The organism is Microbacterium sp. NPDC055683 (genome assembly GCF_053617895.1).
Window position 1 is genome coordinate 1 of record NZ_JBSHGQ010000020.1, and the last position, 56,580, is coordinate 56,580.

The following is a 56,580-nucleotide window of genomic DNA, read 5'->3' on the forward strand; positions in this document are numbered from 1 at the left end:
CTCGGGAGGAGCGGGTCAGCTCCGGCGCCGCCTCGCGACGACGAGCAGGGTGCCGGCGGCGATGAGCGCCGCCGCGCCGAACGCGACGGCGATCGTCACGTCGACGCCCGTCGGAGCGAGCGCGCCGGGCTCAGCGGGTTCGTCGGTCTCCGAGGGCGCGGGTGTCTCCGAGGGCGCGGGCGTCTCGGAGGGCGCGGGCGTCTCGGAGGGCGCGGGCGTCTCGGTCGGCTCGGGGGTCGGCTCCGTCGCGACGTGCTCCGCCGCGCGGCCGAGCTCGGCCGGGTCGACGACGTCGTGCGCGGCGAAGTAGTCCACGGTCGAGGAGAGGTCGATGAGACCCGTGTCGGCGGTGCCGACGCCCTCGGCGAAGGTCGTGAAGCCGTCGCCGCCCGCGGCGATGAACGAGTTCGTCGTGACGAGGAACTCGTCCTCCGGCGCGATCGGCGCGCCGTCGAGGGTCATCGAGACGACGTGCTCGCCGGCAGCGGCGTCCTCGACGTACTCGTACGCGAAGCCCTCCGAGACCCCGAGGTGGAGCTTCTCGCGCTCGTTGCCCGGCTGCCACTGCTCTTCGAGGATCTGTTCGAGCTGCGCGCCCGTGAGCGTCGTCGTGACGAGGGTGTTGCCGAACGGCTGCACGGCGGCGACCTCCTCGTAGGTGACCGCGCCGTCCTCGCCGTACAGCAGGTCGTCGCGCAGGCCGCCCGGGTTCATGAGCGCGAGGTCGGCGGGCTCCCCGCCGTAGTCGCCGTACTCCGCCGAGGTGGCCCAGAGATAGACGTCGGCGACGAGGTTGCCCATCGTCGACTCGACGCCGCGGTCGTCACCGGGAGGGGTGCCGCCGCGGAGGATGTCGGCGCTGATCTGGCCGACGACCTCCTGACCGAGCACGTCGGCCTCGGTCGACGCCGCGTCGACGATCTCCTGCACGGCCGCGTCGGCCGGGAACTGCGGCACGTCGTCGTCGCCCTCCTGTGCGACGAGGTCGACCGTCGAGCCCGCGATCGAGACGAGCTCGCCCGTCTCGTCGTCGACCTGGATGTCGAGCGCTCCGAGCGTCGTGCCGTACTGGTGCGCCTGGATGACCGGGCGCCCGTCGATCGCGCAGCTGTAGAGCTGGTGCGTGTGGCCGGAGATGATGGCGTCGATGTCGGCGGACGCGCCGCGGACGAGGTCGCCGTACTCGCTCTGCTCCTCCGCCAGCGCCGTGCAGTCCTCGCCCGACGAGCCGGAGTGGCTCAGCAGCACGACCACATCGGCGGCGTCATCCGCCGTGATCTCGGCGGCGACGCGGTTGGCCGCCTCGAGCTGGTCGCCGAACTCGATCTCGGAGATGCCGGCGGGGCTCACGAGGGTCGCGGTGTCGCTCGTGACGGTGCCGATGAAGGCCACCCGCACGCCGCCCACCTCGCGCACGGCGTACTCCTCGAGCGCCGGGGTGTCGGTGCCCTTCTCGTACACGTTGGCGCCGAGCGCGTAGTCGGCACTGCCGTAGCGGGGGATGACGCGGTCGGTCAGGTCGGCGAAGCCCTGGTCGAACTCGTGGTTGCCGACGACGCTGAGGTCGAGTCCTCCGGCGACGAGCGCGTCGATCGTGGGCTCGTCGTCGGCGATGAACGAGGTGAACGTGGAGGCGCCGATGTTGTCGCCCGCCGAGGCGAAGATCGTGTTCGGGTTCGCGTCGCGGTACTGCGCGACGGCGCCCGCGAGCACCGCGGCGCCCGCCTCGTCGCCGTTCGCCTCGATGCGCCCGTGGAAGTCGTTGATCGTCAGCACCTGCACCTCGGTGGTGCCGTCGTCGACGGTGTAGAGGGTCGTCGATCCCGACACCTCGTTCCCGACCGCGAGCATCGGCTTGCCGGTGGGCGACTCGTCGGCCGGGATGAAATCGATCCCCTCCGGCCCGAGGTCGCCCGCCTGCGAGAGGATCTCGGCCTGGCGGTCGGGCTCGGCCTCGATGTCGTCGGCGGCCGAGACGGAGAAGTCGCGGTTGTTGACGTACGTGACGTACTCGGGAGCCTCGGGGTCGGTGATGTCGTAGGCGATGACGCCGCCGAGCCGCTCGAAGCCGATGAAGGCGTAGGTGCGGCCGTCGACCTCGCCGATGGCGAGGTTCTCGGGCTCGACGCCCTTCGCGTCGCTGCGGCTCTCGAGCTCGTTGTCGTCGTGGCCGGCGTTGAAGTGCTCGGGGAGCAGCTCGGCGGTGATCTCCTCGAACTGCGAGCCGGAGTCGAAGACCTGCGTGCCGTCTGCCGTGTAGATCGAGAACGACCGCGCGCCGTAGGCGTAGAGCTCGGTGTAGCAGCCCGCCTCCTCGTCGAAGCCCATCTCGGTGGAGACCTCGAGGCGGCCGAGGGCGTCGTCCTCGAGCGTCGCGGCGTCGAACGCGGTGTCGCACACGGGACCGTACCCGGTCATCGCGCCGCTCTCGTCGTCGATCTCGCCGAGGTCCTTCACGCGCGCGGGCTCGACGTAGTCGCCCCATTCGCGCGCGTCGCCCTCGTTCGCCGTCACGAGGTACGTCTCGCCGCCGACCTGGTAGCTCTGGATGCCGTCGGGCATGTACATGCCCTTCAGGCCGGGGTACGTCTCCAGGGAGATCGTGGGAGCGTCCTCGGGGTCGCGGTCGGACGGGTCGAGGGCGACCTCGCCCCAGTCCTTGACGCCGAGCGACCAGATGTCCGTGACGGTCGCGGTGGGGAGGTCGACGACCGCGACGGCGTTCGCCTCCTGCAGCGCGGCGTACGCGGTCGTGCCCGAGACGGCGATGTACTCCGGCTCGAGGTTGCGCGAGACCGGCAGGTCGTCGCCGTGCGGCATGGGACCGAACACGCGGACGTCCTCGGGGAGGGCGCCGTCCTCGAAGGCGTGGAAGTCGGCGATCGCGACCGCGCCCTGCGCCGGTGCCTCGACCGTGCCGAGGGCCGGCAGCGTCACGACGCCGACCGATCCCTCCGGGTCGCTCGAGAAGTCGTCAGCGGGTTCGCCCTCGTTCGCGACGAGCGCGTAGGCGCCGTCGGGCGAGACGGTGACCATGTCGGGGAGCGCGCCGACCGTCACGGTTCCGAGCACGGTCGCCGCGTCGGCGTCCGCATCGAAGAACAGCAGCGCGCCATCCGCCGTCTTGTCGTCGGCGACTTCGAGCGCGACGACCCCGAGGCCGTCCTCCCGGATGGACACGGAGTTCGCGACGTACCCGTCGGAGCCGACCGTGTAGAGCAGGGAGGGGGCCGCCGGGTCGCTCACGTCGAGCACGCTCACCGAGCCCTCCGCCGCGTTGATCGAGTAGAGGCGGTCGCCGTGGGCCTGCACGATCTCCGACGCGCCCTCGTCGAACACACCGGTCTCGTAGGTCCCCGTGGGAACGAGGGAGAAGGGGGCGTCGGAGGCTGCGCCGACGATCGGGTCGGGAACCAGGGCGGCGCTCGCCGCGGTCGCCGGAGCGAGCGCGAGCGCGCAGACCGCGGCCGTGGCGGCGACGGCGCTCGCGGAGCGTCGGGAGAAGGGAGAAGGCATCGCTGTCCTCGGGTCGCAGGAAGGGTGCGGCGCCGGGCAGGCCGCCCGGGCACCGCCGTCCTGCCTACCGCCGCGAGATGACGTCGAGGTGAACGGACGGACGGTCCGCCGGGTCAGGGCGGATACGCTGGCGGGCGATGAAGACCCTCGTCCGGCTCGCCGCCGCGGCCGCCGCCGCGTGGGCGCTGCACGCCGCGCTGGGGGTCGCGTTCGCGCGCCGCGTCGTCGCCTGGCGCCCGCATGCCGACGAGCGCGTGCTCGCGGCCGACGCCGCCACCGCGACGTTCGCCGCGTCGGCCAAGACCCGACACCCCGGTGTGTTCGGCGTCCGCCAGGGCGACGGCTACGCGCTCGTGGGCGACGTGCTCTCCGACGACGGCCGGACGGTCGTGCGCGCGATCGCGGGAGGCGCGCCTCCGCATCGAGGCGGCGTCCGGTGGGAGGGGGACGTGCACGCCCTTCCGTCCGATGCCGGACCGCACCGCGACGTCGTCGTGGACGCGCCGTCGGGGCCGGCGCGTGCCTGGAGGTTCGGGCCGGACCGGCACGACACCTGGGTGCTCCATATCCACGGCATCCGGGCGACGCGCGACAACGCGCTGCGCTCCGTGCTCGCGGCCGAGGCGGAGGGGCTGCCGAGCCTCGTCGTCTCGTTCCGCGGAGACGGCACCGCCGGGCCGGCACCGGGTGGCGCGAGCAGGCTCGGTCTCGACGAGTCGGACGACGTCGACGCGGCGATCGCGTACGCCGTGCAGCACGGCGCCGGTCGCGTCGTGCTGTGCGGATGGTCGATGGGAGGGGGCATCGCGCTGCGGCTCACCGAGACGAGCGCGCATCGCGACCGCATCGCCGCGCTGGTGCTCGTGGGCCCGGCGACCGACTGGCGCGCCGCCATCCGGGCCGGGGCCGTGGTCGGACGCGTGCCGTTCCCGGCTGCGGCCGCCCGCCACGCCGTCCGCGCACTGGGGCATCCCGTGCTGTCGCGCCTCGCGGGGCTGCCGGCCCCCGTCGACGTCGACGTGCTGGACTGGACGCGCGCCGGGCGCCTGCGGGTGCCGGCGCTCGTCGTGCACTCGCGGGCCGACCGCACCGTGCCGTTCGCGTCGACGGAGGCGTTCGCACACGCGAACCCCGGACTCGTCGAGGTGCGGGAGGCGCCGGAGGCCGATCACTCGTGGGAGTACAACGTCGCTCCGGAATGGTTCACGGAGACGGTGCGCGAGCGGCTGCGTGCGGTTCAGGCGGAGCCGCTCCCGGCGGCGAACCCCTCCGCGTAGGCCTCGTCGGCGCCGAGCCGGAACATGTCGCGCTCGCCCGTGCGCACGATCGAGCGCGCACCGGGCAGATCGAGGTCGCCCACGAGGTCCGCCCGCCCCCGGACGACGGCCACGGGCATCCCCGTCGTCTTGCGCTTGACGAGGTCGGCCGCGGCGCACAGCTCGTCGGCGACGCAGGGGAGCGTCACGACGAGCGGGCGGCCCTGCGCGTCGACGCCGCCGCGCAGATCCTCGAACACGTGCACGCCGGCCGCGCCGATCGCATGGTCTGTCTGCCCGTCGCGCCACGCACGGCCGAGCGTGTCGGACACGAGCACGCCGAGGCGGACCCCGAACCGCTCGCGCAGGGCGGCGGCGAGCGCACGGGCCGACGCGTCGGGGTCGACGGGCAGGAGGAGGACCGTGCCCTCCGGCGTGTTGGAGGCGTCGACGCCGGCGGCGGCCGACACGATGCCGAGCCGGTTCTCGACGATGCGGGTCGTGTGCCCCGTCGGCGAGGTCCGCGTCGCCACGACGCGCACGGTCTCCCGCGTGATGGCGTCCTCGCGGTCGTCGGCGACGACGGAACGGCCCTCGGCCTTCGACACCACCTTGCTCGTCACGACGAGGATGTCGCCGTCGGACGGCTCCTCCCCGGACGCTGCGAGCGCGTCGCCCACGATCGCGGCGAGGTCGTCTCCTGCCGCGATCTCGCCGATGCCGGCGAGCGCCCAGACCTGCAGCACGCGGGTCAGCGCGAGTAGCGGACCTCGGTGAGCGTCTCACCGAGGAACGGCTCGTCGCGGCGTGCGCCGTCGAGGCGGAGGTCGCGCTTCTCATAGAAGTCGCGGGCGCCGGGGTATCGTTCGGCGAGCCACAGGTAGAGCGGCTCCCCGTCATCGACGACGGCGTCGAAGAGCGCGCGGCCGATGCCCTTGCGGTGCCACGAGTCGAGCAGGTAGACGAAGTAGAGCTCGCGGGCTGCCGGGGCGTCGGCGTCGCGCGCGGGGCCCGACCCGGCGAAGCCGATGATCTCCCCGTCGACGAGGGCGGCGGCCATCCGGTACTCGGGGCCCTGGGCGGTGTAGTGGGTCCAGAGCTCGGCGAGGCGGCGGGGGGAGACGTTCTCGAGCGTCGCCGTGCTGATCAGCTGATCGTAGGTCTCGTGCCAGACCTTGGCGTGCACGCGTCCGAGCGCCTCCGCGTCGACGTCGCGGACGGGGCGGACGAGCACATCGGCGTGCGTTTCGGTGGCCATGCCGCCAGGGTACGCGGCGCCGCGGGCGGGGCGAAATCCACGGGTTGTGGAGGGTCGACAACGAACGCGGACGGCGGGGGGAGCGCCGGTAGCGTCGCCCTCCGTGAACGTGCTCTGGCGAACCCTCCTCGTGATCCGACGCGCGAAGCGACGCGCCCGCAGGGTGGGCGTCCGGCCGCTCGACGACGTCTACCGCATCCGCCTGCGTGTGCTCCCGACCGACATCGACCTGCTGCGCCATCTCAACAACGGCCGCTACCTGTCGCTGTTCGACCTGGGACGGTGGGACATGCTCGAGCGCTCGGGCCTCACGGGGCTGTTCCGTTCCCGCGGGTGGTACCCCGTCGTGTCGAGCGAGACCATCACGTTCCGCCGCTCGCTCGAGCTGTGGCAGCGCTTCGAGCTCGAGACTCGGTGGATCGGCCGCGACGACCGCGCGCTGTACATGGAGCACCGCGCCGTCGTCGACGGCGAGATCTACGCGCAGGCGATCATCCGGGCCCGCCTGCTCGGGAAGGCCGGGCCCGTGCCGCACGACGAGCTCTTCGCCGCGGTCGACGTGCCGGGCGGCCTCCCCGAGGTCGCGCCGTGGATCCACGAGTGGGCAGAGGCCGCGGCGCTCCCCTCCACGCGACGCCCCGCCCCGAGCACCTGGGACTGACGGGACGGAGAAGGACCGCGTCGACGACCCGAGGAGGTCGTGAACGTCTCGACGTCCCACGACTCAGGAGACCCATAGCCGCCATGCCCGGGTTGCGGGCGGTCCCGTCCCTAGGCTGTCGCCATGGTCGACGGAGCAGCGCACGAAGACGGGGGAGCGATCGTCGAGGAGGCGGTCGCGCTCGCCCGACGATGGGTGGACGAGGCGGCGACGGCCGACGTCGACGCGTCGGCCGAGCGCCTCGCGGGCGTCCTGGAGGACCCGCGCGGGCTCCCCTTCACGATCGGCTTCGTCGACGGCGTCATGCGTCCGGAGAGCCTCCCCGCTGCGGCGGCGGAGCTCGCCCGGATCGCCCCGCTCGCGCCGCGCTTCCTGCCCTGGTACCTGCGGTCGGCCATCCGCGCGGGAGGTGTCGTCGGTCCCGTGGCGCCGTTCGCCGTGGTGCCGGCGGCCCGTCGGGCCCTGCGCCGCATGGTCGGCCATCTCATCGTCGACGCACGGCCCGACAAGCTCGGCCCCGCGCTCGCCGCGCTCCGCGAGAAGGGCGCACGGCTCAATCTCAACCTCCTCGGCGAGGCCGTGCTGGGCGAGAAGGAGGCGCATCGCCGGCTCGAGGGAATCCACGAGCTCGTCCGCCGCCCCGAGGTCGACTACGTGTCGGTCAAGGTCTCGGCGATCGCGAGCCGCCTGTCGATGTGGGCATTCGACGAGACCGTCGCGGCCATCGCCGACCGGCTCCTGCCGCTGTATCTCTCGGCTGCCGGCAACGGGACGTTCCTCAACCTCGACATGGAGGAGTACCGCGACCTCGACCTCACGGTCGCCGTCTTCCGACGACTGCTCGACGACCCCCGGCTCCACGGCTACCACGCCGGAATCGTCCTGCAGGCGTACCTCCCCGACGCTCTTCCCGCGCTCGAGGCGCTCACCGCCTGGGCGCAGGAGCGCGTGGACGGCGACGGCGCGCCCATCAAGGTGCGACTCGTGAAAGGGGCGAACCTCGCCATGGAGCGGGTCGACGCCGCACTGCACGGATGGCCGCAGGCGCCCTACGACACCAAGTCCGACACCGACGCGAACTACCTGCGCTGCCTCGACGCCGCCTTCGATCCGGAGCGCACGCGCGCCGTGCGCATCGGCGTCGCGGGCCACAACCTCTTCGACATCGCCTGGGCGTGGCTGCGCGCGGGGGAGCGCGGCGTGCGCGACGCCGTCGAGTTCGAGATGCTCCTCGGGATGGCCGAGGGCCAGATGCAGGCGGTGGCGCGCGATGTGGGGCGCCTGCTGCTGTACGTGCCCGTCGTGAAGCCGGACGAGTTCGACGCCGCCGTGAGCTATCTCGTGCGGCGCCTCGAGGAGACCGCGTCCGCCGAGAACTTCCTCTCCTCCGCGTTCCGCCTCCACGACGACGACGGCCTGTTCGCGCGGGAGGCCGATCGCTTCCGCACGTCGGCCTCGCGCGCCGGCGACGCGTCGCTCGCGGTCGGTCCGAGGCGCAGGGCGCAGCGCGACGGCGAGCCGGAGCGGCCTGTCGAGGCGCCGGCAGGGCCCGACGCCGCGGCGCTCGCCGACACACGCCGCATCGACCGGGACGACGACGACGCCTGGCACTCCACGGCCGTCTTCTCCTCCCACGAGGGCGCGCCCGCCGTCGGCGCGGCCGGCTTCCGCAACGCCCCCGACACCGATCCATCGCTCGCGGCCAACCGGGAGTGGGGCAGGGCCATCCTCTCCCGCGTTCCCCGGTCGAGCGTCGGCGTCGCCGAGGTCGAGGACGCCCTCATCGCCGACGAGGCGGGTCTCGACGCCGTCGTGGCGCGGGTGCGGGAGGCGGCGTCCGCATGGGGCGGGACGCCGGCCGCCGAACGCGCCGAGCTGCTGCGCGCCGTCGCGCGCGAGCTCGAGCGCCGGCGCGGCGACCTCGTCGAGGTCGCGGCAGCCGAGACCGGCAAGGTCCTCGCGGAGGCCGACACCGAGGTGAGCGAGGCCGTCGACTTCGCCGCGTACTACGCCGCGAACGCGGGCGAGCTCGACCGCGTGCCGGGCGCCGTCTTCCAGCCCTCGCGTGTCACGGTCGTCGCGCCGCCGTGGAACTTCCCCCTCGCCATCCCCGCCGGCGGCGTGCTCGCCGCGCTCGCCGCGGGATCGGGCGTCGTCTTCAAACCCGCGCACCAGGCGCGTCGAAGCGCCGCCGTTCTCGCGGAGGCGATGTGGGCGGCCGGCGTCCCGCGCGACCTGCTCGCCCTCGTCGCGCTCGACGCGGTCGATGGAGGGGGCAGCGATGGAGGGGGCGGCGACGGAGATGGCGGGGGCCTCGGCCGCCACCTCGTCTCGCACGTGGACGTCGACCGGGTCATCCTCACGGGGTCGTGGGAGACGGCGCGCCTCTTCCGCACGTGGCGGCCCGATCTCGCACTGCACGCCGAGACGAGCGGCAAGAACGCCGTCATCGTGACCCCGTCGGCCGACCTCGACCTCGCCGCGGCCGACATCGTGCGCAGCGCGTTCGGGCACGGCGGTCAGAAGTGCTCCGCCGCCTCGCTCGCGATCCTCGTTGGCCCGATCGGCCGCTCGCGGAGGTTCGCCAGGCAGCTCGTCGACGCGACGCGCTCGCTGCGAGTGGGGCCCGCCCACGACCCGCTCTCCGAGGTCGGGCCGCTCATCGAGGCGCCGCGGGGCAAGCTCGCCTGGGCGCTCTCCGAGCTCGAGGAGGGCGAGTCGTGGCTGCTCCGGCCGCGCCCCCTCGACGACGGCGACGACCGGCTCTGGAGCCCGGGCATCCGGATCGGGGTGCGCGCCGGCTCGCGCTTCCATCGCGAGGAGTTCTTCGGGCCCGTGCTCGGCATCATGCACGCCGCGACGCTGGAGGACGCGATCGCCCTGCAGAACGCCGTCGACTACGGGCTCACGGCGGGCCTTCACACGCAGGACCCCGACGATCTGGAGCGGTGGCTGGAGACCGTGCAGGCGGGCAACCTGTACGTCAACCGCGGCATCACGGGAGCCGTCGTGCAGCGGCAGCCGTTCGGCGGATGGAAGCGCTCGTCCGTCGGGACCGGGGCGAAGGCGGGCGGGCCGAACCACCTCGTCGGCCTCGGCAGCTGGCGCGCGACGGGCGGGGCGCAGGCCCTCGGCCATCCGCGCGGGCTCGACGGCCGCATCGCGGCGTTCCTCGATGCGGCCCGGCCGGGGCTCCCCTCCGACGAGTTCGAATGGCTGCGCCGCGCCGCGCACTCCGATGCGTCCGCGTGGGAGCGCGAGTTCGGACAGGTGAAGGACGTGTCGGGGCTCGGTGTCGAGCGCAACCTCTTCCGCTACCGTGCGACATCGGCCGCCGTCCGCGCGACGGCGGACGCCGCCTGGAAGGACGTCCTGCGGGTCGTGGTGGCGGGCATCCGCGCGGCCGACTGGTTCAGCCTCAGCGTGCCGGGCGGCCTCCCCGCCCCCGTGCGCCGTGCGCTCGGCGACCTCGACGTGCCCGTCGCCGTGGAGAGCGACGACGACTGGGTCGAGCGGATGGCAGGGGGCATCCCGGAACCCGCCGCGGACACCACGTCGCTCGCGACGAGCGAGCAGATCCTCGGCATCGAGCGCGAACGGCCGAACCGGGTGCGCATCGTCGCGGACGCGGGAGAAGGCGCCGCCCTGCACCGCCGTCTCGCGCACGCCGTCGGCGGCGACCCCGACCTGGCGATCTGGTCGGGGGACGTGACGACCGCCGGACGGCTCGAGCTGCTGCCGTTCCTGCGAGAGCAGGCGATCTCGATCACCGCGCACCGTTTCGGCAACCCCGACGACCGCTTCTCGGCGGTGATCTGAGAGCCCGCCCCGGTCAGACGGAGCGGGCCGCGCGACGCCGTCGCGGCTGCGGTGGCGTCGCGGGCAGGCGCCCGACGAGCAGGGGCATCGACTCGATCCGGGCGCGCTCGACGTGCGCGGCCGTCAGCATGGCGGCGAGGTCGGCCGACCCCTCGACGATCGCGTCGACGATGTCCTTGTGCTCCTGCCACATCGCGGTGGTGTCGCGCTCGGGCGTGAGGCGGAAGAGCCACCTCACGCGGCCGTTGAGGAGGCCGCTCACACGCTCGAGCAGGGCATGGCCGGCGAGCCTGATGATCTCCTCGTGCAGGTCGGAGTTGCGCGTCGACGGGGGCAGCGCCGACGCCGGGGCATGCGCGAACTCGAGGGCCTGGCGCATCGCCGTGACGTCGGCGCCGTCGGCGGCCCGTCGTGCCGCGAACTCGGCCGCGAGCGGCTCGAGCTGACGGCGCAGATCGAAGACCTCCTGCGCGTCGACGAGCGTGAACGTGTGGACGACGGCGCCGCGTCGCGGCTGGGACGTGATGAACCCCTCCGCCTCCAGGATGGGCAGCGCCTCGCGCACGGGCACACGCGAGACGGCGAGGCGCTCGGCGATCTCGCGCTCGTTGAGCTTGGACCCCATCGCGAGCTCGCCCGTGATGATCTGCTCGCGCAGGTGATGGGCGATGCGCGTGGGCGTCGCGAGCTCCGTCTGGATGGTCATGGGGCCATCATCGCAGGTCGGCGCGATACGCATCTGGAATGCCAAATGCGCCTTCAATGACGATCACATCACGCATTACGTGCATTTGGTATGCGAAAATGACATCGGCGTAAGAGCTCTGTGACGACCGTGTTAAACGGCGGGATCGGGCAGAGGTCCTCGCCTAACGTCCAACGCATGATCGGTTTCCTCGTCCGCCGCCTCGGCGCATCGCTCGCGACGCTCTTCGCCGTCGTGACGATCGCGTTCGCGCTCGGCCGCGCCACGGGCGAGCCGGGCGCCCTGCTCCTGCCCGACAACGCCTCGGCCGAGGACGTCGCCGCGATGAACGCCTCGCTCGGCTTCGACCGGCCGCTCATCGTGCAGTACGCGTCGTACCTCGCAGGGCTGCTCACGGGCGACTTCGGCGACTCGTACCGCCTCCGGGAGCCCGCCATCGGCCTCGTCCTCGAGCGCGTCCCCGCCACCTTCGAGCTCGCGCTGTGGTCGTTCACGGCCGGCCTCGCGCTCGCCCTGATCGTCGCGCTCGCCATCCAGCTCACCGGCAGCCGCGTGCTCCGCGCCGTGGCGGGATGGGCCGGCGCACTCCGGCAGTCGGTTCCCGACTTCTTCTTCGGCCTCCTGCTCGTCCTCGTCTTCGCCGTCACGCTGGCCGTGCTCCCGTCGCTCGGGCGGACGAGCCCCGCGAGCCTCGTGCTGCCCGTCGTCACCCTCGCGACCGGCCAGTTCGTCATGTACCTCCGCCTGCTCGACGCGGCCCTCAGCGAGCAGGCGTCCCAGGACTACGTGCGCACGGCGTTCGCGCAGGGCCAGCGCCGCAGCGCGATCCTCCTCACGCAGATGCTCCCGAACGCCCTCCTCCCCGTGCTGGGGATGGCGGGCCTCAACCTCGGCGGGCTCCTCGGCGGAACGGTCGTCGTCGAGGTGGTCTTCGCCTGGCCGGGCCTCGGCCAGCTGCTCACCGACGCCGTCAGCCAGCGCGACTTCCCCATCGTGCAGGCGGGCCTGCTGTTCGTCGCCCTCATGTTCGTCGTGGTCAACACGCTCGTCGACCTCGTCGTCCACCGCATCGACCCCCGGACGGCTCTCGCATGACCGCGCAGATCATCCCCGCCGCACCTCCCGCCATCACGGCGGCCCGACCGCGTTTCGCGCTGCGGCCCTCGGCCGTCGTCGGCCTCGCCATGATCGCCGCCGTCGCGCTGCTGGCGGCCGTCCCGCCCCTGCTGCCGGGATTCGACCCGATGGCGCAGGACCTGCGCTCCGCACTCGTCCCGCCCTTCGCCGACCCGGCCCATCCGCTCGGCACCGACGCCCTCGGGCGCGACCTGCTCGACCGCGTCTCGCTCGCGTCGAGCGTGACGCTCGGCATCACGCTCGCGATCGTGTGCCTGAACGCCGTCATCGGCTCGACGATCGGGATCGTCGCCGGCTACGTCGGCGGTCGTGTCGAGGCCGTCGTCGCCGTCGTCAGCAACGTCACCCTCGCGATGCCCGTCGTCCTCCTCCTCATCGCCATCTGCGCCGTGCTGCGCCCGAGTGCGGGGCTCGTCGTCGTGGTGCTCGGATGCACCTGGTGGGTCGGCTACGCCCGTGTGACGCGCAACGTCGCCGCGTCGCTGCGGCGCCAGGACTTCGTCGTGGCGCCCCTCACGCAGGGCGCCGACACGGTGTGGGTGCTCGCGCGCCACATCGTCCCCAACGTCTGGCCGCACACGCTCATCATCGCCGCGACCGACATCGCCACGATCGTGCTCATCGAGTCGTCGCTGGAGTACCTCGGCCTCGGCGTGCAGCCGCCCGTGCCCAGCTGGGGGTCGATGATCTTCGACGGTCAGAAGTACCTCGGGTCGGATCCGTGGCTCGCCGTCCTGCCGGGTCTCGTGATGTTCCTCGCCGTCGCAGGCGCCCAGTTCGTCAGCCAGCAGTTCACCGCGGAGAGCCGCGGCGCCCTCCTCCGGAAGGGAGGCATGCGATGAGCGTGCTCGAGATCGACGACCTCCGCATCGAGGTCCCCGCGCACGCGGGGGCCGTCGCGGATGGCCCGCGTCTCGCCGTCGACGGCGTCTCGCTCCATGTGGGGGCGGGGGAGTCGCTCGGCGTCGTCGGCGAATCGGGCTCGGGCAAGAGCCTCACGATGCTCGCCGCGCTCGGCCTGCTGCCCGCCGGCGTGCGCATCGCCGCCGGTCGCATCGTGCTCGACGGCCGCGACATCACGTCGCTGGCCGAGCGCGAGATGCGCACGCTCCGCGGGCGCACGGCCGCGATGGTCTTCCAGGACCCCATGTCGGCGCTCAACCCGCTGCGGTCGGTCGGCGCCCAGGTCGCCACCGCCGTGCGGGTGCACGACCCCCGCCTCAGCCGGCGGCAGGCGCGTGAGCGCGCCGTCGAGCTGCTCGAGTCGGTCGGCGTCCGCCACGCGGCAGACCGCGCGGCCACCCGCCCGCATCAGTGGTCGGGCGGCATGCGCCAGCGCGCCATGATCGCCATGGCGGTCGCCCACGACCCGCTCCTGCTCATCGCCGACGAGCCGACGACCGCGCTCGACGTCACGGTGCAGGCGCAGGTCATGGCGCTGCTCGCCGAGGTGCGCGAGCGGACAGGGTCGGCGCTCGTCCTCATCACCCACGACCTCGGTCTCGTCGCCGAGAACACCGACCGCGTGTCGGTCATGTATCGGGGAGCGCTCGTCGAAGAGGGGCCGACCGGCGAGGTGCTGCGGGCGCCGGCGCACGACTACACGCGACGCCTGCTCGCCGCACGGCCCGAGGCGCACGAGCCCGATCGGCCGCCGATCGCGGGTGCCGTCGGGGACGACGCGCTCGTCGTCTCCGACCTCGTCGTGGAGTACCCCGCTCCCCGGCGCGGCGCTCCGCCCGTGCGCGCCGTCGACGGTGTGAGCCTGCGTGTCGGACGCGGCGAGACGGTCGCGATCGTCGGGGAGTCGGGCTGCGGCAAGTCGTCGCTCGCGCGCGCCGTGCTCGGCATCCATGCGGGCACGAGCGGCACGGTCGCGCTCGGGGGCCGCCGCGTCGCCCCCGCCCTCGCCCGCCGCAACGCGGGCGAGCGCGAGCGCGCCCAGATCGTCTTCCAGGACCCGTACTCGGCCCTCGACCCGCGGATGACCGTGGCCGAGATCGTCGCGGAGCCGCTCCGGATCCGGCGCGTGCACTCGCGCGAGCGCGTGCTCGGCCTGCTCGCCGACGTGGGGCTCGACGAGTCGTTCGCCGGCAGGCTGCCCGGTGCGCTGTCGGGCGGGCAGCGCCAGCGCGTCGGCATCGCGCGGGCCCTCGCCCTGCGGCCGGGGCTGCTCGTCCTCGACGAGCCGGTCTCGGCGCTCGACGTGTCGATCCAGGCGCAGGTCCTCGACCTCCTCGACGACCTGCAGCGCGCCCACGGCCTCGGCTACCTCTTCATCTCCCACGACCTCGGCGTCGTGCGCAACATCGCCGACCGGGTCGTCGTCATGCAGGGCGGGCGCGTCGTCGAGGAGGCGCCCGCCGACGAGATCTTCCGCAGCCCCCGCCATCCGTACACCCGCACCCTCCTCGACGCCGTCCCGCGCCTCGAGCCCGCACCCGCATCCTGACCCCCGAAACGAGGACATCATGACCTTCTCCCGCCCCCGTCGCCGCCCGCTCGCGGCCGGCGCCCTCCTCTCTCTCGGCGGCATCGTGCTCGCCGGCTGCGCCGGCGGCTTCGACGAGCCGTCCGGCGACGCGGCGGAGGCCGCGACGACCGCCATCGTGGCGGCGCTGCCCACGGACCCCACCTCGATGGACCCCGTCCGCTCGGGTGCGCTCGTCGTGCTGTCGGTCTTCTTCCACACGTTCGACCAGCTCGTGAAGATCACGGCCGACGGCGAGATGGAGCCGAAGCTCGCCGAGGAGTGGACGCCCAACGACGACCTCACGCAGTGGGACTTCGCGCTCCGCGAGGGGGTCACCGCGTCGAACGGCGAGGAGATCACGGCGGACGACGTCGTCTTCTCCTACCAGGCCATCCTCGACGACCCGACGAGCGAGAACTTCGCCTACCTGTCGTCGATCGACTCGGTCGAGGCCGTCGACGAGCACACGGTGCGCTTCCACCTGAAGCAGCCGTTCTCCGCCTTCCCGCGCAACACCTCGCTCATCTCGATCGTGCCCGCCGACACCTACCAGGAGATGGGTGCCGACGCGTTCGCGCAGGACCCGGTCGGCTCGGGGCCGTACGTGTTCGAGAACGTGCAGAAGGGCGTCGCGTACGACCTCGTCCGCAACGAGGACTACTGGGGAGACGCCCCCGAGATCGAGTCGATCTCGCTCCAGCCCGTGTCGTCCGACGAGTCGCGCGTCAACGGCGTGCTGTCGGGTTCGCTCGACGTCGCGCAGGTCGGGCCCACCCAGGTGTCGTCGGTCGAGTCGAGCGGCTCGGCGCAGGTGTTCTCCGCACTGTCGAACGGCGTGGTGTTCCTCGGCGTGAACTCGACATCCGGTGTGCTCGCCGATGTCCGCGTGCGCGAGGCGATCGCGGCCGCGATCGACCAGGAGGCCATCACGGAGAGCCTCCTCGGCGGGCTCGCCGAGCCGGCGACCGCGATGCTCGCTCCCGCCGTCGAGGGCTACTCCGACGAGGTCGCCGGCACCGCCTACGACCCGGAGCGTGCAGAGGAGCTGCTGGCGGAGGCCGGCTACGCGGGCGAGACGATCGCGTTCGACTACGCCACGGACGGCCGCATCCCGCTCTCCGCCGAGGTGGCGCAGACCATCCAGGGCTACCTCTCCGACGTCGGCATCTCCGTCGACATGGTCGGGGCCGACCAGGAGAGCCACACGCTCAAGGTGCGGAACAAGGAGTTCACGGGCATCTACCTCAACACGTGGGCGCCGTCGACCGTCGACGGCGACCTGCCGCTGACCGACTTCTACGAGGCGTCGGGCAACAACAACTACGCGCAGGACCCCGTTACCGCCGAGCTGGCCGCCGCGCAGCGCGGCGTGACGGGCGAGGAGCGCGAGGCGGTTTTCGCCGAGCTGCTCGACTACAGCAACACCCAGGGCTACTTCGTGCCGCTCTACGTGCCCGCGAACAACTTCGCCGCCGACCCCGCGCTCGACTGGGCACCGCGCGCGGACGGCCTCTACGACTTCACCGAGACGAGCTTCCAGTGACGCGCACCATCCTCCAGGACGTCCGCCCATGGGGCGGCGCCGCCGTCGACGTCGTCCTCACGGACGACGCCATCTCCGACATCCTCCCCGCGGGCACCGCGGTCGGCGACGTCCACGTCGCCGGCCGCGGCCGGATCCTCCTGCCCTCCTTCTCCGATGTGCACGTCCACCTCGACTCGACGCGCATCGGGCTGCCGTTCCGCCCGCACACGGGGTCGCCGGGCGTCTGGAACATGATGCTCAACGACCGCAGCCACTGGCGCGAGGCCGAGCGGCCGATCGCGTGGCGCACGACCGAGACCCTGGGGCGGATGATCGCGCACGGCACGACGAGCGTGCGCAGCTATGCGCAGGTCGACGTCGACTGCGGCCTCGAGCGCCTCGACGCCGTGATCGCCGCGAAGGAGGCGCACGCGGGGCGGGCGGATGTCGAGATCATCGCGTTCCCGCAGGCGGGGCTGCTGCGCGAGGAGGGCTCGGCCGAGCTGCTCGCCCGCGCCATGGAGCACGGGGCCGACGTCGTCGGCGGCATCGACCCGTGCGCGCTCGACCGCGATCCCGCCCGGCACCTCGACATCGTGTTCGACGTCGCGCAGCGCTTCGACGCCCCGATCGACATCCACCTGCACGAGCCCGACCAGCTCGCGAAGTTCTCGGCGGAGCTCGTCGTCGAGCGCGTGAAGGCGCTCGACCTGCGCGGGCGCGTGACCATCTCGCACGGCTACGGGCTCGCGAAGCTGCCGGAGCGGGAGCTGCGCGCCCTGCTCGAGGAGTTCGCGGCGTGCGACATCGCCTGGGCGACGATCGCGCCGCCTTCGCCGCTCCCGACGCTCCTCCTCGCCGAGTACGGCATCCGGCTGGGCCTCGGCGAAGACGGGCAGCGCGACTACTGGACCCCGTACGGCAACGCCGACATGCTCGACCGCACCTGGCAGATGTCGTTCACGAACGGCTTCCGCCGCGACGTGGACATCGAGCACTGCGTCGCCGTCGCGACCATGGGCGGGCGCTCCGTCATCGGCACGGCTCCGCGTCTCGCGGGGATCGACGACCGCCCGGGGCTCGCCGTCGGCGACCGCGCCGACCTCGTGCTCGTCGCGGGCGACACCGTCGCGGCCGCCGTCATGGACCGCAGCCCCGACCGCACCGTGCTGCACCGCGGCGGCGTCGTCGCCGATGCGCTCGCTCTCGTCGAGGGAGCCGCGTGACGCTCGTCCTGACGGCGTCGCAGCTCGAGGCGCTCGTCGACCGCCCGGCCACGATCGACGCCGTGTCGCGCATCTTCGCCGAGATCGCCGAGGGCCGCGCCGCCCAGCCGGGGCCGACATCGATGGCGACGGCCGCCGACACGGGCCGGTACATCCTCATGTCGGCCGTGTCGGACGGCACCGGCACGGCCGGGGTGAAGCTCCTGGCCGACGTGCCAGGCAACGCGGCGCGCGGGCTCCCGACCCAGCGGTCGATGATCCTCGTCGTCGACCGGGAGGACGGCGAGCCCGTCGCACTGCTGCACGGCGGCGTGCCCACGCGCGTGCGCACGGCGGCGGCGAGCGCCGTCGCGACCGACGTGCTCGCGCGGCCCGACAGCCGCGTGCTGGGGCTCGTCGGGGCAGGGGCGCTCGCCCGCGAGCACGTGCGCCAGCTCCGCGGCATCCGCCCGTTCGACCGGCTCGTCGTCTGGTCGCGCACGAGGGCGTCGGCGGACGCGCTCGCGGCGTCGGCGGAGTGGGACGGCAGGATCGACGTCGTGGGCGACGTGCACGCCGTCTTCGCCGAGGCCGACGTCGTGTGCACGCTGACGCCGTCGACCTCGCCGATCGTCGAGGGCGGATGGCTGCGGCCCGGCCAGCACGTCAACGTCGTGGGCGCGAGGCCGCGGCCCGACGAGCGGGAGGTGGACGGCGAGGCCCTGCGCCGCTCGTCGATCTGGGTCGACGATCGCGCGACGGCGGAGACGAAGTCGGGCGACCTGCTCCTCGCCGTGGCGGAGGGGGCCGTCCGGCTCGACGATGTCGTCGGATCGATCGGCGAGGTCATCGCCGGCCACGCCCGCGGGCGACGCGATGCGGCGGAGATCACGCTGTTCGACTCCGTCGGCATCGGCGCGCAGGATCTCGCGATCGCCGACCTCCTCATCCGTGCCGCACGCGCGCAGGGCGTCGGATGGGCGGTCGACCTGGGGGCGTGAGGGCCGGCGTCAGCGCGGCAGCACGTCGTCGAGGTGGGCGCGCAGCTGCCCGCCGATGTCGACGCCGCCGCGGTCGTAGAGCCACTGGTACTGCAGCCCGTCCCAGAGGGCGAGCAGCCACAGCGCCTCGTGTGCGGGGTCGCGGTGCGCGGGAAGGTCGCCGGCGGCCGCGGCGGCACGGAACATGCTCTCGAACCCGTCGAGCGCGGTCGCGAACCGGTGCGCGAAGTACGCGTGCGCGGGGTGGCTGTCCGGAACCGCCTCGCACGAGATCACGGCGTACACCTCGACGAGGCCGGGGGCGTCGCGCTCATTGGCGTCGGCGCCGTCCGGCAGCGCGCGCAGCAGGTCGGCGCCCGTGGCGTCCGCCGCCGCGGTGGCGGTCGCGTCGATCCGCCGGTCCCGTTCCTCGAGCACGGCGAGCAGCAGGGCGTCCTTCGACGGGAAGTGGTGGTACAGCGCCGACTTCGAGACGCCGACGCGCTCGGCGATGTCCCGCAGGGGGGTGTCGCCGTAGCCCTCGCGCCCGAACAGGGTCATGGCGTCCTCGATGATGCGTTGACGTCGGGCCCGTCCCGCGCGGTACCCCGTCTCGACGGCGGGCGGGCTCGCGAGCGGCGTGTACACGGGCACGGCGCCCGCGCCGGCCGGCGGCTCGTCGGGGGCGCGCCAGCCGACCGGGAACGCCAGCAGCTCCTCATGGCGTTCCAGCGCGTCGACGACGTCGGCGCGCTCGGGCAGGTACTGCGCGACGACCTGCAGCGCATCCCACGCCGCCATGAGGCGCACCGACTCGGCGGCGGGGTCGCGGTCGTCGCCGACGACGCCCTCGCCCTGCGCGGCCTCGATCATGGCGGCGCCGAGGGGGCCGATCCCGGCCGCACGCTCGCGCATCGTCTCGTGCGCGGGGTGGCTCGCAGCCGACGCCTCCCCGATGAGCGATGCGAACAGCGGCAGGTAGCCCGGAGCCTCGGCGTTGCTGCGGGCGACCATCGAGAACGGCAGGTCGTCGGTCGAGCCGCGCGCGATGTCGGGCAGGGTCGTCAGGGTGGTGTCGTCCTCGAACCGCTCGAGCACGCAGGCGAGCAGTTCCTCCTTGCCGCGGAAGTGCTTGAGCAGCGCGGGATGGCTGATGCCCGCCTCGGCGGCGATGTCGCGGAGGGAGACCGCGCGGTAGCCGCGCTGCGTGAAGAGCGCGAGGGCCGCGTCGACGATCGACGCCCGCGTGCGCTCGGTGCGCGCGGCGCGGCTCGTCATCGTCAGCGTCATCATCGCCCCCTCGTCCGCCATCGTATCGGGTTACCGATGGGTCGGAGTTGAGTTACCACAGGGTCGGATTTCGTGTACGCTGGCCGATGTTCGTCGATGCAGACGAGGAAAAGGACGAGAACGATGACAGAGATGTCGGCGGCCGCTTCGGCGGCCTACGCGGGCACGACCGGCTTCAAGGCGCCGGGCACGACGCCCGCCAAGACCCCGCGCGGCTACGCGCCGGGGCTGGCGACCGTGAACTTCGGCATCTACATCGCGCTGCTGACGCCCGTCATGGTGTCGATGGCGTTCAAGGTGCAGCACATCACCGCCTCCGCCGCCGAGGCGACCAGCGCGCTCGGCCTCGTCTCGGGCGTCGGCGCCCTGTTCGCCCTCGTGGCGAACCCGCTCGCCGGCCGGCTGTCCGACCGCACGACATCGCGGTTCGGCATGCGCCGCCCCTGGATCCTCGGAGGCGGCATCGTCGGGCTCGGCGCCCTCGCGCTCATCGGCTCGGCGACCTCGGTGTGGGTCGTCCTCATCGGGTGGTGCCTCGCGCAGGCGTCGCTCAACGCCGTGCTCGCCGCCGCGAACGCGACGCTCCCCGACCAGGTGCCGACGGAGAGCCGCGGCAAGGTGTCGGGCCTCGTGGGCATCACGACGCCGCTCGCCATCCTCGGCGGCAGCTTCCTCACCAACTTCATCGCGGGCGACTTCCTCCGCTTCGTCGCGCCGGGCCTCATCGCGCTCGTCTTCATCGTGCTGTTCGTTCTCGTCCTGAAGGACCGCCGCCTCGCCGAGAAGCCCGCCGAGCGCTTCACGGTGGGCCAGTTCCTCGGGTCGTTCGTCTTCAACCCCCGCAAGCACCCCGACTTCGGGTGGACGTGGCTGACGAAGTTCCTCATCATGTTCGGCTACGCCGGCATCGCCACGTTCCTGCCGCTCTTCCTCACCGAGAAGTTCGCCCTCGACGAGCAGACCGCGATCACGACCATCCTGCTGGCGAACATGGCCTCGACGATCGCGATGGCCGTCTCGAGCCCGCTCGGCGGATTCCTCTCCGACCGTTTCGGCAAGCGCCGCCCCTTCGTCGCGGCGGCCGGGCTCATCATGGTCGTCGGACTCGTGCTCCTCGCGTTCGCCCCGACGATCGCGGTCGTCATCGTCGCGCAGGCCGTCATCGGCTTCGGCGCAGGATCGTTCTTCTCCGTCGACCTCGCCCTCGCGACCGAGGTGCTGCCGAACCCCGACGACACGGCGAAGGACCTCGGCGTGCTCAACATGGCCAACGCGCTGCCGCAGTCGATCGCGCCCGCGATCGCGCCGACCGTCATCGCGCTCGGGGCGGGCACCGCCATCGGCGGCTACTCGCTCTGGTACCTCATCGGCGCGGTCATCGCCGCGGCGGGCGCCGTGCTCGTCTACCGCATCAAGGGAGTGAGGTGACCGTGGCCGAGAGCGATCGCCCCTGGCTCGACGCGACCCTGCCCGTCGACGAGCGCGTCGAGCTGCTGCTCGGCGAGATGACCCTCGACGAGAAGGCGGGTCTCTTCTTCCACACCATGATCGGCATGGGTCCGCTCGACGAGCCGAACCCGGTCTTCTCCACGCCGTCGGCGGTCGACTACGTCGAGACCCGCCGCATGTCGCACTTCAACCTCATCGGCGGCGCCCAGACCGCGCGCGAGATCGCGCAGTGGCAGAACGCCCTGCAGCGCCTCGCCGCGTCGACGCGTCTGGGCATCCCCGTCACGCTGTCGACGGATCCGCGACACGCGTTCACCGACAACCCCGGCACGGGGCTGCTCACGGGCGCGTTCTCGCAGTGGCCCGAGCCGCTGGGGCTCGCCGCGATCGGCGACGAGGAGACCGTCGAGCGCTTCGCCGACATCGCCCGCCAGGAGTACCTCGCCGTCGGCCTGCGTGTCGCCCTGCACCCGCAGGTCGATCTCGCCACGGAGCCGCGGTGGTCGCGGCAGGTGGCGACCTTCGGGGAGGACGCCGATCTCTCCGGCCGCCTCGGCGCCGCCTACGTCCGCGGCTTCCAGGGCGAGGCCTTCGGCGCGGCGTCGGTGGCGACCATGACGAAGCACTTCCCGGGCGGCGGCCCGCAGAAGGACGGCGAGGACCCGCACTTCGCGCACGGCCGCGAGCAGGTCTACCCCGGCGGCGCCTTCGAGGAGCATCTGAAGCCGTTCCAGGCGCTCTTCGACGCCGGCACGCGCCAGGTCATGCCGTACTACGGGATGCCCGTGGGCACCGAGCACGAGGAGGTCGGATTCGGCTTCAACCGCTCCGTCATCACGGGCCTCCTGCGCGAGCGGTTCGGCTTCGACGGCCTCGTCTGCACCGACTGGGGCCTCATCACCGACGCCGAGATCTTCGGGCAGCCGTTCCCCGCGCGCGCCTGGGGCGTCGAGCACCTCTCGCCGCGCGAGCGCATGAAGAAGGTCCTCGACGCGGGCGCCGACCAGTTCGGCGGCGAGGCGTGCCCCGAGATGCTCGTCGAGCTCGTGGCGTCGGGGGATGTGCCGGAGTCGCGTCTGGACGTGTCGGCTCGCCGCATCCTGCGGGAGAAGTTCGCGCTCGGCCTGTTCGAGAACCCGTTCGTCGACGAGGACGCCGCCGACGCGGTCGCGGGCAGTGCGGCGTTCCGCGCGGCCGGCGAGGCCGCGCAGCGGGCGTCGATCACGGTGCTCTCGAACGACGGCGCGCTGCCCCTCGCGCGCGGTCGCCGCGTCTACGTCGAGGGCATCGCGCCCGAGGCGGCGGCCGCCTACGGCGAGGTCGTGGCGACGCCGGCCGAGGCCGACATCGCCGTGCTCCGCCTCCAGGCGCCGTACGAGGAGCGCCCGACGCACTTCGAGAACCTCTTCCACTCGGGGTCGCTCGACTTCCCTGCGGATGTCGTCGCGCACGTCCGCGAGGTCGCGGCCGTCGTGCCGACGGTCGTGGACGTGTTCGCCGATCGGCCGGCGATCCTCGAGCCCCTCGTCGAGGCGGCGGCCGCCGTGACGGTCAACTGGGGGGCGAGCGCGGCGGCGCTCCTCGACGTGCTCACGGGGGAGTCGACGCCGCAGGGCCGCCTCCCGTTCGACCTGCCGCGGTCGATGGCGGCCGTCGAGGCGTCGCGCCCCGACGTGCCCTTCGACACCGCCGACCCGCTGTTCCGGTTCGGGCACGGTCTCAACTACTGAGGCGTGCACAGCCCGCGACGCGGGGCGCCCTCTCCACAGGGCGCCCCGCGTCGTCGCAGGCGAAGGTCATGCGTGACATCGTGATCGAAGGCCCGCACACTGGAGACGTGATCACCCTGACCGAACCGCAGGTCTGGACGCTCATCGGCGTCTTCGCCGCCGCGCTCGTGGGCGTCATCACGATCGTGATGTCGAGCTTCTCCCGTCAGATGGCGGTGTCGTTCGGCGCCTGACGTCGTCTCCTGACGTCGCGCCTGCCGGTCATGCCGGGCGGCGCATGCGAGAATCGCGCATGGCGTGCCCGGATGCGGCCATGACGGCTCCGCCGGGCCAGAGGACAGCGTCCGCCGCCCGCCCGCGAGACGAGGAGCGACATGCCCCGCACGCAGCACCACCGGCGCTATCTCATGTGCCGGCCGGAGCACTTCACGGTGTCGTACTCCATCAACCCCTGGATGGAGCCCGCGAATCCCACCGACACGGCCCGCGCCGTGGCGCAGTGGCAGCGCCTGCACGACACGTATCTCGAGCTCGGCCACGAGGTCGAGCTCATCGATCCGCTCCCCGGCTACCCCGACATGGTCTACACGGCCAACGGCGGGTTCGTCGTCGACGGCATCGCCTACGGCCCGAGCTTCCGCTACGTCGAGCGGCAGGGCGAGGCGCCCGCCTTCATCGACTGGTTCCGGGCGAACGGCTTCGACACCGTCGTGCCCGAGGAGGTCAACGAGGGCGAGGGCGACTTCCTGCTCGCGGGAGACGTCATCCTCGCCGGAACCGGGTTCCGCTCCACGGGCGACAGCCACGCCGAGGTCGCGCGCGTGTTCGACCGCGAGGTGATCAGCCTGAACCTCGTCGACGCCCGGTTCTACCACCTCGACACGGCGCTCAGCGTCCTCGATCCCGTCGCCGAGGACGGCCGCACGACCATCGCCTACCTGCCCGGCGCCTTCGACGACGCGAGCCGCGCCGTGCTGGAGCGCCGCTTCCCCGACGCCATCCGCGTGTCGGACGAGGACGGCGCCGTCTTCGGCCTCAACTCCGCGAGCGACGGCCGCAACGTCTTCATCTCGCCGCGCGCCACGGGTTTCGAGAAGCAGCTGCGCGATCGCGGCTACACCCCGATCCTCATCGACCTCTCCGAGCTCCTCCTCGGCGGCGGGGGCATCAAGTGCTGCACGCTCGAGCTGCGGGGCCCGCGATGAGCGGCAGCCGGCTCGCGCACAACTACCACCCGCTCCCCGTCGTCGTCGCGAGCGCCGAGGGGGCGTGGGTCACCGATGTCGAGGGCAGGCGCTACCTCGACCTGCTCGCGGGATACTCCGCGCTCAACTTCGGGCACCGCCATCCCGCGCTCGTCGAGGCCGCGACCGCGCAGCTCGGGCGCGTCACCCTGACGAGCCGCGCCTTCGACAACGACCGGCTCGAGCCCTTCGCGACAGCGCTCGCCGACCTGTGCGGCAAAGACCTCGTGCTGCCCATGAACACCGGGGCGGAGGCCGTCGAGACGGGCATCAAGGTCGCCAGGGCATGGGGCTACCGTGTGAAGGGCGTCCCGCAGGGGCGCGCGAGGATCGTCGTGGCGCACGGCAACTTCCACGGCCGCACGACGACCATCGTCGGCTTCAGCGACGACCCGGAGGCGCACGACGGCTTCGGGCCGTACGGGCCCGGCTTCGTCGCCGTGCCGTTCGGCGACGCCGACGCGGTCGCCGCCGCGATCGACGACGACACGGTCGCCGTGCTCATCGAGCCCATCCAGGGCGAGGCAGGGGTCGTCATCCCGCCGGAAGGGTACCTCCGCCGCGTGCGCGAGATCACGCGCGAGCGCGGTGTGCTGCTCGTGGCCGACGAGATCCAGTCGGGGCTCGGGCGCGTGGGCGAGACGTTCGCGTGCGATCGCGAGGGGGTCGTCCCCGACGTCTACCTCCTCGGGAAGGCGCTCGGCGGCGGCATCCTGCCGGTGTCGGCCGTCGTGGCCGACGCCGAGGTGCTCGGCGTCATCCGCCCCGGCGAGCACGGCTCGACGTTCGGCGGCAACCCGCTGTCCGCCGCCGTCGGCCTGCGCGTCGTCGAGCTGCTCGCGACGGGGGAGTTCCAGAAGCGCGCGGCGCTCCTCGGCGCGCATCTCGCCGAGCGCCTCCAGCCGCTCGTGGGGAACGGCGTCACGGCCGTCCGCGTGGCTGGCCTGTGGGCGGGCGTCGACATCGACCCCGCGGTCGGCACGGGGCGCGAGGTCGCGGAGAGGCTCATGGCGCTCGGAGTGCTCGTCAAGGACACGCACGGGCAGACCATCCGCATCGCCCCGCCGCTCGTCGTCCGCGCCACCGAGATCGACTGGGCGGTGGAGCAGCTGCAGCGCGTGCTGACGCGATGAGACCGGGGCACCCGGGTGACGCGCCCGTCACGTTCCGACGCACGGGGTAACCTCCCGGCAATCACCCGGGTCTACTCTCGCCGGTATGGGCGACCTGTTCGACGGCTACGGCTCCACGCTGTCACCCCGCACGGCGGCGGATGGCACCCCCGCGTTCGACGAGATGTTCGGCGATCCGCGGGCGGAGGGAGGGCCCGCAGGGGCCCGCGACGCGTACCGCGAGCTGCATACGGCGCTGGCGCGCCTGACGCAGGACGAGCTGCGCGGGCGCACCGAGTCGCTCGCCAACTCCTATCTCGCGCAGGGCGTCACGTTCGACTTCGCGGGGGAGGAGCGGCCCTTCCCGCTCGACGCCGTGCCGCGCGTCATCCACGAGGACGAGTGGAGCCGCGTATCGGCGGGCGTCGCGCAGCGCGTGAAGGCGCTCGAGGCGTTCCTCGACGACGTGTACGGTCGCCGGCACTGCGTGCGCGACGGCGTGCTGCCCGCCTCCCTGGTCGCGTCGAGCCAGTACTTCTACCGGCAGGCGGCCGGCATCCACCCCGCCAACGGCGTGCGCATCCAGGTCGCCGGCATCGACCTCATCCGAGACGAGCACGGCGAGATGCGGGTGCTCGAGGACAACGTCCGCGTGCCGAGCGGCGTGAGCTACGTCATCTCCAACCGCCGCGTGATGGCCCAGACGCTCCCCGAGCTGTTCCACTCCATGCAGGTGCGCCCCGTCGGCGACTACCCCAACCGGCTGCTGTCGGCCCTGCGCGCGAGCGCCCCTCCCGGCGTCGACGACCCGCACGTCGTCGTGCTGACGCCCGGCGTCTACAACTCGGCGTACTTCGAGCACACGCTGCTCGCGCGCCTCATGGGCGTCGAGCTCGTCGAGGGCCGGGATCTGTTCTGCGCGGGCGGCAAGGTCTTCATGCACACCACGCGCGGTCCGCGTCGCGTCGACGTCATCTACCGCCGGGTCGACGACGACTTCCTCGACCCGCTGCAGTTCCGCGCCGACTCGATGCTGGGGGCGCCGGGCATCCTGCTCGCCGCGCGCCTGGGCAACGTGACGATCGCGAACGCGGTCGGCAACGGCGTCGCCGACGACAAGCTCACCTACACGTACGTGCCCGACCTCATCCGCTACTACCTCAGCGAGGAGCCCATCCTCCAGAACGTCGACACGTGGCGCCTGGAGGATCCCGGCGCCCTCGAGGAGGTGCTCGACCGCCTGGACGAGCTCGTCGTGAAGCCCGTCGACGGCTCCGGCGGCAAGGGACTCGTGGTGGGGCCGGACGCGTCTCCCGCCGAGCTCGAGGCGCTGCGCAAGCGCCTCGTCGCCGACCCGCGCGGATGGATCGCGCAGCCCGTCGTCATGCTCTCGACCATCCCGACCCTCGTCGACGACGGGATGCGACCGCGGCACGCCGACCTGCGGCCGTTCGCCGTCAACGACGGCAACGACGTCTGGGTGCTGCCGGGCGGGCTCACGCGCGTGGCGCTCCCGGAGGGGCAGCTCGTCGTGAACTCCAGTCAGGGCGGCGGCTCGAAGGACACCTGGATCGTGGGAGGCGAGTCGCCCGCGCGCGTCGAGTACGGGCAGGGCCAGGGTCTCGCCGGTCTCGTGGCCGACCAGGCGTCGACCGTCACGCAGGCCATCCCGATCGTCGGCAGCCTGCAGGAGCAGCACCAGTCGGGCGGGGAGGCGTGATCATGCTGAGCCGCATCGCCGAGTCGCTGTTCTGGATCGGGCGCTACATCGAGCGCAGCGACGGGACGGCGCGCATCCTCGACGTCCACCTGCAGCTGCTCCTCGAGGACCCGTGGATCGACGAGGACACCGCCTGCCGTTCGCTGATGTCGGTCATCGGTGCCGTCCCGCCCGAGCACGACGGCCCCATGACACGCGGATACGTGCTCGAGCAGCTCGGCGTGGCGCGCGACAACCTCTCGAGCATCGCCTCGTCGATCCGCGCCGCGCGAGAGAACGCGCGGCGTGCGCGCGAGATCGTCTCGACCGAGCTGTGGGAGTGCCTGAACACGACGAGCGCGCGCCTGCCGCGGCGCCTCCAGAGCGAGAAGGCGCACGAGTACTTCAAGTGGGTGCGCGAGAGGGCGGCTCTCGCGGTGGGCGTCGTCGAGGCGTCGACGAGCCGCGACGAGGCGTGGCAGTTCTTCGCGCTCGGACGCGCCATCGAACGCGCCGACATGACGGCCCGCCTGCTCGCGACGCGCGCGCTGACCGAGGCGTCGGGGCCGTCGTGGACGACCATCCTGCGCTCGTGCGGCGGATACGAGCCGTACCTGCGCACGTACCGCGGCATGCCGAGCGCCGTCAACGCGGCGGAGTTCCTCCTGCTCGACCGGCTGTTCCCGCGGTCGGTGATCGCATCGATCACGACGGCCGAGCAGTGCATGAGCGCGATCGAGCCGGTCGCCGACCGGGTCGGGCACTCCAACGCCGTGCTGCGCGCATTCGGCAAGCTGCGGAACGAGCTCGAGTACACGCCGATCGAGGAGATCATCGGCGACCTCCACGAGCACATGGAGAACGTGCAGATCGTGACGCGGGAGGCGTCGGAGGCGATCGGGCGCCGCTTCTTCCCGACGCAGGCGGAGCCCAGCTGGATCGGAGAGACCTCATGAAGCGACTGCGCATCGAGCACGAGACCGGCTTCCGCTACAGCGAGACGGTCACGGCCTCCTACAACGAGGCCCGCATGCTCCCGGGCACGACCGACAGCCAGTTCGTGCTGAGCGCGAACCTCGAGATCCGCCCGCAGGTGCCCGTGAGCTCGTACGCCGACTACTTCGGCACGCGCGTGTCGAGCTTCGACGTGCTGACGCCGCACACCGAGCTGATGATCACCTCGCGCAGCCTCGTCGAGGTGCGCGCGGCGCACGCCGAAGCGGTCGAGACGACGTGGGAGCGCCTCGCGCGCGACGTCGAGCGCGACGTCGAGACGGTCGAGCACCTCGCGCAGACCGACCGCACCCGGCCCCATCCCGAGGTCGCCGACATCGCGCGCGAGATCGCGCGGCGCCATGACGACCCCGCCGCCGCGGCGACGGCGATCGCGACGACGCTCGGCGATGCGGTGTCGTACGTGCGCGGCGTCACGGGTGTGCACTCCACGGCCGCGGACGCGTGGGACAAGCGGCAGGGCGTCTGCCAGGACATCACGCATCTCGTCATCGGAGGGCTGCGCGCCGCCGGCATCCCTGCCCGGTACGTCTCGGGCTACCTCCACCCGCGCGAGAACGCCGACATCGGCGTCGCGGTCGCGACCGAGTCGCACGCCTGGGTCGAGTACTTCGCGGGCGGATGGCACGGGTTCGATGCCACGGCGGGCGCGCCGTCGGGCGACCGGCATGTGCTCGTCGGACGCGGCCGCGACTACGGCGACGTGCCGCCGTTGCGCGGCGTCTACGCCGGGCCGTGCGAGAGCGAGCTGCACGTGCGCGTCACGATCACGCGCGAGGCGTAGCGGAGGGCGCGCGGCTCAGGCCCCGCGCGCCTCGCGCAGCTGCGACTCCAGGTGGAACACCTCGGGGAGATGCGCGACCCCCTGGTCGGCGCGGCCGTCGAGCGCGACGAAGAAGGGCGCCATCGACTCCTCCCAGCGGGCTGCGACCTCCGACTGCGCCAGGTAGGCCTGCGACGCCGCGTCGTCGTCGGTCTCGTAGAAGCCGACGAGCACGCCGCCTCCGAGGTGGAAGATCGAGTAGTCACGGCGGCCGGAGGCGGCGATCTCCTCGAGCATCTCGGGCCAGACCGGGCTGTGCCGGGCGATGTACTCGTCCATCAGCTCCGGACGGACCTGCAGACGGAAGCAGACGCGCTGCGGGGCTGTGCTCTCGGGCTGCGGGGCTGTGTTCTCGGGTTGCGGCGCTGGGCTCATGGACGGGGACCTCTCTGTCGCAGGGAAGCGTTTTCCATCGTATCGTCGTCGTCGTCGTCGTCGCGATCGTCGACGCGGATGGCCGTGGTCTGCGCGACCTGGTCGCTGAACTCCTCGGGCGCGACGACGGCGTTCGCGCGCGTGACGATCTCGAGCGGGCGGGTCTCGTCGAGCGTGACGGCGAAGCGCCGCTCCGACGACCGGTGCAGGCGCCCCGACCAGATCACCCACGCGAGCCCGATGAGGAAGGCGAGGATGCCCGCGGCCCCGCCGAGCACGATCGCGGCGCGCGGCCCGAACGCGTCGGCGACCCAGCCGGCGATGGGCGCGCCGATGGGTGTCGAGCCCATGATGACGGCCATGTAGAGCGCGAGCACGCGGCCGCGCAGCGCGGGGTCGGAGTTCGTCTGCACGTACCCGTTCGCCGTCGTCAGCATCGTCACAGTGCCGAAGCCGACGAACACGAGGACGGCCGCGTAGCTCCAGTAGCTCGGCATGGCGGCGGAGACGAGCGAGGCGGCGCCGAAGCCGCCCGCCGCGATCATGACGACGCGCAGCCGGGCGCGCTCGCGACGCGCGGCCAGCAGGGCGCCCGTGAGCGATCCGACCGCGAGCACGGAGCTCAGGATGCCGTACCCGTCGGCCCCGTGCCCGAACTCGATGGCCATGGTGGAGGCGAAGATCGGGAAGTTCATGCCGAAGGCGCCGACGAGGAACACCATCACGAACGCGACGATGAGGTCGGGCCTGCGGGCGACGTAGCGGAAGCCGTCGGCGAGCCGCGCTGCTCCCTGGCCGCGCGGGCGCGGCACGAGCTCGCGCGTGCGCATGGCGGCGAGCGCGAGGAGCATGGCGAGGAACGTCGCGGCGTTGAGGAAGAACACCCAGCCGCTGCCCACCGCGACGATCAGCAGGCCGCCGACGGCGGGGCCGATGAGGCGCGCCATGTTGAACGACGCCGAGTTGAGCGCGACCGCGTTCGCGGCGAACCGCCGCTCCACGACGTCGGAGACGAACGCCTGGCGCGCCGGGCTGTCGAAGGCGTTGGCGATGCCGAAGAGGAGGGCGAAGACGAGCATGAGCGGCAGGGTCATAGCCCCTGCGACCAGCAGCGCCCCGACGGCGAGCGCGAGAAGGAGGAGCGCCGTCTGCGTCACCATGAGCAGGCGTCGGCGGTCGAACCGGTCGGCGATCCAGCCCGTCACGCTCACGAGCACGAGGGGCGGCCCGAACTGCAGGGCCATCGTGACGCCCATGGCGGTGGCGTCGTTGTCGGTGAGCTCGGTGAGGACGACCCAGTCCTGCGCCGTCGACTGCATCCAGCCGCCGATGTTGGAGACGAGGGCGCCGAGGAACCAGATGCGGTAGTTGAACGAGGCGAAGGAGCGGAACATCGCGGTCATCGCTCGACCTCCCTCATGATGATCGCCGCGGCCGCGAGCAGTGTCTCGCGGTCGCCAGCGTCAAGGCGTGCGAGCACCTTCGCCAGCCACTCGTCGCGGCGTCGCACGGTGTCCTGAACGACCGAGCGCCCCGTCGGCGTGATCTCGATGACGACGCGGCGGCGGTCGGCGCCGTCCTCCGTCCTCGTGAGGTGGCCGCGCTCCTCGAGCGCGTTCACCGTGCGGTTCATGGACGGCGCCGTCACGCCTTCGCGCTCGGCGAGGGCGGTGAGCGTGTGGGGCCCGTGGATCTTCAGGGCGACGAGGACCGCGAACTGGCCGTCCGGCATGTCGGAGACGGCGCGCTGCTGCTTGAGGCGGCGGGAGAGGCGGAAGACGGCGGCCCGGATCTCGGAGGCGTCGGCGACGAGCTTCGTGGATGCGGATTGTTTAGCCATGTCAATCATTAGCCTAGCTCATTAGCCTTGCTAAGGGAATGGCGGTGTAGCATCGCGGCATGCCCGAGTTCGCCGACGCGTACGGCGTCGCCATCGTCTACGACGTCCACGAGCCGGAGGGAGCGCCGCGCGGCGTCGTCCAGGTGCTGCACGGGGTGGGCGAGCACGCGGGCCGCTATGCCGCCCTCGCGGACGAGCTCGCCGCCGCCGGCTGGGTCGTGTACGCCGACGACCACCGCGGCCACGGGCGCACGGGGATGCGCCAGCACGGCACGGCCGAGAAGCTCGGCCGCCTCGGCGTCGGCGGGCACCGCGCAGCCGTCGCCGCCGTGCGGCAGCTGAGCGAGCGCATCCGCGCGGAGCGGCCGGGTCTGCCGCTCGTGCTCCTCGGCCACTCGTGGGGGTCGTTCCTCGCGCAGATCCTGTTCGACCGTCATCCGGGCGCCTACGACGCGATCGTGCTCGTCGGGTCGTCGCTGCGCTGGCCGGGCTCCCTCAACGCCGGCGATCTCAACGCGCGGTGGAAGACCCCCGAGGCGAACGGCGTGGAGTGGCTCTCGACTGACGAGTCCGTGCAGAGGGCCTTTCTCGCCGACCCGCTCACGGTCGACGTGCCGCTCGCGAAACTCTTCGGCGTCGCCGATACGCTCCGGCTGGTGGGGCGCCCGCGGCGCGGGCTGCGCCGGGAGGCCGGCGCCGACGTGCCCGTGCTCCTGCTCGTCGGGCGCGACGACAGCGTGGGAGGTCCCCGGTCCGTGCACCGCCTCGCCGACGCGTATCGGCGGCGCGCGGGGCTCTCGGATGTCACGGTGCACGTCTACGACGGCCGGCACGAGATCCTCAACGAGCCCGTGCAGGGCGAGGTGCGCTCCGACATCGTCGCGTGGCTCGACGCGCGCTTCCCCGCCGTCGTCTAGCGAAGCGCCGTAGGCTGGACCCGTGCACGGCGAGTACAAGGTCCCCGGAGGAAAGCTCGTGGTCGTCGACCTCGAGGTCGAGGCCGGGAGGATCGCCTCGTTCCATCTCGCCGGCGACTTCTTCCTCGAGCCCGACACGGCGCTCGACGACATCAACCGCGCCGTCACGGGCATGCCCGACACGGCCGACGTGCCGGCGATCGCCGCGGCCATCCGCGCTCAGCTGCCGGACGGCGTGCAGATGCTCGGGTTCACGCCCGAGGCGGTCGGCACCGCCGTGCGCCGCGCCCTCGTCACCGCGTCGTCGTGGAGCGACTTCGAGTGGGAGGTCGTCGACGACCCCGCCGTCTCGCCGCTCATGAACCTCGCGCTCGACGAGGTGCTCACCGACCGCGTCGGCGACGGCCGCCGCAGGCCGACACTGCGCATCTGGGAGTGGGACGAGTCGGCCGTCGTCATCGGGTCGTTCCAGTCGTACCGCAACGAGGTCGACCCGGAGGGGGCAGCGCGCCACGGCTTCCAGGTCGTGCGCCGCATCTCGGGCGGAGGCGCCATGCTCATGGGCGCCGAGCAGATCATCACGTACTCGCTCTACGTGCCGGCGTCGCTCGTGGCGGGACTGACGTTCGCCGACTCGTACGCGTTCCTCGACGACTGGGTGCTGCAGGCGCTGCGCGGCATCGGGATCGAGGCGACCTACCAGCCGCTCAACGACATCGCGAGCCCGTCCGGGAAGATCGGCGGCGCCGCGCAGAAGCGCCTCGCCAACGGCGGCGTGCTGCACCACGCGACGCTGTCGTACGACATCGACGGGCAGGTCATGACGGAGGTGCTCCGCATCGGCCGCGAGAAGCTGAGCGACAAGGGCACGACGTCCGCCGCGAAGCGCGTCGACCCCATCCGCAGCCAGACGGGGATGGCGCGGCGCGAGATCATCGACCGCTTCATCGCGTCGTTCCGCGCGTTTACGGGCGCCGAGATGAGGAGCGTCTCGCCGGACGAGCTCGCCGAGGCCGAGCGGCTCGTCGAGACGAAGTTCGCCACCGACGCGTGGCTCCACCGCGTCCCGTGAGCGGCGACATCCTGGAAGACGTCCCGCTCGATGCGCTCGCCGCGGGGCGCGGGGCCGTGACCATCCACTACGGCGACAACCTCGACGTCGTGCGCACCCTGCCCGACGGCGCGTTCACGATCGCGTACCTCGACCCGCCCTTCAACACGGGGCGCGGGCGCGAGACCGACGAGAGTCGGCGGGGCGTCTCGTTCGCCGTGCCGGACACGCGGCCCGAGCCCGTCGACGACGCCGCCGTGGAGGACGGCGCCCTGTTCGGCACGGTCGACGACATCGAGCGGCTCGTCGACGCCGACGAGCGCGCCGCCGAGCTGCGCGCGACGAAGCACACGGGGTTCCACGGCCGCAGCTATCAGCGCGTGCGCGGAGCCCTGCGCTCATTCGACGACCGGTTCGACGACTACTGGGGATTCCTCGTGCCGCGCATCGAGGAGGCGTGGCGGCTGCTCGCCGACGACGGCACCCTCTACCTGCACCTCGACTACCGCGAGGCGCACTACGCGAAGGTCATGCTCGACGCCGTGTTCGGGCGCGACTCGTTCCTCAACGAGCTCATCTGGGCGTACGACTACGGAGCGAAGTCGAAGAGCCGGTGGCCCACGAAGCACGACACGATCCTCGTGTACGTGAAGGACCCCGACCGGTACTGGTTCGACTCCGACGCCGTCGACCGCGAGCCCTACATGGCGCCGGGCCTCGTGACGCGCGAGAAGGCCCGGCGCGGCAAGCTGCCGACGGATGTCTGGTGGCACACGATCGTGCCGACGAGCGGCCCCGAGCGCACGGGCTACGCGACGCAGAAGCCCGAGGGCATCCTGCGGCGCATCATCCAGGCGTCGTCGCGCCCCGGCGACCGGGTGCTCGACATGTTCGCCGGCAGCGGCACGACGGGCGCCGTCGCCGCCGCGCTCGGACGCGACGCCGTGCTCGTCGACGACAACCCCGACGCCATCCGGATCATGGGCGATCGCATCCCCGACGCGCGGGTCGTGCTGCGCCGCTAGCCTGGCGGCATGCGCTTCGGAACCTTCATCCCCCAGGGCTGGCGATTCGACCTCGTCGGCATCGACCCGTCCGACCAGTGGGACGCCATGCTCTCGCTCGCGCGCCGCGCCGACGCCGGCCCGTGGGAGTCGCTCTGGGTCTACGACCACTTCCACACGACGCCCGTCCCCTCCCAGGAGGCGACGCACGAGGCGTGGACGCTGATGTCCGCCTTGGCCGCGTCGACCACGCGCATCCGGCTCGGCCAGATGTGCACGTGCATGGGCTACCGCAATCCCGCCTACCTCGCGAAGGTCGCGGCGACCGTCGACCACGTGTCGCACGGACGCGTCGAGATGGGCATCGGCGGCGGCTGGTACGAGCACGAATGGCGCGCCTACGGCTACGGCTTCCCCGAGATCGGCGACCGGCTGCGGATGCTGCGCGAGGGCGTCGAGATCATGAAGCAGGCGTGGGAGACGGGCACGGCCACGCTCGACGGCCGCTACTTCCAGGTGGACGGCGCGATCGTGCGGCCGCTGCCCGTCCAGCGTCCCGGCATCCCGTTCTGGATCTCGGGCGGCGGCGAGAAGGTCACGCTGCGGATCGCGGCGCAGTACGCGCAGTACACGAACTTCTCCGGCGATCCCGAGGGCTTCGCCCACAAGAGCGCCGTGCTGCGCGGCCACTGCGAGACGATCGGGCGCGACGTCTCCGAGATCACGCGGTCGGCGAACTACAACACCGTGATCGGCGAGACGGAGGCGGAGGTGCAGGAGCGCCTCGCCGCGGTCGACGCGCGCCTGCGCCCGCATGTGGGAGACGCGCACGCCGACCGCATCCTCGCCGACTACCGGGCGTCGGCGGCGGTGGGAACGGTCGAGCAGGTCACGGAGCGCCTCGCGGCGCTCGGCGAGCAGGGGCTCGCGTACGCCATCCACTACTTCCCGGAGGCGGCGTACGACGTGTCCGGCGTGGAGCTGTTCGAATCGCGCATCATCCCCGCCCTCGCCTGAGCGGTCTCACGTGAGCGGCAGGACGCCGTCGTATGCGTCGAGCGACTCGCGCGCGAACGGCTCGGGATGGGCGAAGACGCGCGACGGGGTCGATCCCGCCGACCACGGGCTCCAATCGGCCGCGCCCGTCCGGGCGAAGCCGACCGCGGCGCCGTGCACCGCGTCGGCGAGCGCCTGCGGCGGGTCGTCCCCCGTCATGAGTTCGACGCCCTCGGCATCGAGCACGTCGAAGAAGAACGGCACGTCGAGGCAGTGCAGCGACCATCCGCGCGCGGGCGAGACCCACTCGAAGCGGTAGGCCCACGTGCGTGCGCCGGATGCGGCCGACCGCGCGCGCCCGACGCGGATGACGTGGCGGCGGAAGAGCGCGTCGGTCACGAAGCGGCCGATCGCGGCGGCGACGCCGCGCTCCTTCCGCAGCGCCGCGTTGGCCTTCAGGTACGGCCGGCGGCGGCGCCGCGGCAGACCGAGCACCGCGAGCACGAGCGCCGCCGGCACCCAGCGCAGCCAGCGACGATGGTCGTCGACGATCATCGAGAACTCGTCGTCGGTCGTGCCGATCACGAGCGGCTTGTCTGCGCCCACGCCGCGGGCGAGGGCGCGCAGGGTCGGCTCGAGCACGAGCTCTCCGTCGATGGCAGGGCCGAGGCGCAGCCCATCCGACAGCACGGCTTGGGCGCCGTGCAGGTCGCGCATCGCGATGAGGTCGGCCGCCGCCTCTCGCACCTGTCGCTCGGTGAGGGCCCGCCAGCCCTCCACGGTCGGCTCCACTCCGGCGGCCTCCGCCGCTCGCCGTCCGAAGCGCTCCGCCTCCTCCGGCGTGATCGCGCCGACCGTGGCCGACATCGCCCACACGGCGTGGAAGAGGTGCTGCGCCGCGGGCATCGCGAGCAGGGTGAGCACGGCGCCCGCGCCCGCCGACTGCCCTGCGATGGTCACGCGGTCGGGGTCGCCGCCGAACGCCCGGACATTGCCCTGCACCCACTCGAGCGCGGCCATCCAGTCGCGTACGCCGCGGTTGGACGGCGCGTCGGCGATCCATCCGAATCCGTCGAAGCCGAGACGGTACGACACCGTCACGACGACGACGCCGTCGCGCGCGAAGGAGCGCCCGTCGTACCAGGGGCTCGCGATCGAGCCCGACACGTAGGCCCCGCCGTGGATGTAGACGAGGACGGGGAGCGCCGCATCGGGTGACGGCGACGGCGTGAACACGTTGACGTTGAGGGTCGAGCGCCCGGGCACCGACGGCTCGGGGATGAGCGTGATCCCCGTCGCCCCGCGCTGCGGCGTCGCCCCCTGCGTCGTGGCGTCGCGGACACCCTCCCACGGTTCGTGCGGGACGGGAGCCTGGAACCGCAGCGGACCGACCGGCGGCTGCGCGTAGGGGATGCCGAGGAAGGTCGCGCAACCGCCGCGCCAGAACCCGCGGACGCGGCCCGACGCGGTGGCGACGACGGGCTGTTCCAGGCGCGGCGGATCGGCGGGCGTGCTCGGGGTCACGCCACCAGTATCGCGCCCGTCAGAAGAGCTGGCGCCAGTTCGCCTTCGCGAGGTCGAGCAGCTCGTCGCCTCGGCCCGACATGACCGTGCGGATGGCGTACAGCGCGAAGCCCTTCACCTGCTCGGCCGTCACGGTCGGCGGCATCGACAGCTCCTGGCGCTCCGTGACGACGTCGAGGAGGGCGGGGCCGTCGTGGGCGAGCAGCTCGGCGATCGCCGCGGGGAGGTCGGTCGAGCGCTCCACGCGGATGCCCTTGATGCCGAGGGCGTTCGCGACGGCCGCGAAGTCGGGGTTCGCGAGGTCGGTGCCGTACGTCACGAAGCCCGCGGCCTTCATCTCCAGCTCGACGAAGTTGAGGGAGGAGTTGTTCACGACGACGGTCTTCACGGGCAGGCCGTTCTGCGTGAGTGTGATGAGCTCGCCCAGCATCATGGCGAGACCGCCGTCGCCCGCCAGCGCGACGACCTGGCGCCCGGGCTGCGCGACCTGCGCTCCGATGCCATGCAGCAGCGCGTTCGCCATGGAGCCGTGGCTGAACGACCCGATGAGCCGGCGCCGGCCGTTCATGGTGAGGTAGCGCGCTGCCCACACGGTGGGCGAGCCCACGTCGGCCGTGAACACGGCGTCGTCGGCGGCCGCCTCGTCGAGGAGGCGCGCGAGGTACTGCGGATGGATGGGCTGCGAGCCGTGGCGAGGCACGGCGAGATCGTCGAGCTTCTTGCGGGTCTTGGCGTAGTGCGCGCGGGCATCCTCGAGGTGGCCGCGGTCGCGTCCGTCCGAGAGTCGGGGGAGGAGGGCCGACGCCGTCGCCTTCACGTCGCCCACGAGCCCGAGGTCGAGCGGATGGCGTCGGCCGAGCTGGGTGCCGCGGATGTCGACCTGGATGGTCGTGGCGTGCTCGGGGTAGAACTGCGGGTACGGGAAGTCGGTTCCGAGCATGAGGAGCGCGTCGGCGCCCTCCATCGCGCGGTAGCCGGAGGCGAAGCCGAGCAGCCCCGTCATGCCGACGTCGTACGGGTTGTCGTACTCGATGAACTCCTTGCCGCGCAGCGCGTGCACGATCGGCGCGGCGAGGCGGTCGGCGAGCGCGACGACCTCGGCGTGGGCGCCCTCGACGCCCGCGCCGGCGAGGATCGTGACCTTCCCCGCCCCGTTCAGCAGCTCGGCGGCGCGGTCGAGCTCCCGCTCGCTCGGCACGACGACGGGCTGGGCGCGCTCGATGACGGTGACGCGGTCGGAGACGGCGTCGGCGAGCGCGACGTCGCCCGGGATGACGACGACCGCGACGCCGCGCTCCTGGATGGCCGCGCGCATCGCGATCTCGAGCACACGCGGCATCTGATGCGGGTCGGCGACGTACTCGACGTAGACGCTGCACTCGCGGAAGAGCTCCTGCGGGTGCGTCTCCTGGAAGTAGGTGGTGCCGATCTCCGAGGTCGGGATGTGCGCGGCGATCGCGAGGACGGGCACGCGCGACCGGTTCGCGTCGTAGAGGCCGTTGATGAGGTGGAGGTTGCCCGGCCCGCACGACCCGGCGACGACGGCGAGTTCGCCCGTGACGGCCGCGTCGGCGGCGGCGGCGAAGGCGGCCGACTCCTCATGGCGCACGTGGACCCAGCGGATGGTGCCGTCGGCCCGCAGGGCGTCGGTGAATCCGTTGAGCGAGTCTCCCGGGATGCCGTAGACGCGGTCGACCCCGTTCGCGGCGAGTGTCTCGACGATGTTCTCTGCGACGTTGACCATGGCATCGACGCTACGCCTGCCTGGGCCTTGACGGGCCACTTGCCTTTTGCAAGCATTCACGCATGCGCACCTTCGTCCACGTGCTCGTCAACACGGCGTTCGCGAACCTCACGACGAGCTATCTGTGGTGGGCGCTCACCTTCTGGATCTACGTCGAGACGGAGAACGTCGTCGCGACGGGCGTCATCGGCGGGGCCTACATGCTGTTCATCGCGCTGTTCAGCATGATGTTCGGCACGATCGTGGACCGGTTCCGCAAGAAGGCCGTCATGATGTGGGCGACGCTCGCAGCGTTCGCCGTGTTCTGCGCCGACGGGGCGTTCTTCTTCGTGCTCGGCGAGGAGCGCATGATCGACCTCTCGCAGCCGTGGTTCTGGATCTTCGCCGTCGTCATGCTCGCGGGAGCCGTCGTCGAGCAGCTGCGCAACATCGCGCTGTCGACGACCGTGACGCTGCTCGTCCCGACCGAGAAGCACGCGAACGCGAACGGCATGGTGGGCACGGTGCAGGGACTCGCGTTCCTCGTGACGAGCGTCTTCAGCGGACTGTCGGTCGGCCTGCTCGGCATGGGCCCGTCCATCCTCATCGCCCTCGTGCTCATCGCGCTGTCGCTCGTGCACCTCGCGGCCATCCGCATCCCGGAGCCCGAGATCGTGCACGCCGAGGGGCAGACGCGCTGGGTGGACGTCGCGGGCGGCTTCCGCGCCGTGCGGCTCGTGCCGGGGCTGCTCACCCTCATCCTCTTCACGACGCTCAACAACCTCGTCGGCGGCGTCTACATGGCGCTCATGGACCCGTACGGGATCGAGATGTTCGGCGTGGAGATGTGGGGCATCTGGCTGGCGGTCGGGTCGACGGGGTTCATCGTCGGCGGCGCGGTCATCGCGAAGGCGGGGCTCGGGCGCAACCCCATCCGCACGATGCTCGTCATCGCGGCGCTCGTCGGCGTCGTGGGCGCCGTCTTCACGGTGAGGGAGTGGGCCTGGCTCTACATCGCGGGGCTGTGGACGTTCATGGCGCTCATGCCGGCCGTCGAGGCGGCCGAGCAGACGGTCATCCAGAAGGTCACGCCGTACGAGAAGCAGGGGCGCGTGTTCGGATTCGCGATGACGTTCGAGGCCGCGTCGGCGCCCGTGACGTCGTTCCTCGTCGCACCCATCGCGCAGTTCTGGGTGATCCCGCATCTGCGGACGGCGGAGGGGCAGGCGCAGTGGGGATGGCTCGTCGGCGAGGGCGACGCGCGCGGCATCGCGCTCGTCTTCGTCATCGCGGGGGTCGTCGCTGTGCTGCTCGCTCTCGGCGGGTTCCTGCTTCCGGCGTATCGCACGCTGTCGCGGCGGTTCCTGGAGGAGCCCGCGGCGACGGAGGAGCAGACGGATGACGCGGTGGGCGGGCCCGTGCCGGGCTCCGGCGCGTCGGCTGCCGGCGCGCTGCTTCCGCCGGCGGATCAGAGAGCGGCGGAGTAGCTCGTCCCGCGCAGCTTCTCGGTGAGGACGAGCAGCTGCTGCAGCTCGTCGTCGTCGAGGCACGACATGCGCTCGGCGATCCGGCGGCCGTGGGCGGCGCCGATGGCGCGGAAGGCATGCGCGCCGACGTCGGTCGCCGTGACGAGCGACCCGCGTCCGTCGTCGGGATCGCTGCACTTCGTCACGAGGCCTCGGCCGACCATCCGGTCGACGAGCCGCGACACGCTCGGCTGGCTGATGAGCATGTTCGCCGTCACATCCCGCAGGCGCGAGGTCATGTCGGGCGCGCGCGTCACGGTGAGGAGCACGTCGTACTCGGCCTGCGACAGGTCGGTGCCGACGAAGTCGGTCGAGATCTCCTCGAACACCTCGTGCTGCGCCCGGAAGAGGCTCTCCCACGCTGCGATAGCGAGTCTGCGGTCGGCCATGCGTCCCAGGGTAGCGGTCTATGCACGCCTATAGGTCTCGGTGCGCTGGGCGATGCGCGAGACACAAGTAAGGGCCGGGCGGAGAGGAAGCCGCCCGGCCCTTGTCCCTTGCACCAAGAGTGTCCTGCAATCACATGTCGGCAGCTGCCACAGCAAAACAGCTGCCTTGCGATGACTCTATAACGGCGAGGTAACGGGTGACAAGGGGTGTCGTTATGTTTCCGTGATTTCATCTGTGGGGCATAGCGGGCGGTCAGGAAGCGGCGCTCACGGTGCCAGCGTGAGCACCTCGGCCGCCCCGTCGGTGATGGCGACGGTGTGCTCGCTGTGGGCGGTCAGGCACCCCGTCGCGCTGCGGAGGGTCCATCCGTCGGCGTCGGTGACGAGCTCGTCGGTGTCGGCCATCACCCACGGCTCGAGGGCGAGCAGGAGCCCCGGCCGCAGGCGGTACCCGCGCCCCGGTCGTCCTCGGTTCGGCACGTGCGGGTCGCCGTGCATGGTGCTGCCGATGCCGTGACCGCCGAACTCGGTGTTGACGGCGTAGCCCGCCTCGGTGAGGACCGATCCGATCGCATGGGAGATGTCGCCGATGCGGTTGCCGGGGCGTGCGGCGTCGATGCCCGCGAGGAGCGCGCGCTCCGTCGTCTCGATGAGCGCCGTGCTCCCGGAGGGGCGCTCGGCGCCGACGATGAAGCTGATCGCGGCATCCGCGGCGACCCCGCCCTTGATCACGGCGAGGTCGAGCGTCAGCAGGTCGCCCGACCGGAGCGCGTAGTCGTGCGGCATGCCGTGCAGCACGGCGTCGTTCACGGCCGTGCAGATCCAGTGGCCGAACGGCCCGCGCCCGAACGACGGGGCGTAGTCGACATAGCAGGAGTCGGCACCCGACCCCAGGATGAGCTCGCGTGCCCACTCGTCGATCTGGAGCAGATTGACGCCGACGGCGGCACGTCGGCGCAGCTCCTGCAGGATGCCGCCGACGATGGCGCCGGAGCCGCGCGCGGCCGCCAGCTCGCGAGCGCTCAGGATCTCGATCACGGTGTATCCCCTCCGGTATGAAAGTACCGGTCTGATAATACCGATAGACTTGCGGCATGATGGTCCGGCTGCCTCATACTCCCGAGGAGATCGCGCGCGGACGGCGCCTGGGCGCGGCGCTGCGTGCGGCGCGCGGCGACCGGTCGATCCTTGCGGTCGCGGGGGAGGCGGGGGTGTCGCCCGAGACGCTTCGCAAGATCGAGACGGGTCGCCTCGTGACACCGTCGTTCGCGACCGTCTCCGCCGTCGCCGCCGTGCTCGGGCTCTCGCTCGACGAGCTCGCCGTGGTGGCCAGGGAGGGCGCCCCGGCCCGTCGCTGACGCGCGTCGGTGGTCACCGCGCCGGTGGTCACACGGCGAGCCAGCGCCGAAAGGTGTCGATCATGTCCTGGTGCGAGCTGCCGGGCACGACGTGCCCCTGGTCGTGCCAGAGCACGCTGCGCTCGAGGGCTCCCGTCGCCCTCGCCACGATGCGGGAGCCGTGGTACTCCGGTGGGCAGAGCAGGTCGTCGTCGGACATGACGAACCGCATGCGCTTGCCCGTCCACACCGACCCCGCGAGATAGGTCGGATTGGTGGCGCGGATCTTGTCCCAGTCGCCGTCGTACGCGGCGAGCACGCCCGTGCGTCCCAGCGCCTCCTCCTTCGCGGCGGTCTCGACGAGGTTGAGCAGCCCGTTCGCGCTGTAGAACCCGCGCTGGCGCGGCAGGAGGTTCCGCGCATACGCGAACGCCATGAGCGCCGCGCCCCCGGAGTTGGCGCGCGCGAAGCTCAGCCCGATGGGGAAGACGTTGTTCACCCACTTCGCGACGCGCTTCTGGCGCGTGATCGCCTCGTCGTTGACGTACGTGTTGCCGCCGTAGCTCGGGCAGATGCAGATGGCGCCCTCGCGCAGGGCCATCTCCGCGTTCCACTTGTACGCCGTCGAGAGGGCGGTGTGGGTGGAGGCGTTGGAGTGGTAGTACCAGAGCATCGCCTGCAGCGTCGTCGCGGGCTTGCGCACCGCCGTGTGCGGCACGAACAGCCGGGTGAGGTCGCCGTCGATGTCGACGTCGATCTCCTCGTACGGCTGGCCGAACCGGCTGACGATGCTCGTGCGCGCGACCTCGCCGGGGAGCCGACTGATCGGGCCGTCCGCGGCGTGCACCGGACCCCCGATGAAGGGGATGGCCGCCGCGCCGGCCGCCGCTCCGATGAGCAGAGAGCGGCGGGAGAGGTGTGCCGGGCGAGACGACGTCGGGGCGGTGTCCATCGGGGGTCCCTTCCTCAGACCGAGCTGACGCGGCTCAATCTAGGGATCCCGGGATGCTGCGCCGGGGTGCGTAACGAGACCGTCACGCGTTCTCCATCCGGCCGTCGTCTGGCATCGCGGGCACCGCGGGGACCCGACCTGGGCATCCTGGCGGGCAGCGGGACCGAGTCGCTAAGTTGTGCGCCGCTCAGGGGGCGGCGAGTCGTCGCGCCGCCTCGACCACGGCTGCGCGGTAGTGCTCGTCGTCGGGGCTGAGGCCCGTGATCATGCGGACGACGTGGGGGAGGAGGGCGCCGTATCCTGCGAGCGAGAGCAGCAGGACGTGGAGCATCTCGGGTGTGAAGGCGCTCGTCAGCGCGCCGTCGTCCTGCGCCGCGGCGAGAGCCTCCGTGCGCTCCCGGTACATCTCGACGCGCGCGGACTCGTCCGGCACCTCGTCGGTGTACGCGAGTGCCTCCCATGCGAGGAGCCGGATGAGGTCGGGTCGGCTCCGGTTGAACGCGACCAGTCTCTCCGCGAAGTCCGCGACCTCCTCGACGGCGGCGCCGGTGAACGCGACGGAGCCGACCCCCTCCTCCACCTTGCTCCGCAGGACCTCGGCGAAGAGTGCGGGCTTGCCGCCGAAGTAGTTGTAGATGCGCTCCTTGTTGACCGACGCGCGGCGCGCGATCCGCTCGATCGTCGTGCCGTGGAGCCCATGGGCGACGAACTCCGCCGTCGCCGCGTCGAGGATCCTGCGCTTGGTGGCCTCGGTGTCCCATGCCATGTCTTCCCCATTTCCAACGCCTGCGTTGCAATCCTCCCGCAGGATCCCCTATCGTTTTCCCAACGGTATCGTTGGAGATGAGTGGAGCACAGATGACCGAGCGTTCCGAGCGCACGTCGCCCTCCGGGATGACGACTCGCCTGGCCTTCCTCTTCGCCGTCGCGGGAGGCGCCGCCGTCGGCAATCTCTACTGGGCGCAGCCCATCCTCGCCGTCATCGCCGTCGATCTCGGGGTGACCTCCGAGACGGCGGGCCTGCTCATCACCGTCACCCAGCTCGGCTACGCCGTCGGGATCTTCCTTCTCGTGCCACTGGGCGACATCGTGGACCGTGCCCGCGTCATCCCGCTGCTCATGGTCCTCGCCGCCGCGATGCTGGCGGTCGGCGCGGCCGCGCCGTCGTTCCCCGTCCTCGTGGTCGCCCTCTCCCTCGTCGGCGTGACGACGGTCTCGGGGCAGTTCCTCGCCCCGCTCGCGGGCGACCTCGCCGCAGACGACCGGCGCGGCCGGGTCATCGGGATCGTCGCCTCCGGACTGCTGCTGGGCATCATGATCGCGCGCGCGGTCAGCGGCGTGCTGACCGATCTCGTCGGATGGCGCGTGCTCTACGCCGCGGTCGCCGCGCTCATGCTCGCCCTCGCCGTCGTCATGCGGCGCGCGCTTCCGCGGCTCGCTCCGCGGGCGACGGCACCGTACCCGGCGCTCCTTCTCGCCGTCGTGCGGACGCCCTTCGCGAGCCGGACCGCGCGGTGGCTCGTCGTCGTGGGCGCCGTGACGATGGCGTCGTTCACGCTGTTCTGGACGGGGCTGACCTTCCTCCTCTCCTCGGCGCCCTTCGGGTTCTCCGCCACGCAGATCGGGCTCGTCAACCTCGTCGGCATCGGCGGAGCCGTCGCCGCGCAGCGCGTGGGGAGACTCGCCGATCGCGGTCTCGCCGTCCCCGCCATCGCCGGGGGACTCGCGCTCGCGTGCGCGGCGCTCGTCCTCGCGGCGAGCGCACCCGCTCGGCTCGCGGTCGTCCTCGCGGCGAGCGCACCCGCTCGGCTCGCGGTCGTCATCGTCGTGATCGCCGTCTACTCGGTCGGCGTGCAGTCCGCGATGGTGCTCGTCCAGACCCGCATGCTCGCGATCGATCCGTCTGCGCGCAGTCGGCTCAACACGGTTCTCGTCGTCGGCAACTTCCTCGGCGGAGCCGCCGGCTCGGCACTCGCCGGTGCACTGTGGGCCGGCGGCGGATGGTCCTCCGTCGCGGGGGCGGGAGCCGCTCTGCTGCTCCTGGCCCTCGCGGTCTGGGTCGTGCAGCGCCGCCGCGCCTTCGCGTGACGCGGTCTCGGTCGCGTCCTACGCCCGCACGTCGACGACGATCCGCCCCGCGACCCGGCCCGCCAGCACCTCCTCGGCGGCGGACAGCGCGCCCGCGAGGGGGATGGTCGCGGTCGAGTCGTCGAGGACGGCGGGGTCGAGGTCGGCGGCGAGTCGCGCCCACGCCTCCTCGCGCAGCACGAGCGGCGCGTCGACGGAGTTGATGCCGGCGAGCGTCACTCCGCGGAGGATGAACGGCAGCACGGTCGTCGGGAGGTCGGCGCCCTGTGCGAGGCCGCACGCCGTGACGGTGCCGCCCCACGCGGTGCGCGCGAGGACGTTCGCGAGCGTACGGCTGCCGACCGAGTCGATGGCGCCCGCCCAGGCGGCCTTCTGCAGCGGCTTGCCCTCGCCCCCGAGGTCGGCCCGGTCGACGACCGTCCGCGCCCCGAGCGCGCGGAGCCGCCCGCCCTGCTCGTCGACGCGCCCCGTGGAGGCGGTGACGTCGTAGCCGAGCCGGGCGAGCAGCGCGACCGCGATCGTCCCCACGCCTCCCGCCGCCCCGGTCACGAGCACAGGGCCGGAGTCGGGTGCGACGCCATGACGCTCCAGCGCGAGCACCGAGAGCATGGCGGTGAATCCCGCCGTGCCGATCGCGGCGGCCCGCCACGGGGTGATCCCCTCGGGCAACCCGACGACCGAAGCCGGATCGACGCGGACGCGCTCGGAGAGCCCTCCCGGTGTCCGCTCCCCGATGCCTGCCCCGTTGACCACGACGGCATCGCCCACGCTGAACCGTCCGGCGGCCGCCGCCACGGTCCCCACGGCGTCGATCCCCGCCGCGAGAGGAGGGGAGGAGATGATCCCCGGGCGCCCCGCGAGCGCGAGAGCGTCCTTGTAGTTGACGCTCGAGAATTCGACGTCGACGACGAGATCGGCGTCTCCCGCCGCCTCGTCGGCCACGTCCTCGAGCGCGGCCGCGTGCGGGCGCTCCCTCGTCCCGGACGGATCGGCGCGGACGACAAGAGCACGGTGCGTCATCCCCTCACGGTACCTCTCTCCCAGCGCGCGTGCGCGCCCGCGCGTTGCGCACGCCGACGACCTTGTCAAAACGGGCGCGTGCGTTTCCGGCCGGCGCGGATTCCCGCTATGGTCGGCCATTTGGTGCCCTTCGGGGCATCCGTCGACACGCACGAGAACCATACGAAACGAGTGATGAACGTGAATCCCTCCTCTTCTGTCCCGCCGTCCGCCGCCCGCAGGCCGCGCCTGCGGCCACGCCGTCTCCAGGTCGAGGACGTGCTCGTCGTGAAGCGGTCGCGCATCCGCACCGCGATCTCCGGAACCGTCGTCGGCAACTTCATGGAGTGGTTCGACTTCGGAATCTACGGCTACCTCGCCGTCACGATGACGGCGGTCTTCACGCAGGGTCTGCCGGCGGAGGCCGGGCTGCTCGTGACGCTGTTCGGGTTCGCGGTCTCGTTCCTCGTCCGCCCCCTCGGCGGTGCCGTGCTCGGCCCCATCGGCGACCGCATCGGGCGCCAGAAGGTGCTGTTCCTCACGATGACGATGATGGCCGTCTCGACGGCGCTCATCGGCGTGCTGCCGACGGCGGCGCAGATCGGCCTGTGGGCGATCATCCCGCTCTACCTGCTGAAGATGATCCAGGGGTTCTCCACGGGCGGCGAGTACGCCGGAGCGTCGACATACGTGGCGGAGTTCTCGCCCGACCGCCGTCGTGGGTTCTGGTCGTCCTGGCTCGACACCGGCTCGTACATCGGCTTCGCCGCCGGAGCCTCGACCGTCGCCCTGACGACGCTCGTCGTCGAGTCGGTCTCGGGTCCCGGCGCCATGATCGAGTACGGATGGCGCATCCCCTTCCTCGTCGCCCTCCCGCTGGGCGTCGTGGCCATCTGGTTCCGTCTGCGCATCCCCGAGACGCCCGCGTACGAGGTGGCCGAGTCGTCCGGCGAGACGGAGGCCGACGGCGAGGACCCGATGGCCCGTCATGGCATCGTCGGCATCTTCCGCCACTTCTGGCGTCAGATCCTCGTGGCCATGGCGATCGTCGCGGCGACGAACACGGCGGGTTACGCGCTCACGAGCTACATGCCCACCTACCTCGAGAAGGACGTGGGCGTCTCCAACCTCATGGCCGCCATGGCGACCGTGCCCGTGCTGATCGTCATGGCTGCGTGCCTTCCGCTCGTCGGCCGCCTGTCCGACCGCGTCGGCCGCAAGCCCGTCTATCTCGCCGCCGTCGCGGCGACCCTCGTGCTCATGGTGCCCGCGTTCGCCGTCATGCAGATCGGCGAGGAGTGGGCCATCCTCATCGCGCTCGCGATGGTCGCCGTACCGGTGGCCCTGTGGGTCGGGCCGTCGGCCGCGGCGCTTCCTGCGATGTTCCCGACGGCATCGCGCTTCGGCGCCATGGCGATCGCCTACAACCTGTCGGTGTCGCTCTTCGGCGGGACGACGCCGCTGTTCAGCGAGTGGCTCATCCAGCTCACCGGCAACACCTTCATGCCGGCCTTCTACATCATGTTCTTCGCCGTCGTCGCGGGCGCGGCCGTGCTGACGATGCCGGAGTCGGCCCGGCGTCCCCTCATCGGATCGGTGCCGACCGTGGAGACGAGGGCCGAGGCCACCGCGCTCGTGGCGGAGCAGGATGCCAACCCGCTCATCGACACGAGCACGATGCCGCTCGACATCCTGCACGGCGAGCGCGAGCGCGAGCGCGCTACAGCCAGCGCCGGCGCCTGAACAGACCCCAGAGGCCGAACCCGAGCCCGACCATGAGCGCGAGCGCCAGCGGGTATCCGTATGCCCATGACAGCTCGGGCATCTGCTCGAAGTTCATGCCGTAGACGGTTCCGACGAGCGTGGGGGCGAAGAGGATGGCGGCCCAGGCCGAGATCCTCTTCACCTCCTCGTTCTGGGCGAGGCCCGCCTCGGTCATGCGGCGCATCTCGTCGTTCTGGCGCTGCGCGGCGAGCGTCGCGTCGACCGTGAGGGCGTTCTCGAGAATGGCGCGGAAGGCGCCCGTGCGGTCGGCGACGCGCAGCGCGTGGTCGAGCACATCGCGGAGCGAGCGCTGCAGCTCCTCGTCGACGCGGTACTTCTCCGATCCGCGCAGGAGCGCCTGCAGCATCGTGACGAGCGGCTGCGTCGCCCGCTGGAATCCGATGACCTCGCGTGCGAGGTCGTAGATGCGGCGGGACACCGACGCCGCCCCGTCGAAGAGCTGGTCCTCGATCTCGTCGATGTCCTGCTCGAGCCCGGCGACGACGGGAGCGTACTGATCGACGACCTCGTCGAGGATGGCGTAGAGCACGGCCTCGGGGCCCCGGGCGAGCAGGTGCGGAGCCTGCTCGAGCCGCCGCCGCACGCGGCCGAGGTCGGGGGCCTCGGCGTGGCGGATGGTCGCGACGAAGTCGGGGCCGACGAAGACGTGCAGCTCGCCGAACTCGACCCGCTCCTCGTCGTCGCGGTAGCGCGCGGGCCGCAGCACGACGAACAGCGTGTCGCCGTAGCGCTCGAGCTTCGCGCGCTGGTGGCCCTTGAGGGCGTCCTCCACGGCGAGCGGATGGAGCGCGAACTCCGCGGCGAGCGCGCGGATCTCATCGGCGCTCGGGCGGTAGAGGCCGAGCCAGGCCATCCCTTCGCGCTCGCGCGCCGCCTCCTGGGCCGTGCGCAGGTCGGCGGGGTCGGGCGTCCTGCGTCCGTCCACGTACACCGCGTTGTCGATCAAAGCCATCATCGTTCACCTCATCCGCTCGTTCGGGCGCGCGCGGACGGGCCGCGCGCACGGAAGCCGCGCGCATGCGGCGCGCGGCGGCGCCGCCGAGAGGCTCGGACGTCAGCGGGAGATGCTGATCGACGAAGGCATGTCGGCGGCGCGGCGACTATCACTGGACATCGCGCATCACCTGCCTTCGGATCGGGGAACGGGCGCAGAGCCCACGCGACCCTACGCCCGTTCCTGGAGGAGAGTCAAACGGTGTAGCGCAGCAGCGCCGTCCCGTGCGGAGCGAGGTCGAGCGGGATGGCCGTGCTGCCGGCAGCGACGCCGCGGTCGGCGGGCGGCGCCGACGGATGGTGTGCGACGTCGGTCGCCGTCCAGAGCTCGCGCAGCGCGCCGTCGAGACGCGCGGGGAGCCCGACGTTCTGCGTATCGAGAAGCACCGACCGCGCCGTGTCGTCGAGGTTGAACGCCGCGATGTAGCGCTCGCCGTGCTCGCCGTCTGCGGTCCACAGCACGAGGCCTCCTTCACGGAACACCTCCCTGCTCCCCGTCGCGCGCAGCAGGGCGAGGGCGTCGGAGTTCTGGAAGAGCGCGACGGTGGCGGGGTCGCTCGTCGGCAGGTCGCCGCCGATCATGAGCGGAGAGCGCGCGACCAGCCAGAGCGTGAGGAGCGAGATGCGCTCGGCAGGGGTGAGCCGGTCGTGGCGCGGCTCGCCGCGCTCCGCGCGGATGCCGATGCGGCCGAGGGGGAGCATGTCGCCGTCGGGCCATCCATCGGCGGACGCGTGGGGCGCCCAGCGCGCGAAGCGGGCGAAGTTGGCCTCGACGTCGGCCCAGTCGTCCCACAGGTCGTCGCAGATGCGCCACATCGTCGCGTGCTCCCGCAGGTGGTCGAGACGCGTGAGCGAGAGGTCGCGGCCGGGGGAGAGGCTGAGCTCGATGGGGCGGCCGGTGCGGGCGATCGCGCGCGCGTAGGCCTCGATGTCGGCGGCCTGATAGGGCCACAGCATGTCGTCGGCCTTGAGGAAGTCGACGCCCCAGGCGGCGTAGAGCTCGAGCGTGGAGTCGTAGTACGCCTGCGCTGCCGGATGGCGATGGTCGAGCCCGACCATGTCGGGGTTCCACTCGCACGCGTTCGCGGCGTCGGCCACGTCGGACGCCCGTGCGTGGGAGCCGAGGATGGGCAGGTCGTCCGCGACGGCGCGACGGGGGATGCCCCGCATGGTGTGGATGCCGAACCGCAGGCCGAGCGCGTGGATGCGGTCGGCCAGCGGGCGGAAGCCGGCCCCGCCCGCCGCGCTCGGGAAGCGGCCCTCATCGGGCACGAGACGGCCGTGGGCGTCGATCGCGAGCGGGGCGTCGGCGTTGTAGCCGTGCGAGCGGGCCGTCGGATCCGACCAGTCGATGTCGACGACGACGGTGTCCCATCCGTACGGCAGCAGGTGCTCGGCGATGAACTCGGCGTTCGCGATCACCTCCGCCTCGGTCACGGTCGTGCCGTAGCAGTCCCAGCTGTTCCAGCCCATCGGCGGGGTGCGGCGAGGGTTCGACATGGGGTCCCTTCATCGGGTTCGCGGACGTCGTCGGGCGCGGGGCGCGACCCCGAGGCTAGCGGATTACAACGTGGGAATCGAGTGTGCTCACGTCCGCTGTCGTCGGATGGCGCGGTGGAGGCGGGTACGGAGGCGCGTCGGGGATCCCTGCGCGGGCCGCGGCCGGCAGTCGCGATCGATCCAACGCGGCGGGATGAGCCGGGGGATGCCGTCGTCCATGCGGACGACCCAGCCGGAGGTGTCGAGGTGATGGTGGTGCCACCAGCAGAGGAGGACGCCGTTGTCGGTGCGGGTGGGCCCGCCGCGAGCATGGTCGTGGACGTGGTGGATCTCGCACCAGGCGGTGGGGATGGTGCAGCCGGGGATGATGCAGCCGCCGTCTCGGGCGGTGATCGCGCGACGCTGGCGGGGAGTGAAGCAGCGCTGCACGCTCTCCAGCGACAGGATGCGGCCGTCGGCGGTGAGCGTGACACGGTCGACGCGGCCCGTGCAGGCGAGGCGGCGTGCGACGGAGACTGGGACGGGAGCGGCGACGCCGTCGATGCGCGCGACGGGCCGGGCCGGGGTGTCCGGATCGGGGCGGGTCGGGGTGTCCGCGACGGGGCGGGTCGGGGTGTCCGCGACGGGGCGGGCGGGTGCGTCCGCGACGGGGTCGACATCGCTCTCGCCGTCGGATGCGCGGGCGAGGTCGTCGAGGGTGACGTGGATCATGACGGTCGGTGCGGCCCCGCCGATGTCGGGGGTCTCGGCGGCGCGGGACGCGGCTTCGAGCATGGCCATGAGCGCGTCGTGTCGCTTCTGGGTCGCTGACCGGCTGTCGGCGGGAGCGGCGACGCCGTCATCGTCGCCGTCGTCGGCGGGGGTGAAACGCGGGCCGCGGGCGGGATTGGTGTGGGCGGAGAGGAGGGTCTGGAGGAGGGCGCCGGCCTCGGGCACGAGGGTCCCGTTCACGCGGAATGCCCCCGAGGGTGTCTCGGTGACGGTGAGCGACCGGTTGCGGAAGGCGCGTTCGTGGTCGGGTTCGACGCCCTCGGCGGTCAGCAGGTCGATCCATGCCTGCGCGTGCACCTCGGCCACCGAGAGCGGCACCAGCCCTGCGCCGACCGGCCGGGCCTCCCCGGTCTCGACGAGACCGTCATCCCCGGCGTCGTCGGCGGTGTCGGGGTCGGTGTCGGGGTCGATGGTGCCGGTGGCGATGCCGACGAGGTGGCGTTCCATGAGGTCGACCAGGGCGGGGTCAGCGGCGCTCTGTCGGGCCGTGTCGACCGCCTTCAGGATCCCACGGGCCGCGTCCTGGCCGAGCAGGCCCGCCCCGATCCCCGCCGCGACGTGCTCCCGCACGGGCGGGAGGGCCTCGCCGGTGAGGGCGGTTCGCTCACGGGTGCGGTCGTCCACCCTGATCCGTGCCCGCACCTCCCGTCCGGATGCCCCCGTGACCCGCTCGAGCAGCTCCGACGCGGTGCGGCAGCCGTGCCGACCGGCGACGCCGTCGGCGCCCCGAGACCGCTCCGACACCTCGCCCGCCACCCGCACCCGGAGTGCGTCGACGATGCGCCCGAGATGCTCGACCCGTGCTGCGAGCGCGACGAGGTCGCCATCGGACAGGCCGGCCACCGCGTCGCGCATCCCGTCCAGGGAGGCCATCGCCCTCCCGACCGCCAGGGTCGGGATGTTCGAGGAAAGCTGCGTCGCCATGCTCCCAGAATAGAACATATATGCGAACAGAACAACGCTTTTCTGCGATCTATCTGGTATTTCCTGGAGGCTCGATCATGCATGGACCTCCGACATTGCTCGATCATCTATCCACAGAGATCCGGTCAACCGGTTGCAAATAGGAGTGTGTGTCCGTACGCTCGACGTCGGAACATCCGAGAGCAAGGGAGCCCCGTGACCGCCTTCCCCGCCGTGCCCCGCCAGCGGATCATCGTCGACAACGACTTCTCCGGCGACCCCGACGATCTCGTGCAGATGGCGCATCACGCCCTGTCGCCGGCCGTCGACATCCGCCTCGTCATCGGCTCGCACCTGTCGCCCGGCGACCCGTTCGATCCCAGCGAGACGCAGGCCGACAACGCCGCCGCGATCGCGAGCGACCTCCTCTCGTCGATGGGGCGCGACGACATCCCCGTGCTCGCCGGCGCCGACACCGCCATCCCCGACCGCGGCACCCCGCACGACACCGCCGCCGCGCGCGCCATCATCGCCGAGGCGATGCGCGACGACACCGACCTGCCGCTCGTCTTCTGCGCGGGCGCCGGGCTCACCGAACTCGCCAGCGCCCTGCTCCTCGAGCCGCGCATCGCCGAGCGCATGACGCTCGTCTGGATCGGAGGCGCTGAGCACGAGGGCCTCGCCGTGCCGCCTCCCGACGCCTCACCCGTCGAGTACAACCTCGCGATCGACGTCGCCGCCGCGCAGGTCGTGTTCGACAGCGCGGTGCCGATCTGGCAGGTGCCGCGAGACGCCTACCGGCAGGTGCTCGTCTCCGCCGACGAGATCGACCTGCGCATCCGGCCGCACGGCGCCCTCGGCGCGCGCCTCGCCGACGCGATCGCCCGGGTGGCCGAGATGGCGGCCCGGCACGGGTTGCCGCTCGGCGAGACCTACGCGCTGGGCGACAGCCCGCTCGTCCTTCTCACGTCGCTCCGGTCGTCCTTCCAGGCCGACCCCTCGTCGTCCGACTACGTGCTCGTCCCGCGCCCGGCCATCCGTGACGACGGCGGGTACGCGTCGCGCCCCGAGCGCGCACCCATCCGCGTGTACCGGCGCCTCGACGTCCGCCTGCTCCTGGAGGACCTCTACGCCAAGCTGGCGCGCGCGGCCGCCTGAGGCGCTCCGAGCCCGCCTACGCTGGGCAGATGGATGGCGAGCGCGCCCCCGAGTAGCTGCTCACGGTGGGCGAGGTGAGCAGGCGCACGGGCGTCGCCGTGTCGGCACTGCACTACTACGAGCGGCTCGGGCTCATCGCGTCGTCGCGGACGGCGGGCAACCAGCGCCGTTACCGACGCCACATGATCCGGCGGGTCACGCTCATCTCGGTCGCGAAGCGGCTGGGCATCCCACTGGCTGACGTCGGGGCGGCGCTGCGCGACGTGCCGCTCGACCGCACTCCGACTCAGGCCGACTGGCAACGCGCGTCGGGGGAGTGGAAGCGCGTGCTGGAACGCCGACGGCAGGCGATCGAGCGCCTCGAGCACGCGCTCACGGGCTGCATCGGATGCGGCTGCCTCTCGATGACTGCGTGCCGGCTGCTCAATCCCGACGATGCGCTCGGCGGGGTCGGGGCCCGGCGCCTCGGGATCGAAGATGACGGCCCGATTTGACCTCGACCGCGGTTGAGGTTCTAGCGTCGGATCATGCAGACCTCCCACGTCGACGCCTTCAAGACCGCCTTCCGCCACCATCCGGCCGGGATCGCGCTCATCACGGCGGCGTCTCCCGATGGGCCCGTCGGGATCACGGCGTCGAGCGTCGCCTCCGTCGGGCTCGACCCGCTCGCGCTCGCGTTCTCCGTGACGCGGTCGAGCGGCAGCGCCGGGGGGATCCTGCGCGCCGACACCTTCGTCGTGCACCTCCTCACGGAGCACGACGTCGAGACGGCGCAGACGTTCGCCGTCTCGGGCAGCGAGCGCTTCACGCCGGCCCAGGGATGGCGCACTCTTCCGACGGGGGAGCCCCACCTCCCCACGGCGCGCGTCGCACTGCGCTCGCGCGCACTGCAGATCACGCCGGTGGGGGCGTCGTCGCTCGTGCTCGCCGAGGTGCTCGACGTCATCGAGGGGCAGGATGGCGCTCCCGTGGTCTACCAGGACCGCGCCTTCCACGTCATCCGCCGCGCAGGGGACTGAGCGACGTCAGCGCTCGTCGGCGATCGCCTCCGCCGCCTCGGTGATGCGGACGGCCATCCCGGCGAAGATGAACCCGTGGAAGGGGAGGACGGCCAGCCAGTAGAGGCGGCCGGCGAGCCCGCGGGGGAAGAACACCGCGCGCTGGGCGTACCGCGCGCCCGCGCCGTCGGGGGAGACGCGCAGTTCGAGCCATGCCGAGCCCGGCACCTTCATCTCGGCCCGCAGTCGCAGCAGCCGGCCCTTTTCGACCGCCTCCACGCGCCAGAAGTCGATCGCGTCGCCGACCTGCGCCGCCGTGCGCGAGCGCCGCCCGCGGCGGAGCCCCACGCCGCCGACGAGCCGGTCCATCCAGCCCCGGATGGCCCACAGGACGGGCGACGAGTACCAGCCGTTCTCCCCGCCGACGCCGAGGACGACGCTCCAGAGGTCCTCGGGGGCCGCACGGGTCGGGCGGGAGCGCTCGTCGACGAACACGGTCCGACCGGCCCAGTCGGGATCGCTCGGAAGCGGATCGCTCGGCGCTCCCGACACCTCCGCGTCCTGCCAGCTCGTCTCGACGAGGTCGGCCTCGACACGGCCCAGCGCGAGCCGGACGGCCGTGCGATACGGCGTGAGGCCGTCGGCGGGTGGCGGGATGAGGGCGTCGATCGCGTCGTCCTTCACGATGCACTCGTTCTGAAGCGACGCGATGAGGGGCCGCGCGATGGACCTCGGCACGGGCGTGACGAGGTTCACCCAGTGCGACGCGAGCCCCGGGGTGAGGACGGGCAGCGCGGCGATCGCGCGCTGGCGGAGCCCCGCCTCGAGCGCGTAGCCGTTCATCATCTGCCCGTACCTCAGCACGTCCGGTCCGCCGATGTCGACGGCGCGACTGACGTCGTCGGCGACGCGCGCGGCGCCGAGCAGGTAGTGCAGCACATCGCGCACCGCGATCGGCTGGATGCGGTTGCGCACCCACCTCGGCGCCGGCATGTACGGCAGGACCTCTGTGAGGTGCCGGATCATCTCGAACGACGCCGAGCCCGACCCGATGACGACCCCCGCCTGCAGGACGAGTGCCGGCACGCCGGACGCCAGCAGGATCTCGCCGACCTGCACGCGCGAGCGGAGATGCGGCGAGAGGTCGGCACCCTCGGGGTGGAGTCCGCCGAGGTAGACGATGCGCCGGACGCCTGCCGCCCTGGCCGCATCGGCGACCGTGCGCGCGGCGCGCTCGTCCGCCTCCTCGAATCCGCGACCGGCTCCCATCGAGTGGATGAGGTAGAACACGACGTCAACGTCGTCGCACGCCGCGGCGACGGCCTCGGGGTCATCGGCAGAGCCCTCGACGATCTCGACCTCGCGCCCCCAGGGGAACGCCCTGGCGCGAGCGGCATCGCGCGCGAGCACCCGCACGCGGTACCCCGCGGCGAGGAGCCGGGGTGTGAGCCGCCCGCCGATGTAGCCCGTCGCGCCGAGGACGAGCGCGCGGGGCGCCGTCCCGTCGGCGCGGGGGAGCGCGCGCAGGGCGGGCTCTCGGCCCGTGGGTGCCGTGAGGTCGGTCATGGCGCCAGGCTAGGCGTGCTGCCGAGCAGGGGAGAGGGGTTGACGCGATATCGCCGACGTGCATTGACTACGTAGTCATGCCTCTGTACGCTCGTGACGTCCCGCGACGACGAGGAGGTCGGATGGTCGAGAAGACCGCACGCGCACGCCGCGTCTCCATGGTCGACGTCGCGCGCGAGGCCGGGGTGTCGCAGAAGACCGTCTCGCGGGTCGTCAACGACGAGCCGTACGTCGCGGTCGACGTGCGCGAGCGCGTGCTCGCCGTGATCGATCGGCTCGGCTTCCGGCCCAACGCGGCGGCGCGCGCGCTCGTGACACGGCGTTCGCATCGCATCGGCGTCGTCGCGATGGGAGGGACCACGCTGCACGGGCCGACGTCGGTGCTCGCCGGCGTCGAGGCCGCGGCGCGGCGGGCGGGGTACACCCTCTCGGTGATCCGCACGGAGCCCGGCGGCCGCGACGAGATCCAGGCCGCCGTCGACGCGCTCGCAGGGCAGGGTGTCGAAGCCGTCGTCATCTCGGAGCCCGTCGACGTGGGCGGTGCGCCCATCGACATCCCTGAGGGCGTCGAGGTCCTCACGTTCGGCATGGGGAATGCGACGAGTCATCCCCGGGAGCTCGTCGTCGGCGCGGACGAGAGCGGATGCGCGCGAGACGCCACCGATCATCTGCTCGCGCAGGGGCACGCCGTCGTCGATCACATCGCCGGGCCCCCCGACTGGCTCTCGAGCCGCAGCCGGACGGCCGGGTGGCGGCGCGCACTCGTCGACGGCGGGGTCGCTCCGCCCGAGCCCGTCGCGGGCGACTGGACCCCGGCCGGCGGGTTCTCGGCGATGTCGGCGCTGCTCGACCGGGGGGGCTGCACCGCCGTCTTCGTCGCCAACGACCAGATGGCGATCGGCGCGATGTCGGCCATCCAGCGCGCGGGCCTGCGCGTGCCGGAGGATGTCGCCGTCGTCGGGTTCGACGACATCGACGTCGCCGCCTACCTCGCCGTCCCGCTCACCACCGTCCGCCAGGATTTCGCCGAGACATCGCGCGTCGGGATGCACCGTCTGCTGCGCGCGCTCGACGGCCACGTGCACGACGACCTGCACCGCACGCTCCCCGCTCAGCTCGTGATCCGAGCCTCGAGCACCGCATCGCCCGCCGCCGACTGACCCCTGGTCGGAGGATGGGCGCCCTCGCCCGGTATGACAACGTAGTCAGGAGAATTCGTGATCCCCTCTTCATCCCCGCCGAGCCACTCGCGTCGCGCGGTGCTCCGCCTTCTCGCGGCGGCGGGCGG

General features: G+C 72.3%; 49 protein-coding genes (1 of these 49 only partly in view). 30 read left to right on the forward strand and 19 right to left on the reverse strand.

Features of this window, described 5'->3' with window-relative positions:
* Window positions 1-15: 15 nt before the first annotated feature.
* Window positions 16-3,516: a choice-of-anchor I family protein gene (locus ACWGPF_RS09305; protein WP_452332558.1), complete on the reverse strand. Its 3,501-nt coding sequence runs from the start codon at window positions 3,514-3,516 to the stop codon at window positions 16-18.
* A gap of 137 nt (window positions 3,517-3,653) precedes the next feature.
* Here ACWGPF_RS09305 and ACWGPF_RS09310 point away from each other — a divergent pair, with 137 nt between their 5' ends.
* Window positions 3,654-4,793 (forward strand): alpha/beta hydrolase family protein, encoded by a 1,140-nt coding sequence (locus tag ACWGPF_RS09310; RefSeq protein ID WP_452332559.1) that lies wholly within the window; start codon window positions 3,654-3,656, stop codon window positions 4,791-4,793.
* Here ACWGPF_RS09310 and cofE read toward each other — a convergent pair.
* Both cofE and ACWGPF_RS09320 read right to left on the reverse strand, forming a co-directional pair.
* On the reverse strand, window positions 4,754-5,518 hold the full coding sequence (gene cofE / locus ACWGPF_RS09315) for a coenzyme F420-0:L-glutamate ligase (RefSeq protein ID WP_452332560.1): 765 nt from the start codon (window positions 5,516-5,518) through the stop codon (window positions 4,754-4,756). The two genes, ACWGPF_RS09310 and cofE, sit on opposite strands and share 40 nt — an antisense overlap.
* Window positions 5,519-5,523: 5 nt before the next feature.
* Window positions 5,524-6,030 (reverse strand): GNAT family N-acetyltransferase, encoded by a 507-nt coding sequence (locus ACWGPF_RS09320; RefSeq protein ID WP_345441376.1) that lies wholly within the window; start codon window positions 6,028-6,030, stop codon window positions 5,524-5,526.
* Window positions 6,031-6,133: 103 nt separating this feature from the next.
* Here ACWGPF_RS09320 and ACWGPF_RS09325 point away from each other — a divergent pair, with 103 nt between their 5' ends.
* Together ACWGPF_RS09325 and ACWGPF_RS09330 are read left to right on the forward strand one after the other, a co-directional pair.
* Window positions 6,134-6,691 (forward strand): acyl-CoA thioesterase, encoded by a 558-nt coding sequence (locus tag ACWGPF_RS09325; RefSeq protein ID WP_452332561.1) that lies wholly within the window; start codon window positions 6,134-6,136, stop codon window positions 6,689-6,691.
* Between the two features lie 123 nt (window positions 6,692-6,814).
* Complete coding sequence (locus ACWGPF_RS09330) at window positions 6,815-10,510, forward strand: proline dehydrogenase family protein (protein WP_452332562.1); 3,696 nt, start codon at window positions 6,815-6,817, stop codon at window positions 10,508-10,510.
* 13 nt (window positions 10,511-10,523) lie between these two features.
* Here the strand turns inward: ACWGPF_RS09330 and ACWGPF_RS09335 are convergent, their stop codons facing one another.
* Entirely contained in the window at window positions 10,524-11,216 is a 693-nt protein-coding gene (locus tag ACWGPF_RS09335; protein WP_452332563.1) for a GntR family transcriptional regulator, read from the reverse strand.
* Between the two features lie 177 nt (window positions 11,217-11,393).
* Between ACWGPF_RS09335 and ACWGPF_RS09340 the strand changes: the two genes are divergently transcribed.
* Genes ACWGPF_RS09340 through ACWGPF_RS09365 form a run of 6 tightly spaced genes read left to right on the forward strand, consistent with a single transcriptional unit; the run spans window position 11,394 to window position 18,557 of the window.
* Window positions 11,394-12,311 (forward strand): ABC transporter permease, encoded by a 918-nt coding sequence (locus ACWGPF_RS09340; protein ID WP_452332564.1) that lies wholly within the window; start codon window positions 11,394-11,396, stop codon window positions 12,309-12,311.
* A complete protein-coding gene (locus ACWGPF_RS09345) occupies window positions 12,308-13,195 on the forward strand; it encodes an ABC transporter permease (protein ID WP_452332565.1) in 888 nt (295 codons plus the stop codon). Before ACWGPF_RS09340 ends, ACWGPF_RS09345 begins: the two co-directional genes overlap by 4 nt.
* Window positions 13,192-14,805, forward strand: a complete 1,614-nt coding sequence (locus ACWGPF_RS09350; protein ID WP_452332566.1) for a dipeptide ABC transporter ATP-binding protein — start codon at window positions 13,192-13,194, stop codon at window positions 14,803-14,805. Before ACWGPF_RS09345 ends, ACWGPF_RS09350 begins: the two co-directional genes overlap by 4 nt.
* Before the next feature lie 19 nt (window positions 14,806-14,824).
* A complete protein-coding gene (locus ACWGPF_RS09355; RefSeq protein ID WP_452332567.1) occupies window positions 14,825-16,369 on the forward strand; it encodes an ABC transporter substrate-binding protein in 1,545 nt (514 codons plus the stop codon).
* On the forward strand, window positions 16,366-17,577 hold the full coding sequence (locus ACWGPF_RS09360; protein ID WP_452332568.1) for an amidohydrolase family protein: 1,212 nt from the start codon (window positions 16,366-16,368) through the stop codon (window positions 17,575-17,577). Before ACWGPF_RS09355 ends, ACWGPF_RS09360 begins: the two co-directional genes overlap by 4 nt.
* Window positions 17,574-18,557: an ornithine cyclodeaminase family protein gene (locus tag ACWGPF_RS09365; RefSeq protein ID WP_452332569.1), complete on the forward strand. Its 984-nt coding sequence runs from the start codon at window positions 17,574-17,576 to the stop codon at window positions 18,555-18,557. Before ACWGPF_RS09360 ends, ACWGPF_RS09365 begins: the two co-directional genes overlap by 4 nt.
* 9 nt (window positions 18,558-18,566) lie before the next feature.
* Here the strand turns inward: ACWGPF_RS09365 and ACWGPF_RS09370 are convergent, their stop codons facing one another.
* Complete coding sequence (locus ACWGPF_RS09370; RefSeq protein ID WP_452332570.1) at window positions 18,567-19,829, reverse strand: TetR/AcrR family transcriptional regulator; 1,263 nt, start codon at window positions 19,827-19,829, stop codon at window positions 18,567-18,569.
* Window positions 19,830-19,949: 120 nt separating this feature from the next.
* Here ACWGPF_RS09370 and ACWGPF_RS09375 point away from each other — a divergent pair, with 120 nt between their 5' ends.
* The 8 genes from ACWGPF_RS09375 to ACWGPF_RS09410 all read left to right on the forward strand — a co-directional run bounded on the left by ACWGPF_RS09375 (window position 19,950) and on the right by ACWGPF_RS09410 (window position 28,858).
* Entirely contained in the window at window positions 19,950-21,254 is a 1,305-nt protein-coding gene (locus ACWGPF_RS09375; RefSeq protein WP_452332571.1) for an MFS transporter, read from the forward strand.
* Complete coding sequence (locus ACWGPF_RS09380; protein ID WP_452332572.1) at window positions 21,251-23,005, forward strand: glycoside hydrolase family 3 protein; 1,755 nt, start codon at window positions 21,251-21,253, stop codon at window positions 23,003-23,005. Before ACWGPF_RS09375 ends, ACWGPF_RS09380 begins: the two co-directional genes overlap by 4 nt.
* Window positions 23,006-23,112: 107 nt before the next feature.
* On the forward strand, window positions 23,113-23,238 hold the full coding sequence (locus ACWGPF_RS09385) for a hypothetical protein (protein ID WP_452332573.1): 126 nt from the start codon (window positions 23,113-23,115) through the stop codon (window positions 23,236-23,238).
* Between the two features lie 141 nt (window positions 23,239-23,379).
* Entirely contained in the window at window positions 23,380-24,210 is an 831-nt protein-coding gene (gene ddaH / locus ACWGPF_RS09390; RefSeq protein WP_452332574.1) for a dimethylargininase, read from the forward strand.
* Window positions 24,207-25,382, forward strand: coding sequence for an ornithine--oxo-acid transaminase (gene rocD / locus ACWGPF_RS09395; protein WP_452332575.1), 1,176 nt, complete (start codon window positions 24,207-24,209; stop codon window positions 25,380-25,382). The genes ddaH and rocD overlap by 4 nt, the downstream gene beginning before the upstream one ends.
* An 85-nt stretch (window positions 25,383-25,467) precedes the next feature.
* Window positions 25,468-27,081 carry a circularly permuted type 2 ATP-grasp protein gene (locus tag ACWGPF_RS09400; RefSeq protein WP_452332576.1) on the forward strand — a complete coding sequence of 538 codons (1,614 nt, stop codon included), beginning with the start codon at window positions 25,468-25,470 and terminating at the stop codon, window positions 27,079-27,081.
* Between the two features lie 2 nt (window positions 27,082-27,083).
* Window positions 27,084-28,016: an alpha-E domain-containing protein gene (locus ACWGPF_RS09405; protein WP_345441421.1), complete on the forward strand. Its 933-nt coding sequence runs from the start codon at window positions 27,084-27,086 to the stop codon at window positions 28,014-28,016.
* On the forward strand, window positions 28,013-28,858 hold the full coding sequence (locus ACWGPF_RS09410; RefSeq protein WP_452332577.1) for a transglutaminase family protein: 846 nt from the start codon (window positions 28,013-28,015) through the stop codon (window positions 28,856-28,858). Before ACWGPF_RS09405 ends, ACWGPF_RS09410 begins: the two co-directional genes overlap by 4 nt.
* A gap of 15 nt (window positions 28,859-28,873) precedes the next feature.
* Here the strand turns inward: ACWGPF_RS09410 and ACWGPF_RS09415 are convergent, their stop codons facing one another.
* From ACWGPF_RS09415 to ACWGPF_RS09425, 3 genes are read right to left on the reverse strand one after another with little or no spacing between them, the layout of a single operon-like run.
* Window positions 28,874-29,272, reverse strand: a complete 399-nt coding sequence (locus ACWGPF_RS09415) for an L-rhamnose mutarotase (protein WP_452332578.1) — start codon at window positions 29,270-29,272, stop codon at window positions 28,874-28,876.
* Window positions 29,269-30,666: an MFS transporter gene (locus ACWGPF_RS09420; RefSeq protein ID WP_452332607.1), complete on the reverse strand. Its 1,398-nt coding sequence runs from the start codon at window positions 30,664-30,666 to the stop codon at window positions 29,269-29,271. Before ACWGPF_RS09420 ends, ACWGPF_RS09415 begins: the two co-directional genes overlap by 4 nt.
* Before the next feature lie 5 nt (window positions 30,667-30,671).
* Window positions 30,672-31,112: a MarR family winged helix-turn-helix transcriptional regulator gene (locus ACWGPF_RS09425; RefSeq protein ID WP_452332579.1), complete on the reverse strand. Its 441-nt coding sequence runs from the start codon at window positions 31,110-31,112 to the stop codon at window positions 30,672-30,674.
* A 59-nt stretch (window positions 31,113-31,171) separates the two neighbouring features.
* Here ACWGPF_RS09425 and ACWGPF_RS09430 point away from each other — a divergent pair, with 59 nt between their 5' ends.
* From ACWGPF_RS09430 to ACWGPF_RS09445, 4 genes are read left to right on the forward strand one after another with little or no spacing between them, the layout of a single operon-like run.
* Window positions 31,172-32,029 carry an alpha/beta fold hydrolase gene (locus ACWGPF_RS09430; RefSeq protein ID WP_452332580.1) on the forward strand — a complete coding sequence of 286 codons (858 nt, stop codon included), beginning with the start codon at window positions 31,172-31,174 and terminating at the stop codon, window positions 32,027-32,029.
* Window positions 32,030-32,051: 22 nt separating this feature from the next.
* Window positions 32,052-33,101: a lipoate--protein ligase family protein gene (locus ACWGPF_RS09435; protein WP_452332581.1), complete on the forward strand. Its 1,050-nt coding sequence runs from the start codon at window positions 32,052-32,054 to the stop codon at window positions 33,099-33,101.
* Window positions 33,098-34,105, forward strand: coding sequence for a DNA-methyltransferase (locus tag ACWGPF_RS09440; RefSeq protein WP_452332582.1), 1,008 nt, complete (start codon window positions 33,098-33,100; stop codon window positions 34,103-34,105). Before ACWGPF_RS09435 ends, ACWGPF_RS09440 begins: the two co-directional genes overlap by 4 nt.
* 9 nt (window positions 34,106-34,114) lie before the next feature.
* A complete protein-coding gene (locus ACWGPF_RS09445) occupies window positions 34,115-35,101 on the forward strand; it encodes an LLM class F420-dependent oxidoreductase (RefSeq protein ID WP_452332583.1) in 987 nt (328 codons plus the stop codon).
* Window positions 35,102-35,107: 6 nt separating this feature from the next.
* Here the strand turns inward: ACWGPF_RS09445 and ACWGPF_RS09450 are convergent, their stop codons facing one another.
* Both ACWGPF_RS09450 and poxB read right to left on the reverse strand, forming a co-directional pair.
* Window positions 35,108-36,604, reverse strand: coding sequence for a carboxylesterase/lipase family protein (locus tag ACWGPF_RS09450; RefSeq protein WP_452332584.1), 1,497 nt, complete (start codon window positions 36,602-36,604; stop codon window positions 35,108-35,110).
* 19 nt (window positions 36,605-36,623) lie between these two features.
* Window positions 36,624-38,348: a ubiquinone-dependent pyruvate dehydrogenase gene (gene poxB, locus ACWGPF_RS09455; RefSeq protein WP_452332585.1), complete on the reverse strand. Its 1,725-nt coding sequence runs from the start codon at window positions 38,346-38,348 to the stop codon at window positions 36,624-36,626.
* Window positions 38,349-38,410: 62 nt separating this feature from the next.
* Here poxB and ACWGPF_RS09460 point away from each other — a divergent pair, with 62 nt between their 5' ends.
* Window positions 38,411-39,814, forward strand: a complete 1,404-nt coding sequence (locus ACWGPF_RS09460; RefSeq protein ID WP_452332586.1) for an MFS transporter — start codon at window positions 38,411-38,413, stop codon at window positions 39,812-39,814.
* Here ACWGPF_RS09460 and ACWGPF_RS09465 read toward each other — a convergent pair.
* A complete protein-coding gene (locus ACWGPF_RS09465; protein WP_452332587.1) occupies window positions 39,796-40,242 on the reverse strand; it encodes a MarR family winged helix-turn-helix transcriptional regulator in 447 nt (148 codons plus the stop codon). The two genes, ACWGPF_RS09460 and ACWGPF_RS09465, sit on opposite strands and share 19 nt — an antisense overlap.
* A gap of 267 nt (window positions 40,243-40,509) precedes the next feature.
* Window positions 40,510-41,280, reverse strand: a complete 771-nt coding sequence (map, locus tag ACWGPF_RS09470; RefSeq protein WP_452332588.1) for a type I methionyl aminopeptidase — start codon at window positions 41,278-41,280, stop codon at window positions 40,510-40,512.
* Between the two features lie 59 nt (window positions 41,281-41,339).
* Between map and ACWGPF_RS09475 the strand changes: the two genes are divergently transcribed.
* On the forward strand, window positions 41,340-41,600 hold the full coding sequence (locus ACWGPF_RS09475; RefSeq protein WP_452332608.1) for a helix-turn-helix domain-containing protein: 261 nt from the start codon (window positions 41,340-41,342) through the stop codon (window positions 41,598-41,600).
* Window positions 41,601-41,628: 28 nt separating this feature from the next.
* On the opposite strand, the gene ACWGPF_RS09480 is transcribed toward ACWGPF_RS09475, so the two are convergent.
* A complete protein-coding gene (locus tag ACWGPF_RS09480; RefSeq protein WP_452332589.1) occupies window positions 41,629-42,531 on the reverse strand; it encodes a hypothetical protein in 903 nt (300 codons plus the stop codon).
* Window positions 42,532-42,718: 187 nt separating this feature from the next.
* Window positions 42,719-43,297: a TetR family transcriptional regulator gene (locus ACWGPF_RS09485; protein ID WP_452332590.1), complete on the reverse strand. Its 579-nt coding sequence runs from the start codon at window positions 43,295-43,297 to the stop codon at window positions 42,719-42,721.
* Between the two features lie 92 nt (window positions 43,298-43,389).
* Between ACWGPF_RS09485 and ACWGPF_RS09490 the strand changes: the two genes are divergently transcribed.
* Window positions 43,390-44,619, forward strand: a complete 1,230-nt coding sequence (locus ACWGPF_RS09490) for an MFS transporter (protein WP_452332591.1) — start codon at window positions 43,390-43,392, stop codon at window positions 44,617-44,619.
* Between the two features lie 18 nt (window positions 44,620-44,637).
* Here the strand turns inward: ACWGPF_RS09490 and ACWGPF_RS09495 are convergent, their stop codons facing one another.
* A complete protein-coding gene (locus ACWGPF_RS09495; protein WP_452332592.1) occupies window positions 44,638-45,639 on the reverse strand; it encodes an MDR family oxidoreductase in 1,002 nt (333 codons plus the stop codon).
* 174 nt (window positions 45,640-45,813) lie between these two features.
* Here ACWGPF_RS09495 and ACWGPF_RS09500 point away from each other — a divergent pair, with 174 nt between their 5' ends.
* Complete coding sequence (locus ACWGPF_RS09500) at window positions 45,814-47,361, forward strand: MFS transporter (protein WP_452332593.1); 1,548 nt, start codon at window positions 45,814-45,816, stop codon at window positions 47,359-47,361.
* Here ACWGPF_RS09500 and ACWGPF_RS09505 read toward each other — a convergent pair.
* From ACWGPF_RS09505 to ACWGPF_RS09515, 3 genes are all read right to left on the reverse strand, one after another.
* Window positions 47,339-48,355 (reverse strand): magnesium and cobalt transport protein CorA, encoded by a 1,017-nt coding sequence (locus tag ACWGPF_RS09505; protein WP_452332609.1) that lies wholly within the window; start codon window positions 48,353-48,355, stop codon window positions 47,339-47,341. The two genes, ACWGPF_RS09500 and ACWGPF_RS09505, sit on opposite strands and share 23 nt — an antisense overlap.
* A gap of 236 nt (window positions 48,356-48,591) precedes the next feature.
* Window positions 48,592-49,896 (reverse strand): glycoside hydrolase family 27 protein, encoded by a 1,305-nt coding sequence (locus ACWGPF_RS09510; RefSeq protein WP_452332594.1) that lies wholly within the window; start codon window positions 49,894-49,896, stop codon window positions 48,592-48,594.
* A gap of 87 nt (window positions 49,897-49,983) precedes the next feature.
* Window positions 49,984-51,591, reverse strand: coding sequence for a DUF222 domain-containing protein (locus ACWGPF_RS09515; RefSeq protein ID WP_452332595.1), 1,608 nt, complete (start codon window positions 51,589-51,591; stop codon window positions 49,984-49,986).
* Window positions 51,592-51,786: 195 nt separating this feature from the next.
* Here ACWGPF_RS09515 and ACWGPF_RS09520 point away from each other — a divergent pair, with 195 nt between their 5' ends.
* The 3 genes from ACWGPF_RS09520 to ACWGPF_RS09530 are packed head-to-tail and all read left to right on the forward strand — an operon-like array spanning window position 51,787 to window position 53,747.
* Window positions 51,787-52,728, forward strand: coding sequence for a nucleoside hydrolase (locus ACWGPF_RS09520; RefSeq protein WP_452332596.1), 942 nt, complete (start codon window positions 51,787-51,789; stop codon window positions 52,726-52,728).
* 56 nt (window positions 52,729-52,784) lie between these two features.
* A complete protein-coding gene (gene soxR / locus ACWGPF_RS09525) occupies window positions 52,785-53,222 on the forward strand; it encodes a redox-sensitive transcriptional activator SoxR (RefSeq protein ID WP_452332610.1) in 438 nt (145 codons plus the stop codon).
* A 33-nt stretch (window positions 53,223-53,255) separates the two neighbouring features.
* Window positions 53,256-53,747: a flavin reductase family protein gene (locus ACWGPF_RS09530; RefSeq protein ID WP_345441537.1), complete on the forward strand. Its 492-nt coding sequence runs from the start codon at window positions 53,256-53,258 to the stop codon at window positions 53,745-53,747.
* A gap of 6 nt (window positions 53,748-53,753) precedes the next feature.
* Here ACWGPF_RS09530 and ACWGPF_RS09535 read toward each other — a convergent pair whose 3' ends face one another.
* On the reverse strand, window positions 53,754-55,292 hold the full coding sequence (locus ACWGPF_RS09535) for an SDR family oxidoreductase (RefSeq protein WP_452332597.1): 1,539 nt from the start codon (window positions 55,290-55,292) through the stop codon (window positions 53,754-53,756).
* Between the two features lie 122 nt (window positions 55,293-55,414).
* Between ACWGPF_RS09535 and ACWGPF_RS09540 the strand changes: the two genes are divergently transcribed.
* Both ACWGPF_RS09540 and ACWGPF_RS09545 read left to right on the forward strand, forming a co-directional pair.
* Window positions 55,415-56,452: a LacI family DNA-binding transcriptional regulator gene (locus ACWGPF_RS09540; protein ID WP_452332598.1), complete on the forward strand. Its 1,038-nt coding sequence runs from the start codon at window positions 55,415-55,417 to the stop codon at window positions 56,450-56,452.
* A 99-nt stretch (window positions 56,453-56,551) separates the two neighbouring features.
* Window positions 56,552-56,580, forward strand: the beginning of a protein-coding gene (locus ACWGPF_RS09545) for an ABC transporter substrate-binding protein (protein WP_452332599.1). The gene runs 1,276 nt beyond the window's last position; 29 of the gene's 1,305 nt are visible here — the first part of the coding sequence; its start codon is at window positions 56,552-56,554; its stop codon lies beyond the right edge, outside the window.

What these genes read in the sequence shown, in the direction of transcription:
- ACWGPF_RS09415 (WP_452332578.1), bottom strand. Translation starts at nt 29,272, where the DNA reads ATGAGCCCAGCGCCGCAACCCGAGAACACAGCCCCGCAGCCCGAGAGC.
- ACWGPF_RS09400 (WP_452332576.1), top strand. Translation starts at nt 25,468, where the DNA reads ATGGGCGACCTGTTCGACGGCTACGGCTCCACGCTGTCACCCCGCACG.
- ACWGPF_RS09500 (WP_452332593.1), top strand. Translation starts at nt 45,814, where the DNA reads ATGAACGTGAATCCCTCCTCTTCTGTCCCGCCGTCCGCCGCCCGCAGG.
- ACWGPF_RS09410 (WP_452332577.1), top strand. Translation starts at nt 28,013, where the DNA reads ATGAAGCGACTGCGCATCGAGCACGAGACCGGCTTCCGCTACAGCGAG.
- ACWGPF_RS09340 (WP_452332564.1), top strand. Translation starts at nt 11,394, where the DNA reads ATGATCGGTTTCCTCGTCCGCCGCCTCGGCGCATCGCTCGCGACGCTC.
- ACWGPF_RS09420 (WP_452332607.1), bottom strand. Translation starts at nt 30,666, where the DNA reads ATGTTCCGCTCCTTCGCCTCGTTCAACTACCGCATCTGGTTCCTCGGC.
- ACWGPF_RS09540 (WP_452332598.1), top strand. Translation starts at nt 55,415, where the DNA reads ATGGTCGAGAAGACCGCACGCGCACGCCGCGTCTCCATGGTCGACGTC.
- ACWGPF_RS09465 (WP_452332587.1), bottom strand. Translation starts at nt 40,242, where the DNA reads ATGGCCGACCGCAGACTCGCTATCGCAGCGTGGGAGAGCCTCTTCCGG.
- ACWGPF_RS09430 (WP_452332580.1), top strand. Translation starts at nt 31,172, where the DNA reads ATGCCCGAGTTCGCCGACGCGTACGGCGTCGCCATCGTCTACGACGTC.
- ACWGPF_RS09305 (WP_452332558.1), bottom strand. Translation starts at nt 3,516, where the DNA reads ATGCCTTCTCCCTTCTCCCGACGCTCCGCGAGCGCCGTCGCCGCCACG.
- ACWGPF_RS09460 (WP_452332586.1), top strand. Translation starts at nt 38,411, where the DNA reads ATGCGCACCTTCGTCCACGTGCTCGTCAACACGGCGTTCGCGAACCTC.
- ACWGPF_RS09375 (WP_452332571.1), top strand. Translation starts at nt 19,950, where the DNA reads ATGACAGAGATGTCGGCGGCCGCTTCGGCGGCCTACGCGGGCACGACC.
- ACWGPF_RS09335 (WP_452332563.1), bottom strand. Translation starts at nt 11,216, where the DNA reads ATGACCATCCAGACGGAGCTCGCGACGCCCACGCGCATCGCCCATCAC.
- ACWGPF_RS09405 (WP_345441421.1), top strand. Translation starts at nt 27,084, where the DNA reads ATGCTGAGCCGCATCGCCGAGTCGCTGTTCTGGATCGGGCGCTACATC.
- ACWGPF_RS09350 (WP_452332566.1), top strand. Translation starts at nt 13,192, where the DNA reads ATGAGCGTGCTCGAGATCGACGACCTCCGCATCGAGGTCCCCGCGCAC.
- ACWGPF_RS09355 (WP_452332567.1), top strand. Translation starts at nt 14,825, where the DNA reads ATGACCTTCTCCCGCCCCCGTCGCCGCCCGCTCGCGGCCGGCGCCCTC.
- ACWGPF_RS09370 (WP_452332570.1), bottom strand. Translation starts at nt 19,829, where the DNA reads ATGATGACGCTGACGATGACGAGCCGCGCCGCGCGCACCGAGCGCACG.
- ACWGPF_RS09330 (WP_452332562.1), top strand. Translation starts at nt 6,815, where the DNA reads ATGGTCGACGGAGCAGCGCACGAAGACGGGGGAGCGATCGTCGAGGAG.
- poxB (WP_452332585.1), bottom strand. Translation starts at nt 38,348, where the DNA reads ATGGTCAACGTCGCAGAGAACATCGTCGAGACACTCGCCGCGAACGGG.
- ACWGPF_RS09425 (WP_452332579.1), bottom strand. Translation starts at nt 31,112, where the DNA reads ATGGCTAAACAATCCGCATCCACGAAGCTCGTCGCCGACGCCTCCGAG.
- ACWGPF_RS09480 (WP_452332589.1), bottom strand. Translation starts at nt 42,531, where the DNA reads ATGGACACCGCCCCGACGTCGTCTCGCCCGGCACACCTCTCCCGCCGC.
- ACWGPF_RS09345 (WP_452332565.1), top strand. Translation starts at nt 12,308, where the DNA reads ATGACCGCGCAGATCATCCCCGCCGCACCTCCCGCCATCACGGCGGCC.
- ACWGPF_RS09490 (WP_452332591.1), top strand. Translation starts at nt 43,390, where the DNA reads ATGACCGAGCGTTCCGAGCGCACGTCGCCCTCCGGGATGACGACTCGC.
- ACWGPF_RS09495 (WP_452332592.1), bottom strand. Translation starts at nt 45,639, where the DNA reads ATGACGCACCGTGCTCTTGTCGTCCGCGCCGATCCGTCCGGGACGAGG.
- ACWGPF_RS09515 (WP_452332595.1), bottom strand. Translation starts at nt 51,591, where the DNA reads ATGGCGACGCAGCTTTCCTCGAACATCCCGACCCTGGCGGTCGGGAGG.
- ddaH (WP_452332574.1), top strand. Translation starts at nt 23,380, where the DNA reads ATGCCCCGCACGCAGCACCACCGGCGCTATCTCATGTGCCGGCCGGAG.
- ACWGPF_RS09530 (WP_345441537.1), top strand. Translation starts at nt 53,256, where the DNA reads ATGCAGACCTCCCACGTCGACGCCTTCAAGACCGCCTTCCGCCACCAT.
- ACWGPF_RS09445 (WP_452332583.1), top strand. Translation starts at nt 34,115, where the DNA reads ATGCGCTTCGGAACCTTCATCCCCCAGGGCTGGCGATTCGACCTCGTC.
- ACWGPF_RS09505 (WP_452332609.1), bottom strand. Translation starts at nt 48,355, where the DNA reads ATGGCTTTGATCGACAACGCGGTGTACGTGGACGGACGCAGGACGCCC.
- ACWGPF_RS09535 (WP_452332597.1), bottom strand. Translation starts at nt 55,292, where the DNA reads ATGACCGACCTCACGGCACCCACGGGCCGAGAGCCCGCCCTGCGCGCG.
- ACWGPF_RS09310 (WP_452332559.1), top strand. Translation starts at nt 3,654, where the DNA reads ATGAAGACCCTCGTCCGGCTCGCCGCCGCGGCCGCCGCCGCGTGGGCG.
- rocD (WP_452332575.1), top strand. Translation starts at nt 24,207, where the DNA reads ATGAGCGGCAGCCGGCTCGCGCACAACTACCACCCGCTCCCCGTCGTC.
- ACWGPF_RS09510 (WP_452332594.1), bottom strand. Translation starts at nt 49,896, where the DNA reads ATGTCGAACCCTCGCCGCACCCCGCCGATGGGCTGGAACAGCTGGGAC.
- ACWGPF_RS09320 (WP_345441376.1), bottom strand. Translation starts at nt 6,030, where the DNA reads ATGGCCACCGAAACGCACGCCGATGTGCTCGTCCGCCCCGTCCGCGAC.
- ACWGPF_RS09475 (WP_452332608.1), top strand. Translation starts at nt 41,340, where the DNA reads ATGGTCCGGCTGCCTCATACTCCCGAGGAGATCGCGCGCGGACGGCGC.
- ACWGPF_RS09485 (WP_452332590.1), bottom strand. Translation starts at nt 43,297, where the DNA reads ATGGCATGGGACACCGAGGCCACCAAGCGCAGGATCCTCGACGCGGCG.